Origin of the sequence: Bacteroides sp. 1001302B_160321_D4, from assembly GCF_015667765.1 — a bacterium.
In the GTDB taxonomy this organism is placed as follows: Bacteria; Bacteroidota; Bacteroidia; order Bacteroidales; family Bacteroidaceae; genus Bacteroides; species Bacteroides xylanisolvens.
This window is the reverse complement of record NZ_JADPLO010000029.1, coordinates 1-57671: the sequence shown is the minus strand read 5'-3', so window position 1 is coordinate 57671 and position 57671 is coordinate 1. Positions and strand designations below refer to the sequence as shown.

At 42.2% G+C, this 57671-nt stretch carries 62 protein-coding genes (1 of these 62 running past the window's edge); 2 read left to right on the top strand and 60 right to left on the bottom strand.

Annotated features, from left to right (window positions below; translation table 11 throughout):
• From KFO40_RS12810 to KFO40_RS12615, 40 genes are all read right to left on the bottom strand, one after another.
• On the bottom strand, positions 1-3091 hold the 5' portion of the coding sequence (locus KFO40_RS12810; RefSeq protein WP_005681019.1) for a phage tail tape measure protein. Its footprint begins 1211 nt before the window's first position; the window shows 3091 of its 4302 coding nt (coding positions 1-3091); the start codon lies at positions 3089-3091; its stop codon lies off the left edge, out of view.
• A 343-nt stretch (positions 3092-3434) separates the two neighbouring features.
• Positions 3435-3662 (bottom strand): helix-turn-helix domain-containing protein, encoded by a 228-nt coding sequence (locus tag KFO40_RS12805; protein ID WP_004303369.1) that lies wholly within the window; start codon positions 3660-3662, stop codon positions 3435-3437.
• Between the two features lie 5 nt (positions 3663-3667).
• On the bottom strand, positions 3668-3907 hold the full coding sequence (locus tag KFO40_RS12800) for a DUF2442 domain-containing protein (RefSeq protein ID WP_004318202.1): 240 nt from the start codon (positions 3905-3907) through the stop codon (positions 3668-3670).
• 6 nt (positions 3908-3913) lie between these two features.
• Positions 3914-4219, bottom strand: coding sequence for a DUF4160 domain-containing protein (locus KFO40_RS12795; RefSeq protein WP_004303371.1), 306 nt, complete (start codon positions 4217-4219; stop codon positions 3914-3916).
• 33 nt (positions 4220-4252) lie between these two features.
• The gene (locus KFO40_RS12790) at positions 4253-4663 is read right to left on the bottom strand and encodes a hypothetical protein (protein WP_004325872.1); all 411 of its coding nucleotides are present in this window, start codon (positions 4661-4663) and stop codon (positions 4253-4255) included.
• 4 nt (positions 4664-4667) lie between these two features.
• Positions 4668-5114, bottom strand: a complete 447-nt coding sequence (locus KFO40_RS12785; RefSeq protein ID WP_004318197.1) for a hypothetical protein — start codon at positions 5112-5114, stop codon at positions 4668-4670.
• The gene (locus tag KFO40_RS12780; protein WP_004325871.1) at positions 5111-5545 is read right to left on the bottom strand and encodes a lysozyme; all 435 of its coding nucleotides are present in this window, start codon (positions 5543-5545) and stop codon (positions 5111-5113) included. Before KFO40_RS12780 ends, KFO40_RS12785 begins: the two co-directional genes overlap by 4 nt.
• Positions 5542-6354 (bottom strand): hypothetical protein, encoded by an 813-nt coding sequence (locus tag KFO40_RS12775; RefSeq protein WP_004325870.1) that lies wholly within the window; start codon positions 6352-6354, stop codon positions 5542-5544. The genes KFO40_RS12780 and KFO40_RS12775 overlap by 4 nt, the downstream gene beginning before the upstream one ends.
• Positions 6355-6363: 9 nt before the next feature.
• Entirely contained in the window at positions 6364-7314 is a 951-nt protein-coding gene (locus tag KFO40_RS12770; protein WP_004325869.1) for a DUF6712 family protein, read from the bottom strand.
• Positions 7298-7999 (bottom strand): hypothetical protein, encoded by a 702-nt coding sequence (locus KFO40_RS12765; RefSeq protein WP_004318193.1) that lies wholly within the window; start codon positions 7997-7999, stop codon positions 7298-7300. Before KFO40_RS12765 ends, KFO40_RS12770 begins: the two co-directional genes overlap by 17 nt.
• Positions 7992-9356, bottom strand: coding sequence for a hypothetical protein (locus KFO40_RS12760; RefSeq protein WP_004318192.1), 1365 nt, complete (start codon positions 9354-9356; stop codon positions 7992-7994). The genes KFO40_RS12765 and KFO40_RS12760 overlap by 8 nt, the downstream gene beginning before the upstream one ends.
• A 4-nt stretch (positions 9357-9360) precedes the next feature.
• Positions 9361-9639 carry a hypothetical protein gene (locus KFO40_RS12755; RefSeq protein WP_004318191.1) on the bottom strand — a complete coding sequence of 93 codons (279 nt, stop codon included), beginning with the start codon at positions 9637-9639 and terminating at the stop codon, positions 9361-9363.
• On the bottom strand, positions 9627-10148 hold the full coding sequence (locus KFO40_RS12750) for a hypothetical protein (protein ID WP_004318190.1): 522 nt from the start codon (positions 10146-10148) through the stop codon (positions 9627-9629). The genes KFO40_RS12755 and KFO40_RS12750 overlap by 13 nt, the downstream gene beginning before the upstream one ends.
• Before the next feature lie 8 nt (positions 10149-10156).
• Positions 10157-10501, bottom strand: a complete 345-nt coding sequence (locus KFO40_RS12745; protein ID WP_004318189.1) for a hypothetical protein — start codon at positions 10499-10501, stop codon at positions 10157-10159.
• Between the two features lie 19 nt (positions 10502-10520).
• The gene (locus KFO40_RS12740) at positions 10521-10748 is read right to left on the bottom strand and encodes a hypothetical protein (protein ID WP_004318188.1); all 228 of its coding nucleotides are present in this window, start codon (positions 10746-10748) and stop codon (positions 10521-10523) included.
• A 156-nt stretch (positions 10749-10904) separates the two neighbouring features.
• Positions 10905-11138 carry a hypothetical protein gene (locus KFO40_RS12735; protein ID WP_004318187.1) on the bottom strand — a complete coding sequence of 78 codons (234 nt, stop codon included), beginning with the start codon at positions 11136-11138 and terminating at the stop codon, positions 10905-10907.
• Between the two features lie 13 nt (positions 11139-11151).
• On the bottom strand, positions 11152-11526 hold the full coding sequence (locus tag KFO40_RS12730; RefSeq protein WP_004325868.1) for a hypothetical protein: 375 nt from the start codon (positions 11524-11526) through the stop codon (positions 11152-11154).
• On the bottom strand, positions 11523-11879 hold the full coding sequence (locus tag KFO40_RS12725) for a hypothetical protein (RefSeq protein WP_004318185.1): 357 nt from the start codon (positions 11877-11879) through the stop codon (positions 11523-11525). The genes KFO40_RS12730 and KFO40_RS12725 overlap by 4 nt, the downstream gene beginning before the upstream one ends.
• A complete protein-coding gene (locus KFO40_RS12720; RefSeq protein WP_004318184.1) occupies positions 11876-12226 on the bottom strand; it encodes a hypothetical protein in 351 nt (116 codons plus the stop codon). Before KFO40_RS12720 ends, KFO40_RS12725 begins: the two co-directional genes overlap by 4 nt.
• Entirely contained in the window at positions 12223-12474 is a 252-nt protein-coding gene (locus KFO40_RS12715; protein ID WP_004318183.1) for a hypothetical protein, read from the bottom strand. The genes KFO40_RS12720 and KFO40_RS12715 overlap by 4 nt, the downstream gene beginning before the upstream one ends.
• A 377-nt stretch (positions 12475-12851) precedes the next feature.
• A complete protein-coding gene (locus KFO40_RS12710) occupies positions 12852-13238 on the bottom strand; it encodes a hypothetical protein (RefSeq protein WP_004303389.1) in 387 nt (128 codons plus the stop codon).
• Positions 13239-13695: 457 nt separating this feature from the next.
• Positions 13696-15417, bottom strand: a complete 1722-nt coding sequence (locus KFO40_RS12705) for a hypothetical protein (RefSeq protein WP_008998366.1) — start codon at positions 15415-15417, stop codon at positions 13696-13698.
• A complete protein-coding gene (locus KFO40_RS12700) occupies positions 15377-16057 on the bottom strand; it encodes a hypothetical protein (RefSeq protein WP_004318181.1) in 681 nt (226 codons plus the stop codon). Before KFO40_RS12700 ends, KFO40_RS12705 begins: the two co-directional genes overlap by 41 nt.
• The gene (locus KFO40_RS12695; protein ID WP_008998367.1) at positions 16038-16382 is read right to left on the bottom strand and encodes a hypothetical protein; all 345 of its coding nucleotides are present in this window, start codon (positions 16380-16382) and stop codon (positions 16038-16040) included. Before KFO40_RS12695 ends, KFO40_RS12700 begins: the two co-directional genes overlap by 20 nt.
• Entirely contained in the window at positions 16357-17031 is a 675-nt protein-coding gene (locus tag KFO40_RS12690; RefSeq protein WP_008998368.1) for a DNA-methyltransferase, read from the bottom strand. The genes KFO40_RS12695 and KFO40_RS12690 overlap by 26 nt, the downstream gene beginning before the upstream one ends.
• A gap of 156 nt (positions 17032-17187) precedes the next feature.
• Entirely contained in the window at positions 17188-18135 is a 948-nt protein-coding gene (locus tag KFO40_RS12685) for a hypothetical protein (RefSeq protein WP_008998369.1), read from the bottom strand.
• 115 nt (positions 18136-18250) lie between these two features.
• The gene (locus KFO40_RS12680) at positions 18251-19057 is read right to left on the bottom strand and encodes a hypothetical protein (RefSeq protein ID WP_008998370.1); all 807 of its coding nucleotides are present in this window, start codon (positions 19055-19057) and stop codon (positions 18251-18253) included.
• 59 nt (positions 19058-19116) lie between these two features.
• Positions 19117-21318 (bottom strand): hypothetical protein, encoded by a 2202-nt coding sequence (locus tag KFO40_RS12675; RefSeq protein WP_211146432.1) that lies wholly within the window; start codon positions 21316-21318, stop codon positions 19117-19119.
• 24 nt (positions 21319-21342) lie between these two features.
• Positions 21343-22209, bottom strand: coding sequence for a S49 family peptidase (locus tag KFO40_RS25885; protein WP_008640069.1), 867 nt, complete (start codon positions 22207-22209; stop codon positions 21343-21345).
• 61 nt (positions 22210-22270) lie between these two features.
• Positions 22271-22705: a hypothetical protein gene (locus tag KFO40_RS12665; protein WP_195483817.1), complete on the bottom strand. Its 435-nt coding sequence runs from the start codon at positions 22703-22705 to the stop codon at positions 22271-22273.
• Between the two features lie 87 nt (positions 22706-22792).
• Complete coding sequence (locus tag KFO40_RS12660; protein ID WP_008998373.1) at positions 22793-23281, bottom strand: hypothetical protein; 489 nt, start codon at positions 23279-23281, stop codon at positions 22793-22795.
• A gap of 594 nt (positions 23282-23875) precedes the next feature.
• A complete protein-coding gene (locus KFO40_RS12655; protein WP_008998374.1) occupies positions 23876-24190 on the bottom strand; it encodes a hypothetical protein in 315 nt (104 codons plus the stop codon).
• Positions 24187-27090, bottom strand: a complete 2904-nt coding sequence (locus tag KFO40_RS12650) for a hypothetical protein (protein ID WP_211146431.1) — start codon at positions 27088-27090, stop codon at positions 24187-24189. Before KFO40_RS12650 ends, KFO40_RS12655 begins: the two co-directional genes overlap by 4 nt.
• 22 nt (positions 27091-27112) lie before the next feature.
• Complete coding sequence (locus KFO40_RS12645; protein WP_004303402.1) at positions 27113-27295, bottom strand: hypothetical protein; 183 nt, start codon at positions 27293-27295, stop codon at positions 27113-27115.
• Positions 27292-27468, bottom strand: coding sequence for a hypothetical protein (locus KFO40_RS12640; RefSeq protein WP_004325858.1), 177 nt, complete (start codon positions 27466-27468; stop codon positions 27292-27294). Before KFO40_RS12640 ends, KFO40_RS12645 begins: the two co-directional genes overlap by 4 nt.
• A 25-nt stretch (positions 27469-27493) precedes the next feature.
• The gene (locus KFO40_RS12635) at positions 27494-27760 is read right to left on the bottom strand and encodes a hypothetical protein (RefSeq protein WP_004325857.1); all 267 of its coding nucleotides are present in this window, start codon (positions 27758-27760) and stop codon (positions 27494-27496) included.
• Between the two features lie 17 nt (positions 27761-27777).
• Positions 27778-28035, bottom strand: a complete 258-nt coding sequence (locus KFO40_RS12630) for a hypothetical protein (protein ID WP_004303404.1) — start codon at positions 28033-28035, stop codon at positions 27778-27780.
• Between the two features lie 18 nt (positions 28036-28053).
• Entirely contained in the window at positions 28054-28332 is a 279-nt protein-coding gene (locus KFO40_RS12625) for a hypothetical protein (protein WP_004325856.1), read from the bottom strand.
• A gap of 122 nt (positions 28333-28454) precedes the next feature.
• The gene (locus tag KFO40_RS12620; RefSeq protein WP_211146430.1) at positions 28455-29006 is read right to left on the bottom strand and encodes a hypothetical protein; all 552 of its coding nucleotides are present in this window, start codon (positions 29004-29006) and stop codon (positions 28455-28457) included.
• An 11-nt stretch (positions 29007-29017) separates the two neighbouring features.
• Entirely contained in the window at positions 29018-29251 is a 234-nt protein-coding gene (locus tag KFO40_RS12615) for a hypothetical protein (protein ID WP_029425873.1), read from the bottom strand.
• A gap of 112 nt (positions 29252-29363) precedes the next feature.
• Here KFO40_RS12615 and KFO40_RS12610 point away from each other — a divergent pair, with 112 nt between their 5' ends.
• Positions 29364-29669 carry a helix-turn-helix domain-containing protein gene (locus KFO40_RS12610; RefSeq protein WP_004325853.1) on the top strand — a complete coding sequence of 102 codons (306 nt, stop codon included), beginning with the start codon at positions 29364-29366 and terminating at the stop codon, positions 29667-29669.
• Positions 29670-29861: 192 nt separating this feature from the next.
• Here the strand turns inward: KFO40_RS12610 and KFO40_RS12605 are convergent, their stop codons facing one another.
• Genes KFO40_RS12605 through KFO40_RS12595 form a run of 3 tightly spaced genes read right to left on the bottom strand, consistent with a single transcriptional unit; the run spans position 29862 to position 36425 of the window.
• On the bottom strand, positions 29862-31316 hold the full coding sequence (locus KFO40_RS12605) for an AbgT family transporter (RefSeq protein WP_211146429.1): 1455 nt from the start codon (positions 31314-31316) through the stop codon (positions 29862-29864).
• 29 nt (positions 31317-31345) lie between these two features.
• The gene (locus KFO40_RS12600; RefSeq protein WP_004317459.1) at positions 31346-32074 is read right to left on the bottom strand and encodes a DUF5932 domain-containing protein; all 729 of its coding nucleotides are present in this window, start codon (positions 32072-32074) and stop codon (positions 31346-31348) included.
• Positions 32075-32108: 34 nt separating this feature from the next.
• Positions 32109-36425, bottom strand: coding sequence for a DUF5113 domain-containing protein (locus tag KFO40_RS12595; protein ID WP_211146428.1), 4317 nt, complete (start codon positions 36423-36425; stop codon positions 32109-32111).
• Positions 36426-36578: 153 nt separating this feature from the next.
• Here KFO40_RS12595 and KFO40_RS12590 point away from each other — a divergent pair, with 153 nt between their 5' ends.
• Positions 36579-37517 (top strand): ribose-phosphate pyrophosphokinase, encoded by a 939-nt coding sequence (locus KFO40_RS12590; RefSeq protein ID WP_167509147.1) that lies wholly within the window; start codon positions 36579-36581, stop codon positions 37515-37517.
• Positions 37518-37655: 138 nt separating this feature from the next.
• Here KFO40_RS12590 and KFO40_RS12585 read toward each other — a convergent pair whose 3' ends face one another.
• From KFO40_RS12585 to KFO40_RS12505, 17 genes are all read right to left on the bottom strand, one after another.
• The gene (locus tag KFO40_RS12585) at positions 37656-38825 is read right to left on the bottom strand and encodes a phosphatidylinositol-4-phosphate 5-kinase (RefSeq protein WP_211146427.1); all 1170 of its coding nucleotides are present in this window, start codon (positions 38823-38825) and stop codon (positions 37656-37658) included.
• An 85-nt stretch (positions 38826-38910) separates the two neighbouring features.
• Complete coding sequence (locus KFO40_RS12580) at positions 38911-40194, bottom strand: M16 family metallopeptidase (protein ID WP_118218045.1); 1284 nt, start codon at positions 40192-40194, stop codon at positions 38911-38913.
• Between the two features lie 4 nt (positions 40195-40198).
• A complete protein-coding gene (kdsB, locus tag KFO40_RS12575) occupies positions 40199-40951 on the bottom strand; it encodes a 3-deoxy-manno-octulosonate cytidylyltransferase (RefSeq protein ID WP_008022505.1) in 753 nt (250 codons plus the stop codon).
• Positions 40952-41338: a 2-amino-4-hydroxy-6-hydroxymethyldihydropteridine diphosphokinase gene (locus KFO40_RS12570; RefSeq protein ID WP_008022508.1), complete on the bottom strand. Its 387-nt coding sequence runs from the start codon at positions 41336-41338 to the stop codon at positions 40952-40954.
• A gap of 125 nt (positions 41339-41463) precedes the next feature.
• Positions 41464-43791, bottom strand: coding sequence for a transglycosylase domain-containing protein (locus KFO40_RS12565; protein WP_009039563.1), 2328 nt, complete (start codon positions 43789-43791; stop codon positions 41464-41466).
• Between the two features lie 253 nt (positions 43792-44044).
• Entirely contained in the window at positions 44045-44137 is a 93-nt protein-coding gene (locus KFO40_RS12560; protein WP_151433315.1) for a smalltalk protein, read from the bottom strand.
• A 68-nt stretch (positions 44138-44205) separates the two neighbouring features.
• Positions 44206-44736 (bottom strand): HU family DNA-binding protein, encoded by a 531-nt coding sequence (locus tag KFO40_RS12555; protein WP_211146426.1) that lies wholly within the window; start codon positions 44734-44736, stop codon positions 44206-44208.
• Positions 44737-44897: 161 nt separating this feature from the next.
• Positions 44898-46457: an ATP-binding protein gene (locus tag KFO40_RS12550; RefSeq protein WP_229129650.1), complete on the bottom strand. Its 1560-nt coding sequence runs from the start codon at positions 46455-46457 to the stop codon at positions 44898-44900.
• A gap of 299 nt (positions 46458-46756) precedes the next feature.
• Positions 46757-49195, bottom strand: a complete 2439-nt coding sequence (locus tag KFO40_RS12545) for a GumC family protein (RefSeq protein WP_211146425.1) — start codon at positions 49193-49195, stop codon at positions 46757-46759.
• Positions 49196-49204: 9 nt separating this feature from the next.
• Positions 49205-50029: a polysaccharide biosynthesis/export family protein gene (locus KFO40_RS12540; RefSeq protein WP_008022518.1), complete on the bottom strand. Its 825-nt coding sequence runs from the start codon at positions 50027-50029 to the stop codon at positions 49205-49207.
• A gap of 35 nt (positions 50030-50064) precedes the next feature.
• A complete protein-coding gene (locus KFO40_RS12535; protein ID WP_049702720.1) occupies positions 50065-51471 on the bottom strand; it encodes an undecaprenyl-phosphate glucose phosphotransferase in 1407 nt (468 codons plus the stop codon).
• Between the two features lie 29 nt (positions 51472-51500).
• A complete protein-coding gene (locus KFO40_RS12530; RefSeq protein WP_049702719.1) occupies positions 51501-52514 on the bottom strand; it encodes an NAD-dependent epimerase/dehydratase family protein in 1014 nt (337 codons plus the stop codon).
• A 19-nt stretch (positions 52515-52533) separates the two neighbouring features.
• Positions 52534-53346, bottom strand: a complete 813-nt coding sequence (locus KFO40_RS12525; protein WP_049702718.1) for a glycosyltransferase — start codon at positions 53344-53346, stop codon at positions 52534-52536.
• Between the two features lie 18 nt (positions 53347-53364).
• Positions 53365-54480, bottom strand: coding sequence for a glycosyltransferase (locus tag KFO40_RS12520; RefSeq protein ID WP_211146424.1), 1116 nt, complete (start codon positions 54478-54480; stop codon positions 53365-53367).
• The gene (locus KFO40_RS12515) at positions 54477-55622 is read right to left on the bottom strand and encodes a polysaccharide pyruvyl transferase family protein (RefSeq protein WP_211146423.1); all 1146 of its coding nucleotides are present in this window, start codon (positions 55620-55622) and stop codon (positions 54477-54479) included. Before KFO40_RS12515 ends, KFO40_RS12520 begins: the two co-directional genes overlap by 4 nt.
• A 91-nt stretch (positions 55623-55713) precedes the next feature.
• Positions 55714-56700 (bottom strand): nitroreductase family protein, encoded by a 987-nt coding sequence (locus tag KFO40_RS12510; protein ID WP_211146422.1) that lies wholly within the window; start codon positions 56698-56700, stop codon positions 55714-55716.
• Positions 56701-56719: 19 nt separating this feature from the next.
• On the bottom strand, positions 56720-57671 hold a 952-nt coding region (locus tag KFO40_RS12505; RefSeq protein ID WP_211146421.1), incomplete at its 5' end, for a glycosyltransferase family 4 protein.

The window sequence follows — 57671 nt, the reverse complement described above, 5'->3', positions numbered from 1 at the left end:
CGTCGGCCGCTTCCGTCGCTGTTTCTATACGTTTCTGTTTACCGGTAATTTCCAAAGCGGCAATATCATTCTGGTAAGTACGGTTTATCTCCAGAAGTTCTGCGGCGTGCTCCGCTTCAACTTCCAGCATATAGGCGTCGGCGGCTTCCTGCGTGATACTTTGGTTTAATACCGCTTTTTCCATGGTGTCCTTCTGGACATTGTAATAGGCGGTTTCAATCTTTAACCGTTCGTCCCGTTTCTCCTGTACCAGTTTTATACGGGCGTCCTCCTGCTTGCCGGTTTCCGTAAAAATGGCCGTCTGTGCTTCTGTTTCGAGCTTGTGGATTTCATCGAGTAATTTCTTTTTATTAGCCGGCGTTTTTGCTTCCAGCTTCTGGAGTGCGTCGATACGTTCCCGGTAATAGCGAAGGTTTTCCGCCGTCCCTTCGAGAATATACTGGGCTTCCGTCTTATTTTCCTTCTCCCGGTTCTGTTTGATTAGAAGCATACGTTTTTCGTGCTCGATCTCCAGAGGTTTTAACGTGGCGTCCGTTTCCGTATTTTTATACTCCCCGGCTTCCGCCTTCTTTTTGACCTTCCCCAGTTCGTTTAAACGTTTTATTTCGGTGTCGATACGTTCTATTTCCTTGTTTTTCTTGGCGATATTCGCTTCGCTGTCTTCCGCCCACTGTTCCTGAACCTTTTTCTTTTCGGCCTCCAGTTTCTTTATGAGGGATGTTTCAGTATTTATATTTTCTTTATTGGTTCCGGTTAATGAAGTGGCCGTCGCCTCTGTTTTTAAGATATCATTATTGATCTGGGCGATTGCTGATTCTATACCGGCCAAATCCTTCTGTGTTGTCTGTAGGGCTTTCAACTGGTTAGCCTCTTTTTCCGTACCAAATAAACGGCTTATTTTAGCGGTAAGACTGTTCCGGTTATATCCTGACAATGTATTTTGCTGGCGGGTGTCCCAGTAAGCGTCGCTTTGCTCTGATTCCTGGCTTTCAAGATTCCTTTTTTTCTTGTACAATTCTTCCAGTTCCTCCTGGTAAGCTTTCAACTTGATTTGTTTTTCCAAGGAAACTAAATATTGATCTATAGCCTCCTTGTTGTTGTTTATGAGCCTGCCTTCTTCATTCAATTCCGCATTATAATCCGGTATCAGTTCTTTTAATTCAGCGAGCCTTTGTTTACGGGTGTAGTTGGAAAGGTTCTCGTCATTAATAGCAGCTACAAGAGTTTTTATTTTTGCTTCCTGGCTGGCATATTCTTCATTCACTTTCTTTACGACTTCCTGGTGGGCCTTCATCGCCGCCGAAGCCTGTTCCGTCTTCTTTGCAAGCTGGTAGATAGCAACACCGGCTGCCACGAGTAACGCGAGCAGGGCCGTATATGGATTCTTCAAAAGTTCGATCCTCATTAACCGAAGGGCGGCGGTACATCTTTTAATATTCAGGTGCAGCAATGCCTGGGCCGCCGCATAAGCCAGAGTAGCCGCCCGGCTGATATAAAGCTGTACGGCGTGCGCTTTCTCTGCAACGACCGAAGCAAGGGTCGCCGTTTTAAAACGGGCGTGCCACATGGTAGCGATTTTCAGTCCTCCATAGTAAGAAACCAAATAAGCGGTAACGGTATAAGTGACAACACCCCATTTATTAAACATGTCGATCATACCGCCCACACCTTCCACCATAAGCGTAACAAGGTCTATTAAATCCCGAAGAATACCCTTTGATTCATAGAAACGTAAAACTACCCCTTCGATAGTTGAACTTAATGTATTGAGGGAACCTTGTACATTATCACCCATTTCTTCCGCCATGGCATTAAATCCCTCTTCGGCTCCTGTTACTGCATCACGGAGATTTAAAACGGTATCAGTACCATTTAAAAAGGTATTAAATGCGGCAACCGAACGTTTATCCGTTAAATCCAGTGCCTTATTAAGGTCTATTCCTTCACTGTTCAGCTTTTTCAGCCCCTTTACAAGGTCTTCTAAGTTATCTACAGGACCACCAAGGGCAAGTGCAAGTTTACCGCTACCGTCAGCCAAGTTAAGCAAAATATTACGTGTTGCCGTCGCTGCCGATGAAGCGTCGAAACCGCTGTTTGCCAAAGCCCCCAAAAGGGCGGTCGTTTCCTCGATCGTGAATCCGAAAGAATTAGCAACCGGCCCAACAATAGACATTGCCGTATTTAAGTACTCGAAGCTTAAAGCGGATGCGTTACATCCCATAGTCATAGTAGAAACAGCCCGTTCCGTATCTTCCGCATCAAGGTTGAAAATACGCAATGTTGCACCGGCAAGCGTAGCAGCCGAGGCAAGATCAGTGTCCACAGCCTTAGCGAATTTCAGCACGGAAGGCGTCATCGCTTTAATATCCTCTTTAAAAAATCCCAGCTTGGCAAGCTCTATCTGAAGTTCCGTTACCTGTGCGGCCGTATAAGAAGTAGTAGCACCCAGCCGGCGCGCTTCATCTGTTAAATCCTTGATACTCTTTTTCGTGGTTCCCAGAATAGCGGCCAAAGTACTGTTTTTCTTCTCGAACTCTATAATAGTACTGATCGCATCCCTTAGCCCGCCGACAATCTGTCCGGTTATCATTGCGCCGATAGTGACAAACACACCGGCCAGAACCGTTTTTATCTTATTCAGGGAAAGAAGGGAACCGCCGAAACCTTCCGCCTTTTTCGTGGCCTGCCCGTATGCTTTCTCAACTTCTTTCAGTTCCTTCTCCAGGGCGGCATATTTTTCCGGCTGCAAGGATTTCACCGTATCGCGAAGCTCTTTCCGCAAGGCGTTTGCCTTCCTTGCCAGCTGGTTGGCACTCATGGTGGTTTTATCCAGCCGTTTCTCACATTCGGCAATCTTCTTGTTATTCTCGCCGATCGTCTTATTATTTTCTTTCAGTTGCTCATCAAGCCTTTTCCATTGTTTACCGCCAGCTTTCCCGGTGGCGATTAAATCGGTCATAGCCTTTTTTATCTCCTTATTGCTATCCCGGAGCTCCTTGTTCTTTTCTGAAAGATTATGTATTTCCTTCTGCGCATCGGAGGCGTTCAGGGTTAACACCCATTCGATATAGTCAGGTTTTAATTTTGCCATAAGAGTAAATTTTATAAGGCAAAATTATCCTGGTGTAAAGTGGCGGAAAAGGACACAAAAAAAGCCCGTAGAACCATTCTACAGGCTTATTATACTAAGAAGAAAGTATTTTATCTCTTAAAGGTAAAATCCGAAGGATCAAAACATTCTTTATCCTTAATTGTTGCCCGATCTATCATCCAGCAAATGTACCAGGTTAGAGGAACCGATATAAGAGGCGTCACGATAAAGGAAAGAAAGGCAAAAGCAAGCCACCCGGATAAAGTAGCCGGTTTATGCTTACATCCTACGAAAAAAAATATTACCAGGAAAAAGCCGATCAAAAATAAAATATCTTCGTATGTCATACAATCATCGTTAGTTCTTTACCGATATCTTTAATAGTATTTACTATTAGGGCCTCCCGTTCTTGTGAGGGCTTTTTTATTCCACTTATATATTGAGACATAAGGCTTTGACTTATTCCCATACGTCGAGCCACCGCAGAAGCATTTAGTTCCGGGTGAGAAATAAAAATCCGATATAAGAAAGTTTCTTCCTTCTTATCTTGAATAGCTAAACAATCATTCATAGGGTCTAAAAATATGCAGCTATACCAATTTCATATAAAAACTCCGGTGCAAGGTCGGCACCATTGGCCCATTCAATAGTAGCACGGGTTAAACCATATTGAACAAATTTTTCCTTATCCAATAACTCCCCGAAAACCTCACCTGTAAGATAAGGTTCCAAATTTACGATCTTTTTACTCCCGTCGCTGAAAGTAACAAGAAGCTCGTAATTCCTAATATAATCCACATCTATAACCCGTAACATAAGCGTTTATTTTAATGGTTCAATTTTATCTATTTTTTCCCCTTTTTGGGCCTTTTCCCAAAGAGAAAGTATTTCTGCCTCGTGCAAGTTAATCCACTCATTTACTTTTGCAATAACTTTAGCTGGAGCCTGACCGTCTACAATCCGATCCAATACGCTAATAGAACATTCATAATCACCATAAGTAAAATGAATATGTGGCGGATTATGATCTTTCCAATAGAGGAATATAATAATACCGAAGAATCTACAAATTTCAGGCATAAACTTTGTTTTATTGGTTACTGAAACAAAGATAGGTAATAAAATCATTACCTACAAATATTTAGGTATTAATTTTATTACCTATTTTAGCGAACTGGCAAACATTTCTTTTATCCTTTCCCTTACATAATCCTGATATTCATATTTAATCTTCCCGAGTGTGTCATGATATAGAATCCCGTATATCTGCCGGTTATAAATCTGGTAATTACCGTGTTTCTTCATATCCAGGAAGCGGGTATATAATGGAAGGTTAGAATGTGCGATTACTCCTTCGCCGTCCGGAATGACCGAATAATTCGGGTTCTGTAGTGCGGCCATTAATGCACCGGATCGCCCTTGTATGATCTCCCCGGTTCCCTGTACTTTCCTACGCTCACGGCCTTTCTGGTAAATCCGTTTGGTAGCGATATCCAGTTGGGCTTGAAATATGTCCTGTATTCCACGCCCGATCCGGTCGGTAAAAAAATCCGTTTTAAAATTCTCGGCCATTCAGTTAGAATCTTGTTTTAAATGAGAAAGCCAGGCTCCACCCTGCAAACGTCCGGTAAAAGCCGGATTCCGGAAGAGTGGAAAGGCTGGTTAAATCCAGTTCCTTAGTGACAGGGCAACCGGTGGCAGAATCTTCTATCAGCATTTGTTTGATACGCTCCATAACCGGCTGCACCTCTTCGATAGTCTCATAAGCCCCTTTACGTTGGGGATCGTACTTGCTCATAAGGAAAATAACGCATAAATTATTTTCCCTCACATTGTCAGCCGAAAGGCTGGCACCCGTTCCCGACGGAATCAGAATAAAGAGCACCGGACATTCTTCTTTTGATAGCCCCTGTATCGTCTTACTCATTTCCTCGTCAATGGTAACGGGTAGCACCTTCTTTATTTCAGGAATACGTTTTTGTACGCCTTCCCAGTATTCACGGTAAACCTTTATATCTATCATATCGTCAATCCCTGATAACGTTTCGCCTCCCATTCACGGCGGGTAACAAGCCCCGGAAGAATCTTACCGCCCCCGTATATCCACTTTTTAAACTCTGCCGGTATGGATGGCTCATACGCATCCGCTCTGATCTTCTTATAAAGCGTTGATTTCTTGAATTTTCCGATACCTACATTAAAGCAAAAGCTTACTACCGCGTCAAACTGGTACTGTCCCAAATGAAGGGGAAGCGCGTTTACCTGGTTTTCTACCGCCCTGATATCCGATTCAAAGAAAGCGTCGGCCCGGGCCTCGGTGATAACATCTCCCGGTTTTACGCCGGTTGTGTGACCGTAACCGATCGTACATACTCCCGCGGCACATACATACGCTTTCAGGCGTAGCCCCTCAAATTGCTTAATCTTGTTTTTTGTTCCTGTTGTTGTTCTCATTTCTTGTTACGTTTTTGGTGTAAATACTCAAACTTACATTTATACAGATAAAGTAATACATCCCAAAAGGGTGTATCGTCCACCTCCTTCTTATTACCGAACACGCCGGAAGCCGCCACTTCAAAGACTATTCCGGTCCAGCCGGTTTTATCGTCCGCCTTCCGGTCCTCGGATGCCAACTTCTGAAATAATATCCGAAAGTCAATATCTTCACCACCAATATAAACCGGTCCGGAAAGAACCATTTCCCAAACAGCGGAAAAGAAGTTTACCGCATGAATGGCAAGCAAGGAAGGAACGGCCGGCATCTTCTCCGGGTCCTTGTACCGGTAAAGCTTTAATGTGATATCCTGGAAGATTTCATTTATAGCCGGTTCGTCTTTTTCTGTCGCCGCCTGCTTGCTTTGCTGCAACAAATCCAGGCAATCACAAAAGTTACCGAAAGTAAGACCGTTCAGCATGTCACCGACACCATGCCAGCTCCCAAAATCCTGCATCAGGTTACGCCCGGTTTTCAGAATGGGCGTAACGATCCGCTCGCCCTCCTTACCGGTCGTATAAGAGAAAAAGCCGTCCAGCTTTTCCAGTTGGCCGTCCAGCTCCCGGATGATCTCACGCCGGTACATGGTGTAATCCGCTTTCATGCCCAGAAGGAAAGAAAGCCATTTTACGCGGAACTGTCCGGGGCTGATCGTACCGCGGTTCATCAGTACCGACAATATAAGAAACTGCCGGTACTGCTCACTGCTGACTTCATCCAGGCATGAAGGAACCTCCGCCGTCTTACTATTATATGTAAACTTCTCCATGTCCGGACATTAAAAGGTTATTCCTTTGGATTGTACGGTAACACCCGGTATATAGTAATCCACCGTTTCCGACTGCGCATCCAGTTCCCTGATGATATCCTGCAATACATCCAGGTAAGCCGCCGCGTCCTGCTCCAGACTGTTAGCAACCGATTGCCGGGCCTCTTTTTCCGCCCGCAATTTATCCCGTACGGTTGTGCTCTGCTGTACCTGTACGATTCCATTGGGTAGAACTTCCACCGGTAAACGTTCAACGGCCTTTTTTATGGTGAGAAGTGCAAGCGGGCGGCGTACATACTCCAGCAATTTCTCCGTTAAAACGGTATCGCCTTCAATCAGTTTATTATAACGGTTCCGGGTGATAACAGGTATTATCTGCCCGTCCTGGACTTCCCGGATCATAGGAATAAGCACCAGAAAAAGCCGGTGACTGCCGATATTGTAATATTCATCGAACGTTTCCTTATTCTGGATTAGAAGCCGGTTTATAGCCTTTTTCTTAATGCCGTTCATCCAGAAATCAAACTTTTCGCGGTCCATTAACTCCACCAACGCGTCTACGGCTTCATAAGCCAGGTTCCGGATATTCTCTTCATCCTTGAACTCCTGTAAGGCGGTCATACCCGTTTCATTCTCTCCAAGGTGTTTGCCACGTCCGGCCGTTCCGTGTTGTGCGTCTAAAGTGGGAATGACCTTTAACCAGGTAAACATTGCCACCGCCTGCTGCATCAGCCGCAAAGTTTCCGCCATGCCGTCCGGTTCCGTACCGTCCGCATGATCTTCACGGTAATACTTATCTACCGCGTCTATGGGTTCCGTTCCGATGATAGCCTGTAAATCCCGAATACCCAGCGGTAAGATAGGTTCCCACTTGGTAAAATCAAGATCATTATCGATCAATCCCAGAACACGGACTATTTCACCGGCACCGTCACCGCCTTTATTAAATAACTTCGTCATTTGCTCGGTCTCTTTTTAATGTATATGGTTTCCAATTATCAAAATCCTTTGTGAAATTGTTTATTTCATCGTAGAACTCCTTATAAAAGCGGGCCAGCCCGGTATCTATCGTTATACAGGTCTGCTCCGTGCGCGGATTGGTGTTCACATTGGCCGAGCTTTCTATTACAAAATCAAAAGCGTTACCAAAACCGGCCATTACTTTAGCATGATTACGGAAGATGCAGACACGTGATCCGAAACGTTCCGCCACCTTCTTTAGGTATAAATAAACATCCGCGTAGGAACCTTGAAAGATTTCACCTACATAAAAATCCGCGTGCCCTATGTCTTTTCTCTCCAGCCATTTCTCCACCTCCTTAACATCGGTAATTGCCATACACCAGGTAGAAATCAGAACATATTCCACCGGTTGTTGCTTCACGATCACACGAAGATAAGTAAGGCTGTCAACGTCCCCATGACTGATACAGTGATAAGACGCCCCTTTCTCAAAATGCCAGGGCAAACACTCTTCCAGGTGCAGCTCCGATTTTATCCGCCGGTCAAAATGAACGTTTTTCGTCCGGCGGGCCTTTATATGCTTATCCGGGGTGTTATCGGCCCGGTTCTCTTCCGGTTGCCGGTCGCTTACCGGTTCTTCCGGCACATCTTCCGGTTTCGGTGTAAAAAACAGACTACGCATTTTCTTTCATACGGTTAGAGGGTGAAACGTTCTGTTCCGCTTCCACTATGGTACGATAAAGCCCTACTTTCGTTGCGGTACCCGGAAAGTTGGCATTAATATACTGCTGTAACGGCTTACAAAGGATCATGTCCGGAATAGCCGTTTCAGAAGCGTTATACACTTTCAGGCTGTATAATTTCTCCGATCCGGAAGAAAGTTTGTTTTCTATAATCAGATTTGAAAGTACCGGATCAAGACCGAAGCCGGAAGTGGCGGCAGCGTCCGCCTTATTGGATATCTTAATCTGGGCGTCCACATAATCCTTTATCTTCTTATCCAGTGGTTCCACCGTCCAGCCCTCAAAGTTATTCGCTTCCGGATTCCAGAATTTGGTCGTGTGCATGTATTTTCCGGCGTTCTGCCTTCCGGTAATGTTGGAGGCGAATTTCTCCATAGCTTCGTCCTTGAAATCTTCCAGCATCTGGGCCGTGTATTTCTCGCCCGTACGCTCGCAAACCTGTTTTATACGTGCTTCCGCGCGGTCCCAGTAAGACTGCGGCGATTCGATATGCAGGGAAATGGCCGAAGCGTTTTCGTTATAGGCGATCAGGATAGCGGCCAGACCGCCGGCAAGCTCCAGCCAGTCAAGCGCACCCAAAAAACGCGGTGTACTCATAAAATCCTTGCAAAAGGAATAGATATTATAATATTTCACAGAAACCGGATATTTGAACGGGTGGGCCGGATCAAAGACCGGGTAACGGTAAGTATAGGCCGGATCAGGATAAGGAAAGTCGCCCACAAGTACTTCCTGCGGTTCATCCTCGCCGTCGGGAGGATATACCAGGCGGGCCTTCTGGTAGGGAATATGTTCCAGCCGTACCAAACGCCCGGGATTGCCTACACGCGGCGCACGGTTCCGGACAAACTTTATAAAAAAGCCCTGCATGTGTGTTAAGTCTACGAGTGAGCGGTGAAGAACCGTCGTGTAATCCCACGACTCCAGGTCGGCGGTTATTTCCGGATCGAGTTTCCAACGCCGGTAAAAACGGTTATTCTCTTCGTCGATCGCATCCTCATACAGCCGCGGGCCTTCTCCCCACTGTAAACCGGCTATTTTACCCATAATACCTTCACCGGCGTAGAATTTATCCAGTAAACGCATGACCTCGCCCGGCATGTCGTTATTGTCACCCATGGGAACGATAAAGGTACCGTTTACGCTGATCTTTCGCGAAAAGAAAGCCCCCCGCCGGTTTAACTGGATGCTGGAAGGTTCCCAACCTTTACCGCGGCCACCGATAGAAAAGGAGATCAAACCCTTGTCGGTGCCGGTATCTATAATTCCAAAGTTGCCACTTCGTCTTATTTCCATAATCTTAAATCGTTATTCTTTTCCCGTTGAACTCCATTACCAGACATTCCCAGCAATTCAGCGGCCGGCCCGTTGTGGTGTCCGTCAGGAATAGTTTATAGCTTGAATTTTCGATGCTTTCATCCGTCGCCTTTTTCCTCAAACGGGCGGCAGTAAGTATCACCATGTCGCCGCCGTCCCGCGTCTGACGGTTCCATTTCCGGAACTTGATAGAAAAGGTACCCCCGGAAATGGTAATCCGCTTCATCTGTTCTACCGCTACATAAAGGTTTATTTTTTCCATAGCCGGCGGATAAAGTTTTTAATACTGGCCCAGTTATCATGTACCAAGCAGAAGGATAGAAAGAAAAACATGAATTTTAGGAACGTCCATAGGCTACACCCGTTTGTAGTCTTTTCTTTTTCCTGGCTTTGTTGCTTAACGTCGGATTTACGGGTAACGGCTGTTTCCGTTTGACTGGTAGTTTCCTTATGATCCCGGAGGGAACTGCTTTGATTCTTTCCAGTTCTTTTTTCAGTTTTTCGGTTACTGAAATCAATTTCTTTAATTCTTCCGAGGCTGTCGTAGTCGATACGGATATGCGTACTATCTTCCCGGTAAACGTCAAGTACGTGCTCCTCATGGCTCGAATCTCTCCGCGCAAGTTCAATAACTCCGTCAGTAGTTGTTTGTTTTTCTTCTCCAGTTGCTTCTGTAACCGTTTTTCGTGTAACAGAGCGAGGAGAACGACAACCGTAAAAACAAGCTGCAAAACAAATAAGAATAAGTAGGTGTACGATTCCATGTCTCATAATTGATTTTAGTTATTAGTGTCGAAAGTGATAGATTTACGGTTCAGGCAATTTTTCACCCCGCAAAGAAACGGTTTCATGATATCCATTACGCGGGCGTTCTGCCTGATATCCTTTTCCATTTCGTTACATTTCTGCTGGAGTTCCCGGTACTGGCTCTCTACATCGTCGATCCGCTGTTTCAATTCCTTACGGTCATTCTTCATATCCTCAATCAGTTCCTGGTAAACCTCCTGTACTGACTTCATGGCGTCAGCTTCCGCCTGTTTACGGGTATACCGGAGAGTGAATAACCAAGTCAGGCCACCCGTGCAAAGAGCTGTAATAATCGCTGTAATTATCGTTTCCGTCATATTAGTAGAGTTGAAAATGTTACATTATAGTCCGGACGATACATACATGCGTCAAATAACCCGCCACGATCCCGGCCAGGTCTGCCAGAATATCCTTCCAGTCCCATTTATTACAGGGGGACATTTCATCCCCGTATTCCTTACCCAGTGAAGCACCCAGGGCAAAGGGAACACCATAATCACCCAACAGGGCACATATAGCGTAATTAATTCCGAAATGCTTCCATTTGTCCGTTCCTATTTTCATAATTTGAATCATTGGTTACTGCAAAGGTGGGAAGAACGGAAACGGACGAAAAGGACATAAAAAAGAGTGCCGGGAACCACCCCGGCACAAACAAACCCTAACCTGGGACTTAAACCCAACGGCTGCCTTTTCAGCCGGTATGCTAAATTGTTAATATTAAGGATTAGACAACTTTTCGATGTCTTTTTTCATCATACGTAATAATTGAATCCTTCTTAACACCTCATTTGTTGGTGTACTTTCATCTCCTTTCTCTATTAGGAAATCGATTAGGTCCTCAATAACTTCGATGTAACAAGCGGAAACCGGTTCCGTCTTAGTTTGCCACTGTGTCAAAATCTCGGCACTTTCATCTGTTATATGTGCGCCGTTTACTTCTATATCTTTCATAACAAATCTTTCATTAAACGTTTTTAATCGGTGTAGTCTCTAAGGTAGTGAAATCAATTATTCCGGCCTGCCGGTATATCCCGAGGGCGACTTTCCTAAACCGTTCGTAATTACGTCTGTCAATGGGCGATAACTGCCACCTCTTCATGTCTTTCATCAAATCCGGTATATTATTGGCACTATTATACAGACAGTTGTTTTTACCGTACTCGTGATGAAGTGATACAGACTGAAAATCACCGGAGAAAACAACCAACCGCAAACGTTCAAGTTCAAGGAAAGCAAACTCATTGTTAACCTTCTCCACCTTATAGGCTCTTAATTCAATGGAAGGCGTGCCGTATTCACGTCTAACGAAAAATAGGATATCAGGATTATTTGTATTCATTTGGCACCTCCTTTTAAGTCTTCTAATTTAATATGTGAAATACTTGTTATACTTTCCAGTACCCCGTCGCATACACTTTTAACCCTTAATCCGCGGGAACCGTCTTTCTTGGGTAAATTCAGGTGATAATACGGGCGATTCCTCCAGAATGTAATCCGGAAAATCCAGCCACGAACTTTAAAAGTAGCATTGCTTATTTTATAATCAATCTGTATCAGATCACCCGGTTTAAATTTACTTTCTTGTAGAAACATTTCCTGTATTTCTTCCTTTTCCTTCTTTATTTCCTCAATCCTTTTATCATTGTTTTGTAATTGAGTAAGTAACACTTGCTGATATTCAGTATATATCATTCGGCACCTCCTTTCTTTTCTATCTGGGGACGCTCTGAAAACCTATATATTCTTTTAACCCGGTAAATGAAAAAATAGGCTACAGGCTTGTCACAGCCGTTATTATGTGTTTTAGTGTCCTGATCTATATGAATAAACCCGCTACCGGAAGATATTTTCAGCGGCATTGTTTTAGGGTATTTCTCGTTCAGCTCCTTTACCTTTGCTTCCAGTTCAGTTTTAAAAGCATCAAAGGAAATTTTATCAGGGCAAAGCGTATTACCAAACTGGTTTGCAAACTCTGCCATTTCAGCACATTTTCGGTTCTGTGGCTTATATTCGTTAAGCTCTATAAAATAAGATATCATTTTCGGCCTCCTTTCCTCGCTTTCTTGGCACGACACACACATATAACTGCACCAATGACAGCCGGTGGATAGATAAAAGTAAGACAGAAACAAGCGATAGCAGATAAGTAATAAGCCCCAGAAGTTGAACAAACAGTACATTCATGTTTCGGTTCCTGAAAATAACGATGTTGGATTGTGTTTACGTCCGTGCTACCAGTACGGAACGAAGGTACATAGCTTGTACCGGATTGAAATTCATTTTTCATAACGGTGTTAATTTTGACTATTTTACATGGGAAAGGCGGTTACCATTTCCCCTAATTCGTCAAAATTAACACCGCAAACCGTCCGAAGATCGGGTTATAAGTTTAGGGAAAGGCAACCGCCTTGTATTAAACAAGCACTTATCGGGCATAAAAAAAGCCCGTTATTTATTCGAGCCAATAACCGAGACTCACCGGACCGCACCAGCGGTGTTAACTTTGACAGGGGCAAATGTCGGCATTAAATTCTGAACAAAAAAAAAAAAAACGTTAATAAAAGTTTATTAGGAAAGAAAGTTTCTCGACTCTACGATTCGTTACTTCGTAACAAAAAACGCCCACCTGATTAAGGGTGAGCGTTACACACTATAATTAATATTCTATTTGTCTTTTAAATTAATTCCCTCTTTTATCTGTTCATCAGAAGTTACCTTTTTACAAAGAATATAGTGATAAACAGGGTCTTTGCTCATTCCTTGTGTAGGTGTAACCGGATAAGCCAGTATTAGTTCCCAACCCAATTTAGCCAAATAGTTAACGGCGTCTATCATTGAATTAAAATTCATCTTTTCACCGTTTTCATCTACTAAAAAACGAGCATTTGGTGTTGCCCATTTTGCCTTCTGGCCGAAATCTACTTCTATTTTTACTTTTGTACCGGTTATATTTCCAGTACCCACGATTTCACAATAAGCCTTATACGGTTCTTGTGCAATGGCTGCCATTGTTAGTATGGCCAATACAATAACTAAAAAAAATCTTTTCATATCAGTAACTTAAAATTAGTGTGTACTTTAGTTTGTACCACCCCGTAAGTCCTGACGGTATATATGCAGTGTAATTTTGACGATTGCAAAAGTACTTAAATATATACATTTATAAAAAATATTACCCCAAAATCAATCAAAAATGAAAGGCAACCGCCCCAAAATACACGGTAATTCACCCAAAAATGGGCAAAAAATGAAACAAAAACACATAAAAAACGCACTTTTTCGCGTAAAATTTTGGTCTAAATGCAGATAAACGACTGAAAAACAGTCAAAAGCCGAAAAAAAATTCAAAAACTAAAAAAATGACACCTTCCGAAGACCGAGCCGCTCAGAAGTCGGAAAGCAGTTGCCCTCCCCCTAAAAGGTGAAATATGACCTCTCCCGGAGGGGTACCCGTAACCTGGTAACACAAAAAACGCCGGAAAACCAATTTTCCAGCGTTACAAGGCAATTACCTTTTATGCCTGTTCTCTATCCATTGATCCACAAACGAGTCGGCCTGTAGCGTCCGCTTGCCCCGTACTAAAGCTATCCAGCCGGGGCGCATCAATAAGTATTTGAAAGCGTCGGAGAAATTGGTGGATAACATCGGTAGTTTTTTCGGTGCAAGCTTTTCGGACTTCTTCACTTTGAACACTACCTTAGAATTACCCCGGTATTTGATTTCAGCCTTTGCCTTTTCTACGGAACTAACCATTTCTTTACAGTTCACCGCATCAACCAGCAAGATAGGCAGGTTCTTGTTGGTACCGCCCATAATCTCCTGCATAAAGTCGTATTCTGCATCCTGTCGGATAACTGCCTGTTTACGGCTCTTTAGGTTTACGATCCAGCCGGTACGGTTCCCGCTGCCGTCTTTTTCTATGGCGTCTTTGATCTTACCCGCGTAATCCTCCTTCTGTTTCTCAAAGTTATTACCTGCACGGTCATAGTACAAATCCAGTTCTTTGTATTCGTGGTTCTGGAAGAAGGTGAGGAACTGGTCGGCGATCTCCCGGAACCAGCCCGGCGGTATCTCAAAAAAGTTCTTATGTACCCGGTAATAAGCACCGTCCGCCTGACCGATCACCAAAGAAAGCATATTACCGAAGTCCATACCGCCTTCAATCGTTTTATCATGGTGCAGGTACCGGAGTTCCCGCGAACTGTAAGCGGCTTCCCCGGAAGCGGTACCGTTATAATACTTATGTCCTTCACCAAACAACACATAGAAACGTAAATCCCTGCGAAGACCGGGACGCATACCCACCACCGACTTTTTAAATTCGTGAAGCTCCAGCGTACCATTATACAACCGCCTTAAATACTCTATCGTAAGTATCTCAACATTAGCGAATGAAGAAGCGTTAAGAAAGAACGTTTGTCCTTTTCTCAACTTCAATAAAGCCCGGTCGTAATATTCAATATCCCGTTTCAAACGTTTCAGCTTCAAGGGGGAAGGCTTATTTTTTCTTTCTTCTTTTAATAGAGAAATTACCAGATCATTACGCATACTTGCCGCCTGTACTATTTTAATGATCCGTTCCGGGTCCATTTGCTTGACATACCGGAAAAACCAGTCGTACTCGTTTTCGTCGATATCCGGCATATCGGTAGTAATGGTTATCCCCAGGAACAAATGGGAATGTCCGTAAGTGATCGCATCACCGCGAAGAATAGGCATAGCGCGGTTTACTTTCATTTCCTTGTCGTACTTCGCTTCATCATAAAACAGATGTATTACAGACTTTCCGGCAAGCAGTGAAGGGTTATCCAGTGATCCCATAAAAATAACGCATCCGTTCCAGAAGCTGTAAACATGCTTGTAATCATCTACAATAACCGAACATTTACGCCGCCAGGATTCAGGCGGGCGGGTATCTTTTACATAGTGTACCCCTTCGATCAGGCCCATAAGCTGCCAGCCCTTCTGAACGGCCGGCATTATATTATCTTCCAGGTTACTGTAGGTATTGGCAACAAAAGCGAACGCACCGCCGGGCATTTCTTCCACGCAACGGGCGGAACGCCTGGCTTGTATAACGGTCGATTTGGCCATACCGCGCCCGTCAACAGATACAAGGATAGTAGTATCGATCCAGTCCGTCAGAACCTGGATTATATGGCCGTATTTGATTTCCACATCATCGGCGTTACTCACCTTCGTTATCTTCCCCGAACTCTTTGATATCATACAACATACGTTTTTTCAGGTCAAAAGCTTTAATACGCGCGTCCTCTTTTATATTATCACGTACAATAACAGGAATTTCCGGGATCGCGTCGATAAACTCTTCCAGTTCCTTACGGTCGATTTCAGGAACACCCAGATCCTTACGGCTGGTAGTATAAATAACCGTGCTTTTCTGTGAAAGCAGTTCCTCCGGTATTTCGGCCTGTTGATCCTTATAACATCCGCGAAGTTCCGCCGCCAGTTTCAGCAGGTTCTTAGCCTCCTTCACATTTCCCATAAGAAAGACGGTATTCGCCCAGTTTTCGGCCTTTTCCGCATACAAGTTAGCGAAAGCCTGCGGGCGTACGTTATCCTGCGTATAAAAGAAATTGAGACTGTCAGCGTACACCTGGCGGGCCATCCAGTCCGAAAGGCCGTAAGGTTCCGACTTCAAAAGGCGGATGATGCCGGCCTTTGTCACCAGCTTACCATTTATACGCATACGGGCACGAAGGCCCCGTACCATTTCCATAAGGCTGTAATATTCCCTTTCATCGGGCGCGAGGGCTTCCAGCGTACCGGTAGAAAGAATCCTTTGAATCTGGTTGATATCCACCTTGTCAAAGTCTATTCGTGAGGGCTTAATTAAATTCGTCGTCATCCATTTGTTCGATTAAACGTTCAAAAGTATGTCTTTTCCGTACGGCCTCCAGCTGTTTTATAGCTTCCACGTTTCCGCCTTCCGCCGCTTCATGGAGTTTTATTTCAGGGGCGGCACGTGCTACCAGAATCCCTTCCCGGATCAGGAAGTTAACGGAAGTTCCTACCGTTTCCGCATCCCGGACAAAAAGCCTGGCATCCTCCAGAGAAAGCCCCAGGGAAACGGCTATGTCTTTCGGCGAATACCCTAAAGAAGACAAACGCCGTACATCCTCTTTTTGCTGCGCATCCAGGTAAATACTATCCACCACCGTTAAATCGTTCATACGCATCTTTTATTCGTTTCTGTGCCGTGAAATAATAAATTTCGTCCTGTTCCATTAATACAAAGTTCCGGCCGCTTTCAATGGCTGCCACGGCTGTAGTACCGGAACCGCCGAAAGTGTCCAGGATCAGATCGCCGGGCTTTGTACTGTCTTCAATCAGTTTACGGATCAACGCCACCGGTTTCTGTGTGGGATGAACCTTTTCACCTTCTACCAGTTTCGCACCGGACGCAAAAGACCGGATATTATCTATTATGTTTGTGGCACCGATAGAAACACCCTTCCCGCAATGAAACAAAATAAGCTCATGTATAAAGGCGTAATGATTACCCGGGCCCGACTGTTTGTTCCAGACGATCATGTTTGACGCGCCTATATACAAGTCAAACAACGGATAATAGAAAGCATACCCGCGCCAGTCCGTAAAAAAGTACACACAAGCACCGGGTTTCTTCACCCGGTTAAATTCCAGGAACAAATCCCGGTAAAAGGGTTTACAGATAGACAAATCTTTAAAGCTGCCTTTCTGCCCGTTGTGTGTCATTCCCAGGAAATAAGGCGGATCGGTTATTATACAATCTACGGAATTGTCCGGAACACGTTTCAACGCCTCCAGGCAGTCCTCGTTATAAATTTTGTTTGTAATCATTGGAAAGTTGTTTAAGCCGGCTTTCTTCTTTTTCTATCCGGAGGGTTAATGTTTTGAGCTGGTGTCCCAGCTCCGAGCGGTCGCAAGGATGAGAGAAACGGCCCAGGTTCTTTGTGATCCGTTGCCGTTTCCCTGTCAGACTGGCAATAAGTTCGACTACTTTTTTTTTCGCGCCTCGATTTCTTCCTCTATGGCCTTCTGTGTAGTTTCCCACTTCTGGATCAATGCAAGGGCACTCGTTTTCTTCTTCTCATCATCCCCGGCCTGTTCCAGTTTCGCCTTATTCTTTGAAAGGTTGGCGCGGGCGTTATTCAGTGCCTTTTGTATGTCGATATCCGAAAGGTTCTCGACGCCCTTACGGACGGACAAACTTTTTACCTTCTCACATTTACCCAGAATCTTTCCGTTCTCCCGGTAATATTCCAGTTCGTCCCACATATCGCGGTTAGCGATGAAGTTTTCCACAACCGCCTGCGCTTCCTGTGCTGTAGAAAGTGAACTGACATCATCCGGCGTGGCTTCCAGGCGGGCAAAAGCTTCCTTATACTTCCCGTATGCGGTGAACATGTCGGAAACAAGTATTTTCAGAATGTCGGGACAATCCGGAGAGTTCAGAAAGGTAAATTTCTCGCGGAAACGTATCATTTTGGTTACGGTTTCCGGAGCTGCCTTGTATCGTTTCTCCGCCTCTTCCAGTTCCTCTTCCAGCTCTTCCACACGGTCGGCATTTTCATCCATGGAAAGAACCTTATCCCGGAAATCGGACGAAACGAGTTCTTCCACGCTGACACCGAAAGATTCGGCAAGTTCCAGCAACAAATCATCGCTGTATTTTACCGGCGTTTTGGGTGTTTCCTCCCGGACGGGTTCCATTTTTACCGCGGCCGGCTGTTTGGAGTTGCGCCGGATCGTCTTAAACTCACGTTCGGAAAGCCCGGCCAACTTCCGTAGTTCCTCTAAAAGAATGGCCTTCATCGTTTCCGTTTCTCCCTGCCGGCGGAATGACTTCTTTAACATACGGTTGATACCGTATTTCTCGTACAGTTCCACGCCCTGAATGAAGTTACGCGGACCGGCCAGATAGGTAATAATTTCCTGTTTCATACTATATAAAAATTTGATGATACAAAGGAAAAAAGGGGCAATTACCCTAAAAAGGACAAAGGGTGGCCGGGCATGTGCTGCCGGTCACCCTTTGAATTATATGAAAGCCGTTTACTTACGCCTCATAACGGCTTTGTTCAATCCATTTCATAGCCTCCGAACCGTCGTTAAACGCCCGCAACGTCAGTTGGGAACCTTCGGAAGCGGTAAACGTCTTACCACCTTTCAGAAGGAAATTACCGCCCGTCTCCACTGTGGGCGCAACGCCCGAACATCCCATAAGGGTAATTACCGATCCATGACTTCCACCGGTAACACCGGCTATCTTAGCCGCACCTGCGGAAAGCTGGTACTGCCCGTCCGTCTGGTAATCTATATCCGTGGCACCGGCTTCCACTACGGCCACCGGTTCTTCCAGGGTGTCGGTACCCCGGTAAATGGCGATATCATCCCCCTTGCTGATCTGGGTGAAAGTAAGCTCGTTCGTATTCGATTCATTGGAACCGGTATAAGAAACGGATAATTTACACGGGTTACAGGGTGTTCCGATCAGATCGGCAGGCTTTCCGCTACAATAACGGAGCACAACGATACATTTCTTGGACAGCCAGTTTGTCTTAAACTCGCGAATTTCCTGTTCATTACCGGGATGATTGAACTTAACGGAAGGCGTATAACCTTCGGCGTCCGTTTCCCCGTCACTGTTGGAACTGATTTCAGCGGTACCGGGTGTCAGGTAAATACCGATCGCGTAACGTCCCGCCTTCATTACGATATCATCCTCGATAACCACGCCGGCATCGTTTCTCTGCGGAAAGGAAAGAATATCGTCAACGTCGTAAATTACGAGCTGATCCTTGGGCTGAATACCGTTACCGGGATTGCCGGCCGGCCTTCTTACGCTTGCTTTTACGTATGTCATAACTTAATGATTTATAATGTTATAAAATGGAAGGGATAAAGTATCCCTTCCGCAAAAAATTAGCCTCTTGCCACTTCGTAGAATTTACCGTCGGCGGCTTTCGCCAGCTTGATAAACTTGCCTTCGGAAAGTGTCATAGCTTCGGTTAAAACAAAGTTTCCGCCGGCCGCAATGGTGGAAGCATATTCAGAACCGTTTCCGTAGATCGTGTAAACAACACCGACTTCCGCATCGGTAAAGTTAGTGATTGCCGTCGCCTTTGTATTCTCACCGGTTACGAATACTTCACCGTCAAGCAAGGAAGGTTCCGTTTCATCCGGCGCAAACTGTAACGCATCGGAAGAAGCGTTTTCGCGGCCGATCTCGATAAATTTACCGTCGGCACGTTTCATCAGTTTGATAACATCCCCCTTGCCGGGCTGCCAGGCCTCGGAAATAAGTTCAAAGTTTCCGCTCTTTTCAATCTTAACACCTTTATCCACGCTTCCGCATTTCAGGGAAATAACCGTACCTACCGGCGCGTCTTCAATATCGGTAATCGTAAATTCGGCTGTGTTGGCTACGGTAACAATGGAGGTATGAAGCTTGGCCGACGGGTTCTTGTCCTTGTCAGCGTCCACAAAGTAAGACGCCGGGCGGTCATACTCATTACAGAAGATCATCTGGCGCGTATAGTCCATATCTTCTTTCTTGGTGTACTTGAAGCCCACGGCAATAGCCCAGATACTTTCACGCCAGTTACTCCAGACTTTCAGGCTCCAGTCTTCCTGCTCCAGGTTGAAAGCCGTCATTTCACCCGGTTTGTCCTCGTAGGTTTTAATGTTGCCTTCAAACGTCCAGAAAATACGGTGGTGGTTGTCAGCATTGGGAACCGGGATAATCTTTACCGCCGGATATTCCTTCACATACATGATATTAGCCTTGTAATCCTGGTTCTGTCCGTAATGCAGTTCATTGTATTTATGATACAATACAATAAAGTGCGAAGGCATATAAAGTGCCAGGTTACCGCTGTCACGAAGAACCGCCGGGATCATGGAAGTACCCTTGTACACCTTTTCACCGATGTTTGCTTCGGTAAGTTCTCCCAGCTCGAACGGCTTGATCTGGTAAACGAACTTTCCGTTATTGATATCGGTATGTCCGTTCACTTTCTTGTTCAGGAACTCATACAGACCGTCAGCTGCAGCAAGTGCTTTGCCCGGTTCGTTCAGATTCGGGTCCTTACGGATTCCGTTAATACGGCGTTGTTCGCGCTCGTTATGCAACTTCTTGGCAGTTTCGGCCAGGATGTACTCGATAAAAGACCACTTGATAGGGTTTGAACCTTCCTTGTTCAAAGTGCCGATCCAGGTTTTCTCCAGGGCTTTTAAATTTTTGAAACGGTGTGCAAACATCACGTTGAACATGCGCAGGGTTTCATCGTCGAACTCGTAGGAACCTTTAGTCACCTTGTCGAAGTCGGATTCCTCATTACCGGCCTGTGAGAACTCACCCAGCCAAATGTTTACCAGCGTAGCCAAATCCTGATAACCGGATTCAAGCGGGAAAATACTTTCAATGGAAGGAAGTTCCATTAAAAACGACTGCAAACGCTGTTGCCAGGGAATACGGTAAAAGGCCCCGAGGTCCTCCTTCAAACGGCTGTAGTCAATGGAACTTGCTTTCGGAAGAGCAATCATTTCAAAACCGGCAGCCTCCATTAACGCAGCTTTGGCGCGAAGGTTATACGGGCGGTCCAGTGAGAACATTTCACCCTGCAAGCCTCCCAGCTGCTTTTCATCCTGGAGATTGAAAGCCCCTTTACCGTCCGCCTGGGCGTTGTGTTGCTTCCCTTTGCCCGGATCATCTTCCGCAGCGGCCGAAAGTTGGGCGATAATGCCGGAAAGCTTCGTTATTTCGGCATCCTTCTTGGCAATCAGCGCGGTGTTGTTCCGGTTTTCGTCACGCTGTTGCGTCTGCAAGGCTTCAAGCTGTTCCTGCGCCTGTGTCAGACGGGCAGCAGTATCACCCAACAAACCGCGAAGGAAAGCGGTAGTTCTGGGTTCCTCGGTTTCCTCTCCCTGGTTTCCGTCTTCGGCTTCGTCCTGGAAGTCGTTCTCGAGGGACGCTTTAAAGTCCGTGAGGAATTTTTCGGTAAAACCGTAGTTTTTCAGTTTTGCCACTTCCTCGGCCGTGATAGAGTTTTTATCCTCTATCTTGCTCCATTCCGACAGGCCCAACAGGGCCAGAATGTGAGCGGAAAAGCTCTTAAATTTCATATATACAAAATTTTGAAGTTAATACTATATGTTATACATCTCGTTTACTTTTCTGACGGTGGCCTGTGCCAGTACCCACTTTACCGCGTCTTCCAACGTACCGAACTGATCGATATAGCCGTTTGCCACGGCCACGTCGCCGGTGAATATCTGTCCCCGGAAAAGGGGAAGTTCCGGATCGTAGGCAATACCCAGGTTCCGACTGATCGCATCGCAGAAAATACGGTGCATGACGACCAAACGCTGCTTTATAGGCTCTTCGTTGTTATCCTTTTCAATCGCGCGGGTTTCATAGTTTTTCAGATCGGCACTATCCGGATAGATTTCCCGGTAATCAATGCCCTGTTTCCTGAAATATTCCTTAAAAGATTGGTAAGTAAGCATGATCCCGACGGAACCGACTTCACACATAGGGGAAGCGATAAAGGTTCTACCGGCGGCGGTTCCCAGCCAGAAATGGGCACTCCCCATGGTACCGGCCACGTAAGTAGCTATAGGTTTGGAAGATTCGGCAATCATTTTAGCCGCCAGGTCCACATGTGCGACCATACCGCCCGGACCGTTTATCCAGAGTACCGCGCCGCAAATCTTCGGATTACCGGAAATATCCCGGAGTTGCTGTTCCAGGCGGTAAGTCTCCCAAGAATACAAGGTACCTTCCAGGATAATGACGGCCACGCTGTCAGCCGGCAGGGTGTCATCATCCAGTTCCCACCGGTTGGCAAGGTAAGGAGTAGTAGCGTAAGCGGTTATTTTATTATTGTTAAGCCGTTTTTCGATCGCATCCAGGTTGCCGGCTGCAACACACGGCACAAGTAAAGAAAGCAACCGGTAATAATCATTATCAGCGATTGCCCAAGGTGCTGTAAAAATCTCCTGTATTTTGTCCACGTTCTCTTTTTTACGACAAAGAAAACGCCTATATTATAGGTAGAGAAGGACTGAAAGAAGCCTACAGAAACGCATCAACGCCCGGACCCGTGCCGGACAGGGTACAATTATACAGCCCCCCGCCGATCTCAAAAGAAAAGGTAAGCGGATAATCGGGAGAACCGGAAACACGGGTATTACCCGTTTCATCAATATAGAGAGCGACAAAGGGCGTCGCTTTCAGGTTTTCCAGATAAAGCGTCTTATTTCGCGACACGTCGGCAAGTTTGAAGGTATGTTTTTTAGTATAGACGTCTTCATTTTTGCTGTCACCTGGTTTTAAGGTTCCCGGTACGATCGTAAGAATATCAGGTTTTCCGATTGAGCGAATAACGACTTTCGAACGCACGACGCCAAAATGAATAATGTTGTAAACGGGAACCAGTTGCAGGCTATGGGCGGAGGATATTAACTTCCTTGACATAATTATAGATATAAAGTGTTGATAATCAAATATTCAGCATTTTTCGGACGTTTTTCAGCCAAAAACCGGACAAAAAAGGACAAACAGATACAGTTGGTAGGTAAAAAATAACTTGCTTTTTTACACTTTTTTTCGATTATAGGCCCTTTTCTTCTTACGCCTGAAACTATCCCGCCACCGCTGGTAGTTTTTCAGTAGTCCGTCTTCTTGAATGGAAGAGATATTATACTTTTTCAGGAAGGTAAAAACGGTTTCCTTAAATTCGATACCGTGCAGGTGCTTGTTTTCGTCCATGAGTTCGTGCAGCTCGGCCCACATCAGGGCACGCAAACGCTTTTCAAGAATGGCGGTACCACGTACGGAAATGTAATTGAACTGTTCCGGAGACTTGCCGCCGGCAAAATTGGCCTCCCGGCGGTCAGGCAGCATAAACTCCAGGTTGCCGCGGTCAGCCGAACAATTAACTGGCCGTTTCTCCATGAGATCGTAAATAGTCACATAGATATCGGACGAAGAAGGAAAACGGACGGTACCGACCGTTTCGTCGTAATATTTGCCCCGGACATACTCGGCCAGGTAGGATTCAATCTGTATTCGGGTGGTAATCATAACAATAACATTCCTTTTTAAGGGCAAAGATATTTCTTTATGGGCTGTTGTTCTGCCATTTACGAGAAAATGTAGGCTTTCAGCCGCCATTTTAATAAATATACTCTGGGAGAATAATTATAACGTGCCTTTTCCTGCTGCCACACGGCCGGTATTTTCTCTGCCAAGCTGTTCTAATATAATCCGGTACTAAATTTTTGTAATTTCGTAACCGGGCAACCGGTAAAGATAATATGCTGTATTTTAGCAACTTAGTAGCGTTACTAATTCCCGTTACAAAAAAATGGCAGGAAAACAGTTTGTAACCGGGCTTACCGGTAGAAGATAAAAAGGCCAGTGTTACAAACCGGAAAAGTTAGTAACCGTTTTGTAACTGCAACTTCGTAACCTTTATTTCCTATTTATTTATTTGATTTTCAGACTTTTTTCTTTCAAGCAAACAAAGGTTACAAGGTTACTAAAATTTTGTATGAAATAGAGGTGGGGTATGGGGAGGGAAGCCGGGCGGGACGCATCTGTTTCCATACGAAAAGAGGGACCGACACATTCGTATCTGGTCCCTCTTTTCGTATCTTATACCGGCTCCGATCCGTCTTATACGCGATGTTTGCACCTGCTTAAAATCCATTTCTTTACGTCCGGGGGTACATAGCGGTGCACGACGGCCGTATAGTCCTCATTAAATTCATACTCCAGGGAGTTGTCTCCTTCCAGGATAAAAACACAGGCCGTTTTGATGATCCATTCGAGCTGCTCGCCCGAATAGCGTTCCAGCATCAGGACGGTACCGGGTTTCATACGCTCCAGATAGCGGTAGACCTGTTCGGCGAATTTCCGGAACCTCTCGCCGCTGTTCCAGAGCGCGGTAAACTCGGACATGCTGTTTAATTTCAAATGCGCGTTATTCATTCATCCGGTCGTTCATCAGGTACAAACATGAGTGTCGGATCGGCCGGTTCCGTTCCACCACCGGCAGCCGTTTCCGCCGTGCCGCATGAACGTAGATAGATCATGTCAGCGGCCTTTCCGTCGTTATCCTTACGTACAATACGCCCCTGGGAGTTACAAAGGTCCTTCGGGTTGAGTTCCTCAATGTAGGGACAAAGGGCCACAAAACCTTTGAGGGCCTTTGTAAAACGCTGCATCGTGATTTTATTCACACCGGAAAAGCTTTTGTAATCAGCAAAAGCCTTTTCACGAACAATAAAGCTATCCAGGTGCTCGCTGTCCGGAGAGAAATAAGAGTTCGCCCAATCCTCAAAGTTATTTCCCATATCGGCCTTGTATTTACGCCTGATAATGTTTTCCATGGGCGGAAGCAATTTTATAGATTCCTCGCAAAGGGAAAGATAAAAACGGCAGCACTGCAAGAAGAAATTTATATCGGCGTTCCACTCGTTCTCGCTGTAAGTCTTGGAAAACAAATCCTTACCGAAGTCGTCCCGGATAGAACGCGTTTCCCGGTAGTCGTTATCTTCCGTACGCTGGTGGTAGTAGTCGGAGAATACCAGGTACAGCAAACGGGCTTCCGTAGACGGATCAAAATCAATAGGAACGTAATTAGTTGTAAATCCCAGCTTGGCCGATTCCTCGAAAGGTATAGTAAACGACTGGTTGTTCTTCGGGTTCACGGTCATATCTGACGTGATGATGTCGTAAAACAGGCCCGTATTAAGATACCGGTCGCAATCATCCACCAGAATAAAGTCGGTATGCTGGTTCACCTGGTCGAACACATGCGGGTTATCCATTAGTTTAGGATTACGGCCGGAAAGCTTGACGGTCTTCATAAAGTAGGAAAGGGCCTTGAACATGAATGATTTACCCGAACGCCCGTTACATTCCCCGTCTTCACCGATCTTGTTATCCATGGCCTGCGGTGCCCAGGCACGGGAAGGGGATTTATACCGGTGCAACATATAACCGATAGTAAATATCTTATTGATAAGGTTCTTTTTCTGTTCGGCCACTTCTTCCGCCATGAGGCCTTCCCCCTCGATATCGAATTTATGTTTCTCCCGGTAGGATTCTGCTTCCCCCACGCTCTTGTTATCGAAATTGTATTCCAGTTCCTTACGCCAGTAAACGCGGCTCGAATTGATTACATAGCCGAAAAAGTTAGACGGTACGGCATTTATCCGGATATCAAATACATCGTTGCCCTCTATGTCTTTTTTACGGGAAATGGTAAACATGTCTTCCATTAGACGGACTTTGTGTTTCAGGACGTTTTCTTCCCAAACGTAGTGGGACAATGTGCTGCCGTTGGCCGGATGCTCCTTTATACCGGTACCGCTTACCTCCATGCTGCAACCGGGAAAGAAGAACATCTGCGTATTATGGGTATAATTGGTAAAATCCAGTTCGATCTCCTGCAAGTTGTCCAGGGCCGTATCTGACAGTTTGGGGCTGTTCAGAATAAGATTCCTTATATCGCGGGATAAAAAGCTCTCTTGGGCCCACTCACGGATAAACTTCCGGATATCCTTTGCCTTTATCAGTTTTACGATATTGCCGGTAATACGGATGTATTTCGTTGAACTGGAATTTTCATCATGAAGCGAATAGAAACCGTTAAGACGTAAAAAGTAGTGAAGGCAGTCCGCGTCTATATTGTGATCCCATTGCCGGGATTTCTCGTTAAACTTGGAATACCAGAATTTGGCGGGCATGGCAAGCGTCATAAGGTTACGGAAATCTTCGTTCTTGCTTCTTAATTCCATGAAGTCCCGGAAGTCCTTACGCGGTTTGCCCCGCTGGTCCCGGTAAGTGGTAAGCCAGGCCGGTAGCCAGATCGTATGGATATCGATAAAGCGTAATGCAAGTTCCGTACCCTTCACCCTGCCCGTCGTGTCGATATCGGGTATGTTATACAGGACCTCAACGTATTTCATGATCTCTTTATAGTCCTGTTCGGAAAGTTTATACGTCTCCGAATTAAACCAGATCGGGGAAAAGCCCAGCGATTTAACACACAGGGCGTCGCGCTCTCCGGAACATATAAACGCCTCCTGCAGCTTCTGCTCCTTATAGGGCTTTTCCGCATTGGCCGGATTCTTTTTAAAAGCGGCTTCCTCCCTGGAATTAAATTCCCGGTATAAGGCTTTCAGTTCGGAAAGGCCGTTTATATAGTCTTTCGGCTTGACACCTTCCGGGGTGTAGGAAAAACGCCACTGCTTGTCCGGATTCAGGGGCTCGTATATTTTATAGAACTTCACTTCGGGCGTGTCACCCTCGGCCGGTTTTACCAGACATTCGCGCATAAAGATAGGGTATGTCGCAGTCGCGTATTTATAAGTTACCTCGCGATTTTTTACATACCCTATGTATTTGGCCGAATACCAGTGCAGGGCCTCGGCGTTCTCCTGGGTGACACGGGGGCCGAGTATGCGTAACTGCTCCGGGGTGAGATGATCGGCAAGCTCGAAAATTTTAGTACCGTCTTTCTGATCCTGGGAGGCCGGAACCTTACGGATATCCGGCTTGTTTACGTTACGGTTGAGTTCATCGGTTACGTTGTACATGGATGCAAGTTTAAGGATAGCCTCGTTAAACCGGAGGCCTTCCTCATACATGCAGATATCGACAGGGCTTTGAGCCGTTCCGGTATCGCCGAAATCCGTTACCTTATAAACCTGCTGGGAACCTTCCTTTCCGAATAACTTGATACAGGCCGACGCGTCGTCCTCTGACGGCCGGCGTTTGAAATGGCGGTTGGTTCCGACACAATCCCGGGCTTGCGGATAATAATGTAGAATTATATCCAGCCCGTTGTTGGTTACTTTGTAGATGTCTTCTGCCTTTATCATCGTTATAAAGTTACATGGTTACTTATTCTTCGTTGTCTTCTTTCCGTCCCGGGCACATCTCCGTCCAAGGTTGATACAGGAAAACGAATAATAACAGCCAAAGAAAAGCGGTTTTACCCGTATAATAAATGACAAAGGCAATCAGCCCCATAAAGGCAACCACGATGATAGCGTGGGCGATGTATTTTAAATTTTTATCTTTCATTGTTCAAACATGTTATACTGAATTGAAAAACCGAATTTGCTTAATCTCCTTTCCTGGAGAAGGGAACGTTTGTCATGTGAAGGCATAATGGCCACCAGGTTCTTTGTATCGAACTGGTAACCTTTCTTCCGCATCTGATAACGTAGGTTTCTTAGGCGTCTGTCTTCTTTCATGGCATTTCGTTAAGATCGTCTTAGTTTACAGAAGACATGGCACACTATCGCAAAGGATAGCGCTTAAATCCTCCTGTATAGTTTCCTGCTGCTCTCTGTTCAAGTGTACCAGGAAATAACCTTTTCCGCCGGAAAGATTCTTAATCTCCGCCAGATTATATTTCCGGTCCACCGCATCCACGAACGCAGGGGATTCCATGGGGCGGAAGCTACTGAATATTTTATAGGTTCCACTACTGCCTTCTATTCGTAGCGTGGTTAATTCATCGGGGGTGGTAATTGTTGATTTCATTTCTGATTTATTTTTAATTATTCGACTTGTTCCTCACCTTCACGTATTAGGGTAAAAGGTAGTTTGGTACCACAATTCACACAATAAGCTGTTTTACTCTTGTTTAAGGAAACTCCGTCGGAATATTCCCCACCGGAATATGTACCGTCAGAATTATGCACACTCGTGTAACTCATTCTAAACAGATCACTATACTGATAACCGTAAAAACCATTGCAATAAGGGCAAGGAAGCGGTTGTGCTTCAGTTACTTTTATGGAGATTTTTTTGCTCATTTCTGTTCTTGATTTGAATTATTTTTCACCACTTATTTTTAATTTTACCAATTCACCAATAGGATAGGTCGTATGTTTCGGTCTGTTTATTTTCACTTTATGAGAAGAAAGAAACAACGGAACAGATTCTATTCGATAGAAAGTGTAGTAAGCTTCTTTAGGAGCCGTTTTTACATATTTCTTTAAATATTCTTCTGCTTTATTTCTCGTATCAAATGCGGCAAGGATAGAAAACCAAACGCCGTCTTCTTCGTATTTTCCAGATTCCCTTTTAGTTACTATGTAAATTTTGCTCATTGTTGTTTATAGCTGTGCCGGAGGATAGCATCGAACTACCAATAACACCCGCTTTCGCCCTTCGGGGTTATCTCCACACTCCGGCGGTTATTATATGGAGCGGCAAAAGCCGCCCCGGTTATTTATTCACTTTTCTTTTCCGGAAGAAAAACAAAGTCCGCCCAAATATCAAGGAATTGTCGACCGCAATACGCTGCCAGTTCTGACGTTTTGAAGGCAAGCCGAACGCCGATGTACGCACTCGTGACCGATGAATCGCTATACGCGGCCGCATACGAAACACCGCCTAACGCGCCCGCGGCGCTGTTCGACCGATACACCACACGAGACTTTTCTTCCTCGTCCAACTTATTGTATTCTTCCCCTGTATAAAGAATAAACCAAGGATAATAACGGTATTCATCCTCTATAAATTGAGGTTCCCAGCCTTCATTTAAAGCCTTGACAATGATACGGAGTTTCAGGAAAGCCAGAACGTCAGGTTCAAGACCGAGGGATATTTTATCCCGGCTCCATGCTTCCGCATCAATGCCAATTTCACGGCAGGCGTCCTCAAACGTCTTAATACGTTCTTTTACGTCTTTCTCCGGTTCATCAATAAGAGTTAAGATGCCATTTCTCCAGACGGCCGTTTTACCTTCCGGAATTTCGATTTCTAATTTCTTTGATTTCATTTTTCTTTTATTTATTGGTTTTCACTATGGAAGATTTTTACGCCTGTTACTTCCTCGATCTTATCCTTGGCAAGTTCGGGAATACGACAACGACTACCCCGCCAATTACGAAAGGTATGTAATGGCACTTTACATGCTTCTGCCAATTTAAGGGACATTTCAGAAGATTCTTTTACCGGCAAATTCAAAAGGTACATTCTTAGTTTCTCGCCGTCATCATTCCTTTTTAATTTTTTTTTCGTCATACCTTTGTGATAAATATACTCATTATTATTAACTTTACATAGCAAAGGTATAATTATTTTCACCACAAGTGAATAAGAATTACGTTAATAAAAGTTATAACAAAGATATAATATGGCTAATTTCTTGTTAATAAGAGAATTATGTGAGTTAAAGAAAATCACTATACGAGAACTTGCATCACGTATAGGAAAAGAAGATAGTAGCATACAGGCTATTGTCAGGAATGGAACAACGAATACAAAAACCATTGAGGCAATAGCAAAGGTTCTGGAAGTTCCTGTAGGTGTATTCTTTGATAATATTCCCATACCTGGAATAAAATCAAATGAACTTGATAAGGATGCAAAAATAGCTGATTTAGAAAGGATAATTGAGGAGAAGGAACGTCTAATACAAGTCTTATTAAGTAAGAAATAACCTGTAATAGATAAGAAATGTAGGCATATTGTAGGCTATACAATTATACAAGCAATTAATAATCAAGCGATTAATAAACGTTACTTGAATCACTTAGAGAAATCGCAAACAGCTATTAAAATAGCGTTTGCGATTTTTTCATTTAATAGAATCGTCCACATGTTGTCTACTTGATATTTTTTCACGTACTGGCTATAATCCCATCGGTATTTTCAACAAATACCAGACAATAAACATCAATGTCCAGGCAACCAGGATACCTAATGAATATCTCCAGGTATATTTAAGCAATGAGCCATACGTAATCTGTTTATCATACTGCCGCATATAAGTCAGCACCAAAGGCATATAGAATAAGAAAGGAGTAATGGCATTCGTCGAACTATCTCCGATACGGAAAGCACATTGTGCTACATCCGGAGCAATTCCCATCTGTGCAAACATCGGAATAAAGATAAAAGACATAAAAGCCCATTTGGAGGTAGCAGATACCATAATCAGGTTTATCAATGCCGTAAATAGAATAAACAGGATGAGAGCAGACAAAGGAGCCGGCTCAAACGAAGAGAGCAAATCAGCTCCCATGATGGCTAAACATTTATCCAGATGGGAATATTCAAAACAGGCAAACATCTGTGCAGCAAAGAAAGCGATAACGAAATACACTCCAAGAAGTTTCATTGGCTGCGTAAGTCCTTCAATCACATCATTGTCAGTGCGATACCGTCCGGAACTGAATCCATAAGCCATCCCCGTAATACCTGCTCCCAAAGAAAGCAGGAATAAAATACCGGCAATAAAAGGCGAATGCATCAAACCTCCGTTCACCCCTCGCAAAATTCCATAAGAAGAAAAAGTAAGCCACAAGATAAGAGCGACATAAACAGCTGCTACAACAATGGAAATCATAATAGCACGCCGCTCTTTGCGAGAGAGAGGATGATAAGCCACCACTTTCACACTGCCTTCATACTTTCCTAATGTGGGAAGAAGCCATTTTTGAGTAATCCAATACACAATAGCTGTAATGACTACTGTTGAAGCACTCATAAAGAAGTAGTTACAAAGAGGTTCCGTGTTCCCCTGATAACCCGTTTGCGCCAGTGCCGCCTCTTGGGTGGTATGTGCCAATAACGGGTCCATCGTACTCAATACAATATTGGCACTATACCCGCACGCAACAGAGACATAAGCTGTAACAATCCCTGCAATCGGGTGAAGTCCCACCCACTGGAACAGCATAGCGGCAATAGGCAATAAAATAATATATCCACCATCCCCAATGGCATTCGACAACAAACCGAACACAATCACCCACAAGATGATTTTCCTCTTTTCCTGCCGGTTCCCTACTCCCATGCGGATGCACGCATCAATAAAACCGGAATGTTGTGCTACTCCCAGTCCGAACATAGCGATAATCACCATGCCCAACGGAGCAAAGCCCGTGAAATTCTTAATAGCGTTCCGCAACCACCAACGGATCCCTTCCGGACTTAACAGACTTTGTACACGGATGTCTTCGCCTGTCTGCGGTAGTGTCACTTTCAACCCATAGATATCACATATCCATGAAAGAAAGACCACTGCCATTGTCAGCAGAAGGAACATCGTAGCGGGATGGGGCATACGCCATTTATTCTTCATTACTTTCCAGAGGTATTACTTGCCATTAATTATTCTTCGTCAGGCTCCAGATTATCCAAATCGATAATACGCAATTCCAGTGCACGTACTGCCAATCGGGTAGCATTCACTCCCACCCGTTCTCCATTCGGGAAAAGGCGTCCGATAAGATCATTCTGTCGTTTCTCCAATGATTTTACGCCGAAAGGCATCCCTTTCAAATTGGCAATCATCTCCTTCGTATATCCTAAGGCCAAATGGCGGAGAAAACGTTCATCGTATTCATCAATATCATAACTGATGACTGCTTCCTGACGCTTGGCATCGTTGGCTACAGATTTCTTAAAACGATCTACAATCTTTTCCAAAATCGGATAGTTGAATACCAGTTTCTTTCCGTCCATCACAGCCTGCACATCTGTTTTCGTCAGTAGTTCTCCCGTTTTGAGGATAATTCCGTCGGCACCGGCATTCAATACATCCACCCACAACTTTTCATTCAGAATCTCACCTGTGAAGATCAGTACCCGGACTCCTTTGTAGCGTTTGAATATATTCCGGCAAATGTCAACACCAATGGTCGTAGAACCTCCCAGTCCTAAGTCCAACAATACCAAATCGGGGAGTTGCGCCTCCATCAACGGCCAGAACTCACTTTCCGTCATTGCCGTACCGATCACTTCCGCATTCGGTATTTCATGACGGAATATTTCTTCTGTCCCTTTCAACTCCAGTTTTACATCCTCTACGATAATAACTTTAAACTTCTGTTCTTCCATGTTTCTTATCTAATAACTTTTATGTGTTCTCCTTTTATCGGCGCGGAATGGTGAAATAAACCGTAAATCCTCCGCCTTCAGCCGGTTCGGCATTGATACGACATCCTCTGCGTCCCGCAAATTCGTCATGGTCGCGGATAATCTGCTTGCATACCAGATATTCCGTTCCTCTCAACTCCCCTTTCTCACCGGAAGTCATACGTGCCAGATTCGGATAAAATAATTGGTTCAATTCTTCCACACTCTTTTCACGTCTCGTATCCGTAAAGAGAAAACGAATATATTCATTATCCTGACGTGCTTGCAGACGTATCACCCCATCTTCACGCACAGTCAATGCTTCATCAATCAAATTTTCCAATAGAAAACGCAACTGGTTCACGTCTCCTATCACTTTCGCTTCCATTGGTTCTATCTCCAGTTCTATCCTCTCCGAACGGTTCTTCATTGATTTCTTGAAATATTTTCCGGCAGTGTCCAATAGCTCCTGCACCGGAATCATAGTACGCCGGAAAGTGACTTCCTCCAATTGCCGGGAAGCACACGAGCTCAAAATCGTAAAGATTCCCTTATAATATTCAATCAATTCCGTCATGGTCTCCACCGCTTCACGTTCCTCCGTTTCCGAAAGCTTCTGTGTATTCAACCGCCCTACAATCTGTTTGATTTTATTCGGATAATAGATCGTCTCATGTTTAATTGTCGACAAGCAGTTGTCAAGTACCATATTCTGTACATGCAACATACTGTCTTCCCAGGAAGCTCTGCGTGTTTCTTCATGCGCCGATTCAATATCCCGGTATTTAGTAGCCAGTTTCACCACTGCATTAAATACGACAATAGCCACATAACGTGCTACCAGTTCAAAAAGAAGCCGGTCTGTTTCCTGTTCTGTTCCCTCCCTGCGTTCCAGATAAAGCACACCGACACATTGATGTTCACCTCCTGCTTCCACCATCAGCGGAATTGCCTGAAGATGCTGTTCAGAAAGATATTCTCCGGAACTAAAACACTGTTCTACCATCTCCGGCATTTCCTGCCCGGGACGAGAAGCGTATTCCAGCCGATGTGTCGTTTCGTTATAAACGGCAATTCCCATCCGGTCAATTGTCAGTAGTTCATTCACCGAAGCGAATGCTTCATCCACAATACGTTGCGGGATTTCTTTAAGCGTACTTTCCTCCCGTTGGAGTGCCTCAGCATTTTCTTGTTCCTGCGGTCTGACCAGAGATGCCGCAAATACCTTTTGATTAATCTCAAGTACCTGTTCAAGATTCAAACGATTCTGCAAACGTTTTCTCATATACAGGAAATAGTATCCGACCAAAGAAACAATCAGTAGAACAAAACATAAAATAATTCCTACTGTCTTATTCGTATTCGACCGTTCCAACTGTCGGCAATATGCTTCAAGAGTCTGATCTTCTCCCTGCAACTTATACAAATCCGTAAATGCCGAATTATTGTAACTGTATGCATCCAACTGTTTCAAAGCCAAAAAAGCAACTGCCGCCTCATTCCTGATATCCAGAATCACATGATAATCCGAATCAAACAATTCGTTCCACCAACTGATTTCGGCAGGCGTTCCTTCACCCACCAGCTTCATATACCGATGCGGACGATCCGGACGCGCATATTTTTCATAATGCTCGTTCAACAAGAGTATAGCAGAATCTATATATTGCAAAGCAAATTCATAATTTTCATCCACATTAGCAAAATAGGCGGCATTCGCATAATCCGACGCTGCATCCAGCAAATCCTCATAGGCAGAATCCGTAACCACCACTATCGAATCGCCCTCCTGCAACATGGGAGGAATCGGATCATGCAGACAAGAACTCACCCCAAACGGAAGCAACAGGCAAAGCAACAAGACTCCCATCGTTTTGCGCACTCCCGAAGGCAAACGGAAATAGAAACGACTCCCTTTCCCCAATTCACTCTCTACATCAAAGACACATCCCCGGAACAATTCATTCGTTTTCTTATATTTCTCAATGATTCCCTTACAATTCATCAGTCCGAAACCACTGCCCTTATTCTCCTTCAGAACCTCCGGATCAGCTACATTCTTCATTCCAATGACACGGGAGTCATATACTTTCTCACCGATAATACGAGCTACATCTTCTTCGGAAATCCCCCTCCCGTTGTCTTCTACGGAAATCTCGACATACGCATCCGTAGTACGGGCATACACTTTGATTGTTCCTCCTTCCGGAGTATATTTTCGGGCGTTTTCCGCCAGCGTGTTAATCATAAACAAAGTCAATGCCCGGTCAGCTTTCACCATAACCGTGGTCGGTTCTATTTCCAACTTCTGATTTTTCATTTCAAAAGCACGTCTCCCTTTGCCTAACAGTTCAAAGAGTTCGTTGAGATCGAACGTTTCAATATTCAAGCTAAGCGTCCCCTGCTTCATCTTAATCCAAAGAGCCAAAATATCATTGTATTCATTAATCGTAGTTACGAGCTCGTCAATGTATTGATACTTCTCTTTCTTTATCTTTTCATGATCGATATATCCTCGTTCCGTCAACTTATGCACCTCATTCAAGATACGGTCGATATAAGGGTTTATCCCATTCACAATGGCCAGACAAGCCTTCTTAATCAGATTTTGGCGTTTATTTCCCGCGATATGTTGTTCGTAAACATATCGTTGCTTTTCCAATTGCATCCGTTCGTCACTCAACGCTTCTACCATCTGCTCATTGTCCGCAGCCCAAACGATATACGGTTCAAGCACGTGCACCAAAGCTTTTTCATCACGGTTCAACCGATGCAAAGGAACCAGTGCCGCTTTTCCTTCCTCCGGAATTTCCAGTTGAAGACGCCCTTTTCCGAACAGTTGGTCGATGCCTTGTTGAATTAACGGAACATTCATTGGTATAGAAGAAGTGATGTCCCGGCAAAGAGCCAGTATCCGTTGCAGACGTTCCACATCTACTTGATTCCTTATTTTAGATCGCTTATTGAAGAACCACCAAAGAATAACCACCAGTACAAGTCCGGCAATAACCAAAGAAAGTACAAGTGTCATTTGTCGTGAATCGGATTCCAACGAAAGATAACGACTCTCCAACTCTTTATCCTGACGAGTATAATTCAGAATATCCAGGTATATATTTCGGTTGTAATCAGAAGCATACTTCATTCCAAGCCCGGCATACGATACACTCAATTGTTCCCGAATCCTCGAAATCCATTCGGGCACCGTCCTTACGTCTTCCTCCATAATCCACGGTACTCCAGTATATGTCGTATCTCCTTCCGCATAAATACGCAACTTGTCCAACGTATCCACTGCATGATGATAATAAAGCATATGGTGTTGGTTCACACAATCTAACGCTTTTGTAAGCGTATCCAATGCTTCCGAATAACGTCCGTGCTCATTCATATACTTACCGATAGACACATACGCACCAGCAATCTGATACAAATCATTATACTCCCGGAATTTTTCAAGCGCAAGCTGTGCCATTCGCAAAGGCAAAAGCGAATCTACAGGAAAACCAAACTGATCCAGCGCGTATCCCCTCCTTGTTCGAAAGAGTTCGAAGTTGTTGGAAGAAACCATCAGATTAGCCAGCCCTTGCAGACCATTTCCTTCGAAATAAGGATGATTAGTCTGAACCGCAGTCCTCCAGGTTATATATAGTTGGTCGAACTCACGCATTTTCCTATCCTCCGGCTTGGTGGCTTCCACCAATGAAGCCGATCCTTTGATATAATGATAATAAAGCAACTGATTCGTATCTGCCAATACTTCATCTTCCGGGATCTGATTGAGAGATGCGATGGCTTCCTGCCTTTGCTGAAGATAATAGTAATAAATAGAAGAAACAATGAAAAATTCGGTGAAAGCATAATCCAGTCGAAGTGCCTCGTGGCGGTCAGCAAACAAATCACTCTCTTCCCGAATACGTTTCATACGCCGGAGCGCACTGTTACGATAATCATAAAATTCTTTGTTCATAGCTGTCCGCTGACAAATCTTCATCAGTCCGATATCAGCAATCAACAGTTCAAGCTCATTTTTAGTCAGTTTATATACTTCCTTATGTAACGCTTCCGCCCGGTCAAAATCCATCGCCATAAAAGCACAGAATCCGAGATTATTGGATGCCTCCGCTTTCCCCGACTTATAAAAATTTACCTGTCGATAGGCTTCATTGGCATACTTATAAGAAGAATCCAGGCTACGATAACGATAAGCATACGCTTTCCCGTTTAATGAATCAATCAGACGCACCTCTTTGGTCGGCACCATATCAGTGCACGAAAAGAAAGAGGCAAACAACACTATACCTATTATATATAAAGGAAAGCGTGAACTCATTTTTGACTATTAACTGTTTTCAGAAAGCAAATCTACAAATATTTCCGATAAGTTGGAGAGAAAAATATTTTTTATACAATAAGTCCTTCTAAATAATAAGAGAAATTCCTACCTTTGCAGGCAAATTAACAAATAGGTAACATCTATTACAAAATGAGCGAAAAAGCACCCTTTATGGTATTCTCGGGAACGAACTCGAGATATCTTGCAGAAAAAATCTGCGCGAGCCTGGATTGTCCTCTGGGAAATATGAACATTACCCATTTTGCCGATGGCGAATTTGCGGTTTCATACGAGGAGTCAATTCGTGGCGCACATGTATTCCTGGTTCAATCCACTTTCCCTAACTCAGACAACTTAATGGAACTTCTCCTGATGATTGATGCTGCTAAACGTGCCTCTGCAAAGAGCGTCGTAGCTGTAGTCCCCTATTTCGGATGGGCACGTCAGGACAGAAAAGACAAACCTCGTGTATCTATCGGCGCTAAGTTGGTAGCTGATCTGCTGTCTGTTGCAGGTATCGACCGACTGATTACGATGGATTTGCATGCTGACCAGATCCAGGGATTCTTCAATATCCCGGTAGATCACTTGTACGCATCAGCTGTATTCCTCCCTTACATCCAGTCATTGCAATTGGAAAATCTGGTTATTGCTACACCGGACGTAGGAGGTTCAAAACGTGCCAGCACTTTTTCCAAATACCTCGGCGTACCATTGGTACTCTGCAACAAATCACGTGAAAAAGCCAATGAAGTAGCATCTATGCAAATCATCGGTGACGTGGAAGGTAAAAACGTTGTCTTGATTGATGATATCGTAGACACAGCAGGAACAATCACCAAAGCAGCCAACATCATGTTGGAAGCCGGTGCCCAATCTGTACGCGCTATCGCCAGTCATTGCGTAATGTCTGATCCGGCTTCTTTCCGTGTGCAAGAGTCTGCCCTGACAGAAATGGTATTTACTGACAGCATCCCTTATGCTAAGAAGTGCCCGAAAGTGAAACAGTTAAGCATTGCCGACATGTTTGCTGAAACAATCAAACGAGTGATGAATAACGAATCTATCAGTTCACAATATATCATTTGATTTATGATTTATGAATTATGATTTATGAATAAGAGAGCCAGCTAAACTTAAAATTAGCTGGCTCTCTTATTTATCTCAACACACTGAATTTGAATGGGCAATAGTAAGCAACTAAATCATAATTCATAAATCATAAATCTATTGGAGTCTTCCAAATTTATAGGTTCCTTTTTTAATCACTTTTCCATCTTTATCTGTTTCTACAAAAGGACCATCCTTCTTTCCTTGTTTGAAAAAGCCATCGAAGCGATTACCATCTTTGTCGATTTGTACGCCTTGACCCTCTTCCAATCCATCAACGAACCCACCTTTATATTGCATACCAGCAACAGTTTTCAGAGTGCCTTGTCCATTGGGACGGTTATCTTTCCAGTCACCATCATAAACATCGCCATTGCTCCATTTATAAACTCCTTTACCATCACGTTTATTATTTTTCCAGCTTCCTTCATACACAGCACCATTCGCCCAGGTAAAAGTACCTTTTCCGTCTTGCATGCCGTTCTTGAAATTACCTACATATTTATCACCGTTAGCATGGTAATAAACTCCTGGACCGGTTCGCTCACCTAAGAGATACGAGCCCTCATAACGGTCGCCCGTGTGAAAGTAATAAGTACCTTTTCCATGTTGAATATCATCCGCCCAGTCACCATCATATTTATCTCCATTGGTATACTCAAATACCCCTTTTCCGTGACGAACATCATCTTTCCAGTCTCCATCGTATTTACAGCCGTCATCCCAGTTCATGATACCTTTACCGTTCTTCTTATCATTTTTCCAGTGACCGGTATATTTGGCACCGTTTGCCCAAGTATATATACCTTCGCCTTCACGCTTATCATTTACCCAATGACCTACATACAAATCACCGTTATGATAATACATAGTTCCTTCACCATGCTGATAATCCTGATACCACATACCGTCGTAACGGTTATTATTCATAAAATAATAGATACCTTTTCCGTGCTGCTGATCCTGGAACCACTGTCCTTCATACTTTTCTCCGTCGGGGAACATATAAATTCCATATCCTTCACGTTTTCCTTTCACATATTCACCTTCAAAGACATCACCGTTTTTAAAAACCGTTTTTCCTTTTCCGTTCGGTTTTCGGCCTTTCATTTCTCCCGTATAGACACTACCATCTTTAAAAGTATAGTTGCCAATCTTTATTTCAGTGGAGAATGTATCTTTAATTTTTCCGAAAAATCCGCCTTTTTTTCCTTCATTTTCTTGTGCCATTACTCCCTCTTGTGCGAGGAGAGCCAATAAAAGTGTAGTATATAGATATTTCCTCATTGGTTTTAGTCGTTACTCATTTTAGAATTACAATTTGGACAAAGATACAATTTCTATCCCAAACAGCCCACTTTCGGAAAGCAATTTATGACAACTTTTTACCTGCAATGACCTCTTTTAATGTCTCTTTGCACAAATAGCGCTGTGCCAAATCTTGTATTTCCGCAGGAGTAACCTCGTTTACAGCCAGCAGAGAACGTGAAAAGTAGTCATCATCCAGACCGGAAGTAGCAATAAAGATCCATGCATCCGAAAGTGAGAAAGGAGACTCATAACTACGGCACATTTCGCCCAACATATAGTTGCGTACGATAGTCAGTTCTTCCATCGACACAGGTTCCTGATGCAGACGGTCAATTTCATGATATACTTCCTGTATCAACGGTTCCACATATTCATTATCCGTTTCTGTCGATATAGCCAGCAATCCGCTATCCGGATAAAACATGATTCCTGCTGAAATGCCATAAGTATACCCCTTTTCTTCACGGATATTAGACATCAGCCGACTGCCGAAATATCCTCCGAATAAAGTCATCAATACCCGGAGTTTCAGATAATCAGGATGGTTACGAGTGATGGTTGTATATCCCATCTTTACAGCACTCTGCATGGCATCCTCACGTTCTATAAAAATCCTCTTTTCGGGAACAGCAGTAAAAGGAAAGCTTAATTTCGATGCCGACTGTTGATGTTGACCAAAAGAAGTGCCGAATGTATCCGTCACCCGGCTGATAATATCCTCCGTCACCTTGCCGGATAAGAAAATAGAGCAATTGCCTGAATGGTAATACCGTTCATAAAATTCACGAAGCACTTCCGGAGTGATAGCATGATAATCTTCCTCCACCACTATTTTACCACATGGATGCTGTTCGCCATAAAGCGACTTCAATAGACTGCGATGTGCCAGGAAATCAACTTTGGAAGTATTGACCAGATATTGTTGGATATTGGTATCAAGGATAGTATGCAATTCTTTTTCCGGAAAAAGTGGTTCTTTAATCATGGATTCTACCACTTCCAATGTTTTCGCCAAATACTTATTCAACGAATAAACAGTGATGTATGCATACTCCGACGAGCTGGACAGTTCGAGCCACGAACCGTAGTAATCCAGTTTCTCGGCAATGGTAGCAGCCGTATATTTTGTCGTACCTTCGCGCAACATCCGGTTTGTAAACAAGGCTTGCAGTTTCTGCGACTGCTGCCAACGGGCTCCAGCGAAAAGCACATCTATGCGTACTACTTCCTGTTCACCCGCATTAATAACAGTCAATGGAATACCATTTGGCAATGTCATTCGGACGGGAGGAAGTATACGAAAATTTTTCAGGGTTTGTATTTCAGGTTGTATTTTACGATCCATACGATTAGATTCTATTCTTCAAAAATTCTTCTGCCCGTTCCAAATCTTGCGGGGTATCGATTCCGATAGTTTCTACTTCACTAATGCCTACCTTTATCTTATATCCGTTCTCCAGCCAACGGAGCTGCTCCAAAGATTCAGCCAGTTCCAGAGAAGACTGCGGAAGCATGGTTATCTCTTTCAGCACATCTGTACGATAGGCATACAGTCCGATATGCTTGTAGTAGGTATGTCCCTTCAGCCAGTCTTGTTTCTCGGCATTACGCTGATAAGGAATAATGGATCGGCTAAAATAAAGCGCGTTCCAGTTCGTATTGACTACCACTTTCGGTGAATTTACGTTTTCCAGTACAGCAAACGGTTCATCTGCAGTAAAAGGTTTCACCAGCGTGGCAATCTGCGTGGTTACATCTTCGAAACAAGCCTTTACCGCATCCAATTGTGAAGGCTGAATAAAAGGTTCATCTCCTTGTATATTGACCACAACATCAAAGTCACCTCCAATCTTTGTACAGGCTTCATAACAGCGGTCCGTACCGCTTTTATGATGAACAGAAGTCATCACAACCTTACCTCCGAACGCCTTGACAGCAGCTTCAATACGCTCATCGTCCGTGGCTACATAAGCGTCATCCAAAACGCCAGCCACTTGCTCATACACACGTTGTATAACAGTTTTTCCACCCAACATAGCCAACGGTTTTGCAGGAAAACGAGTGGATGCATAGCGGGCAGGTATAATTCCAAGAAATTTCATCTACTTAATAAATAATGAAGAATGGAAGGCAGATAATGACTGTTGTATATATCCCCTTTGCCAATCCTCCGGTTTTACTATTTTGTTATCATATAAAAGCATGTCAATGTCCAGACAAACTTTCTCCTCTTTTTTATCTTCCGGACGACGTCCGGACCTCTGTTCTATATCTTTCAGCATTTTCCTCACTACCTCTTCATCTTTATCGGAAAAGAACATAACCACTTGGTTGGAAAACAAGGCCGGATTCTTAAAAAATAAAGGTTCAGTTTCCAATTCGGGCGCAAAACATATAGAAGAGAACGATTCAGTCAGTTCCTGTCTGGCAAAAGTCAAATTCTCTTTCCTGTTGTAATTACTCCCTATGCAAACAATATACCTATGCATTAAAAAATAAGTATTTAAGTATTAGGTATTAAGTATTAGATATTAGAGATATTACACCTACAGTTCAGTGCCCCAAACGCCACGGGTTAATACTTAATACTTTATACTTAATACTTATTTCAGACTTAGTTAAAAAGATCGTCCAATCCCCCCTCTTCTATCACCTCTCCGTCCGGAGTTTCCGAACCGGCACACGGATCAAATCCTTCAGGAAGTTTGAATTTCTCCTGCTGGTCATATCCCAAAGTCGGGTCATCATACACTTTCTTCATATACAGTGCCCAAATAGGCAAAGCAGCAGCAGCTCCCTGTCCATAGGTCATTTTACCGAAGTGGATGTCACGTTCATCACCACCTACCCAACAACCGGATACCAGCGAAGGAGTAAATCCCATAAACCAGGCATCAGAGTTATCATTGGTCGTACCTGTTTTTCCACCCATATCGGCGGTAATTCCATAACGACGAACACGTCCACCTGTTCCTTCATTAATAACGGCGCGCAACATAACCAGCATTTTATATGCACTTGAAATACTTATCACCTCCTCCATTTGCGGTGCAAAGGTAGAAAGCACATTACCGTCACTATCTTCAATGCGTGTAACAAACAATGGAGCCACACGAATTCCTTTATTGGCAAAAGCTGTATATGCACTTACCATCTCACCGACAGAAATTTCACAAGGTCCCAGACAAAGCGAAACCACCGGGTCGATTGCTTTATTACGAACCCCAAAACTATGGATCAAACGTACAAGATTATACGGATTCAATTTGCCCATCAGATAAGCAGAAATCCAGTTGTCAGAATTAGCCAATCCCCACTTCAGAGTCACCATTTCCCCATAACGTTTATTATTTGCATTACGAGGCGTCCAAGGAGTTCCATTCTCATCAATCAACGTTTGCTCTACGTGGCGTGTCTGGTCGCAAGGAGAAAATCCATTTTCCATTGCTAATGTATACAAATACGGTTTGATAGTAGAACCTACCTGACGACGTCCCACCATTGCCATATCATACTGGAAATATACATAATTCGGTCCGCCTACATAAGCCTTCACATGTCCGCTTACCGGATCCATCGACATGAATCCTGTCCGCAAGAAAGATTTGTAGTAACGGATGGAATCCATCGGTGTCATAATTGTATCTTTATCTCCTTTCCAGGAAAAGACGGTCATTTCTTCCGGGGTATCGAACGCTTTACGAATCTGCTGTTCCGAAGCTCCCGCCTCTTTCATAAGACGATAACGATCCGTCTGCTTCATAGCTTTTGTCAGCAACTCCTCCACTCGTTTTTCCGGCAGTGATCTTGCGTATGGAGCATTTTTGCTTCCCTCTTTTTCTTTGAAAAACACAGGTTGCAAATAATCACCTAAATGCTCTTTTACTGCATCCTCTGCATATTGCTGCATACGTGAATTGATCGTCGTATAAATCTTCAATCCATCTGTATAGATGTTATAATTCGTACCGTCTTTCTTTTTATTTTTTGCACACCAACCATACAACGGGTTAGTTTCCCACGCGATAGAATCTTCGTAGAATTTTTGCATTTGCCAACCACGATAATCACTTTTTACCGGTTTCGGTGCTGTCATCACACCACGGAGATATTCGCGGAAATAGGTAGCCAATCCCTCTTTGTGGTCAACGCGGTTATATTTTAGTTTCAGCGGAAGAGCCTGCAAAGAATCACATTCTGCATCTGTGATATAACCAGCTTTACGCATCTGCTCAAGCACTACATTACGACGGCCACGCGAACGTTCGTTGAAACGAACCGGATTGTAAAGCGACGGATTCTTACACATACCAACCAGCGTAGCCGCTTCTTCAATCTTCAAATCCTTCGGTTCGCAGCCGAAATAGGTATGCGCAGCAGTTTTAATACCAACCGCATTATTCAGGAAATCAAATTTATTGAGATACATACTCAATATTTCCTCTTTGGTGTAGTAACGTTCAAGCTTCACCGCAATCACCCATTCAATCGGTTTCTGGAAAAGACGTTGCAGTGTATTTCTCGCCACATTCTCTGTAAACAACTGTTTGGCAAGCTGTTGCGACAAGGTGCTACCTCCACCTGCATTTTTCTGAAACATCAAACCACGTTTTACAAACGCACGAAACAATGCCTTGGCATCAATTCCTGAATGTTCGACAAAACGAACATCTTCCGTTGCAATAAGAGCATTGATAATACTAGGCGACAAATCCTTGTAAGCTGTGTACACCCGGTTTTCCTTACTGTAAGACCACGTGCCAAGCACTTTTTCATCTTCAGAGAAAATCTCCGTTGCAAATTTATAACTCGGATTTTCAAGTTCCTCTACAGGAGGCATATAACCAATCCAACCCTTTGAGATAGAGACAAAGATGACAACAATAGCCAACACAATGACTGCCAGAAATATCCAAAGAGCCTTTATTATTTTTCGAATCATGTTTTTTCTTGCTTAAAATGACGCATTTAATTAAGGTACAAAGGTAGATAAAATCCGCTATTCAGCCAACGAGTTTGATTATAATTTCTATTTTGTTAAAATATGGAGCGGCACTCATAACAAATAGCACGAAACAAAACAAAAAAGAGCATTTTTCAAGAAAGTAATCCTCTATTATATCTAAAACACAAACAGGCGGGATTTTTCCCGCCTGTTATTCATTCATAAATATACCTATTTATAAGATAATCAATTACAAGTTTGCTGCCTGCACACCGACCACTCCGGCAATTGCACCAGCAACAGCAATAATCACTTTCAAAATAATACTCCACGTTTTTTTCATAGACATTTTTCTTTTTTTATTAAACACTAAATAAACACCCTAACCATCAATCGTTAATTGACAATTCATTATGCGGCAGGTTCCGGTGCTTCTCCGCTACCGCCACCTTCATTTCCTCCGCCTTCTTCTCCGCCATCATCCGGTTTTTCAGGATCATTAGGAGAAATTGTCATATTAAGCTTCTTCAGATATTCATCCAAGCTAATCAAATCCAACTTCTCATCTGCACGGGTGGCAGTCTTTGTAACGCGCAGCTCTTTATTCGCCTGAAAAAAGATACGAACACTCTCTACACTTTTTGCATTAATATCCTTCGCCAGTTCGGCACCTTTCGAACGGGCAGTCAACATAAAGACGCCCAGACCTTCAATATTCACAGACTTACCTTCCAACAACTGTTCCTTCATCTTTTCCACAAAATTCTGGATCACACTCTTGATATCACCAACAGACAGCGAAGAACGATCCTGCATTTTCTGTGCAATATATTTCAGGTTGACAGACTGACCTAAAGTGATCAGATGCGGATAATATCTCTTGGGAGAATTGGGAACACGCGGATCCGTCGGCCGCGTAATGACTTTGTAAATTACACTCATACTACGTTTTTTTAAAGATTTAAATTCAAATTATTTATTCACGTTTTGTTGATCAACACTGCAAAGGTGAAGCTTTTATTCCGGATAGAAAAGAAAAAAGCCCCTTGCGGAGCTCTTTATATTCATACTAGTACATAACAATTTATTAATCAGCAATATAATTAAGCTTTTAGAATTTTCCATTCCCCTATTGTACACTGTTCGCTATCAAAACTGACAGCCACCTTTACTATAGGCAATCCGCACAAAGCAAAACGTTTGGGGTAATTCTTCAGATCAATTTGCTCCATCGCCCTATCCGCACTCTTGTCCAGTTTCAATTCCATCACATACAACGTAGTCTTTGTACGAAGCACCATATCCACCCGTCCACTGGCAGTACGAACCTCCACATCTACATAATAGCCCAACAAACTGAATATAATATAAAACATCTGTTGGTAGTGCCCCTCATATTTCGTATTATCACATTGAGGAATGGTAGACAGAAACGTTTGCAAACGACGTAAAGCAGCATCCATATCACCATTACGAATATCACGGGAAAGATAAGCTACCATAGTATTGGTTTCCGGTGTTTTACTAGCAACATAATTAGGAAGAAGACTTTTCATCAAACCTATTCTTACCTCCTTATTAGGAATATCCAATGTATATAAATCTAACTCCTTATCATAATCTTTTATCGTGATATAGCCACTTTGATATAACAATGGAGTAATGCTCACCATCCTTTCTGTAGGTGCATCAAAATCCTCCGCAACCGCAGTTTTTCTCCCTATCTCGGAAGGCGCTACACCAAATTTATCCAGCATCTTTATCAAATAAGTAGGCGTACCACTACCAAACCAATATGAATTAAATTTACCATCTGCAAAAGCGTTAAGCAAACTGAATGGATTATATATATCAGGAGACGGATAAGTGAAATGATAGCCGTCGTAGTTTTCTTTCAGTTTTGCCAATACCTCTTCAGAAGTAACCTCCAGTTTTTGGGCTAATGCGTCTACATCATCTTTCATTTGGACAAGTATCTCGTTTTCTGTAATACCGCAAATGGCAGCATAAGACTCATTCATGCTAATATTCTTGATATTGTTCAATTCACTAAATATACTAAGTTGGGAGAATTTGGTGATACCGGTCAAAAACACATACCGCAAATAAGGATCACACGCTTTAAGAGGGCTGTAGAAATTGCGCATGATGTTACGCAATACGCCAAGCCTCTCTTTCTCGTGTACTACATCCAGCAGAGGAGCATCGTATTCATCTATCAGCACAACCACTTGTTTCCCTGTCTGCTCGTAAGCGCGCTTGATGAGTCCTTCCAGACGCTGATTTGGATTAACCTCTCCCTCCATCTTTCCGTAAACCTCCTCATAACGAATTAGCTTCATATTCAACTCTTGCAACAGCTGTTCACAGTCTGCATGCTTGGCTGTACTCATATCAAAGTGAAGCACTGGATATTCCGTCCACTCCTTTTCCAGCTTTTCTATAGCCAACCCTTGAAATAATTCTTTCTGACCAGAGAAATAACTATGTAATGTAGAAGTCAACAATGACTTACCAAAACGACGAGGACGACTCAAGAATATGTATTTAGTGAAATGTACCATCCAATACACATATTCCGTCTTATCAATATAAAGGTAATTACTTTTCCGTATTTCCGAAAAAGTCTGTATCCCAATGGGGTATCTTCGTAAATTTTCCATTTCAATTCGATTTTTCACAAAGCTACAAAAAATATTCATCGCACCATTCACTGTTTTACAAAAAAATATCAACGATCTTCACAGACAGTTGATATTATAGAAATCACATCGGATTTGCACCGACATGAGGGCGTTGATCAGGAATACACCGCTGTATATTTCCTGACCACAAAATGTAGGGTTCTTCATGTGTGTAGCATGAAGTTAGGGACCTACATGTTTCATCTCACTTTTGTGTAAAGTATTATAAACCACTCTATGACATTATTAATTTTAAAATATCTTGGTTATCAATAGATTTATTCTTCCTTAGCAGATTGTTCTCCATATCCATAACCATAGCCGTATCGTTTACCATAACCATAATACTTGCCATATTTACCATAACCGTAATAATAACCGTACTTTCTTTTCTTCAAATCCAAACCATTTATTACTGTACATAGGTTAGGCAACTTATTTCCATCAATAAGTTCATTAATCAAAGTATACTCATTTTTACGGGTATAATCCGCACGACATACATAAACAGATAAATCAGCCACACGTCCTATTAATAAGGTATCAGTTACCATACCGACAGGAGCGGTATCGAGTATTACATATTCAAAATTCTTTTTGAGAGTCTCAATCGCTTTATCCAATCCATCACGTGCTAACAATTCTGTCGGGTTAGGAGGAACTGTTCCACCAGGAAGAATATAGAGATTCTTACTGACATCAGAGAGCTGTACCAAATCCATCAAATTCTTTTCCGGATTAGCCAAATATTGAGTTATCCCTTGTTCTCTTTTTGATATATTGAATACCTTATTCAAACCTGGCTTGCGGATATCAAGACCAACTATTACTACCTTCTTCCCTAATAAAGAAAGACTGATAGCAAGATTACCAGAGATAAAAGATTTACCTTCACCACTGACTGTGGAAGTAACTAAAATCACCTTCTTGCCATTTCCAAGCATAAACTGAAGATTCGTTCGGACATTGCGGAAAGTTTCACTCATCAGATTGTTTTGATTCTCAAATACAGCAATAGCTCCCTGCTTTTCATCTGTCAACGGGATATCACCGACAATAGGTGCACTAGTAAGTTTTTCTACATCTGCACGACCTTCAATCTTGAATTTGGTTAATTCAAGCAAATATATAACCCCTACCGGAATTCCGACTCCTAGTATCAAAGCGATCAAATAAATAATTTTACTTCTAGGAGCCACAGGAGCATCATCTGCTATAGCTTCATCTATAATCTTTGCATTATTGGCTGTAGCAGCCAGAGTTATAGCATTTTCCTCACGTTTCTGAAGAAGCATCAAATAGAGTCCGGCCTTAATTTCCTGCTGACGCGCAATACTCACAAATTCGCGCTCCTGCCCAGGTGCCTCACTAATGCGACGGGAATAACGGCTCGCTTCACGATCCAAATCTGCCTTTGTAATAAACAATCCACGCAACACCCTGTCTAAAGAAACTTGCACATTCTCTTTCATTGCACTAATGCTGGTATCCAGGTTTATAATGGTAGGATTATTCTCTGTTGACGTACGCAGCAAACGTTTTCTCTCAACAAGCACATCATTATAACGATTAATGGCAGCCGCAAGATTCAAATCCTGCAATCCGATATTACTGGGCAGAACCTCATAACCTTCATTCTGCATATATTTCTGAAGATCCTGCAGCAAATTAATCTGGGTTTGATTCTCTACACGCTTCTTTTCATATTCAGCACTACCAGTTAAAGCGATCTGAGCATCACTGGTCAAATCCGTAATACCTGCCCCACGTTTAAAACTCTCCAAATCCTTTTCCGTGCTACCGAGTTCTTTTGAAATAATTCCAATACGTTCATTGATAAATTCTGCAGTTTTCTGTGCCACTTCATTCTTATCATTATTCGTATTGATATTATACATCTCCAATAGTTTATTGATAAAATCTTTGCCTCGCTGCACATTTGAGTTTTTCAACGATATGACAGCTACAGAAGTAGTTTTGGAAGTGGGTTCTATAGTCATATTCTTGCAACACCATTTCGCTACAGCCAAAGGCTTATTAATTGTTGCTGTTATATTGCGTGTAGTCTTTTCCGAAGCTGTAGTTTCTTCCGATGTTCTTTTAGAAGATAATACCGAGTCCGGCGTCAGGAAAAAAGCCAATGTCCCTTTATCGGTAGGAAAAACCGCCGGCAATTTCTCAAAATGTTTCTGATATTCATCATCGTCAATTTTCACAGTCACATCCATACTTCCCTGTGGTTGTAATGCCATTTTCACAATCATCGGCTCCTCCAACAAATCAGCCTCCTGCGGAGTCAGACTCACTTGTACAGGTGAAGTCTTATACATGTTCCTGGAAGGAAACTCATCCTCATCTGTATAAGAAATATAGAGTCCCAAATCTTCAACCACCTCTTTGACGATAGTCTTTGAACGGAGAACTTCAATCTCGTTATCAATATTCTGCGAAGAAGAGATCATACCATCCAATCCCAGACTCTCCAACCCGGAAAGCATTCCGGCACTCCCCCCTTTCTTATCATCCTTTATTAAAACCGTAGCGGAAATATTATATACGGGAGTGGATACATACAAATAGACCCATGCCGCAATCAAACACGCCACAACCGCCCCCACAAACCAAGGCCAGTGGATCAAATATTTAAACAATAGTTCCTTAACGTCTATATTTTCTTCCTTAGATTCTTGTGCTTCGTTGAAATCTGTTTCTTTCATTACAAATCATTATTTTAAAATATTTACTAATAGACTGACGATGGATACCAAGATAGAGGTGGCAGAGAACCAAAGACTGGTACTGTTACCTACATCTGAATTTCGAGCCTTTGCTTTATTGGGAGTTACATAAACAATATCATTCTGTTGCAACCAATAGTAAGGTGAAAGAATGGTTTCGGCCTTGTTCAAATCCAAAGTTACAATTTGCTGTTTGCCGTTTGCATCTTCACGAATCAACTTTACATTATCACGAAGACCGTATACCGTCATATCACCAGCCATAGCCAATGCCTCCAACAGATTCACTTTCTCATTAGAGATAGTAAAAGTTCCGGGACGGGTAACCTCACCGATAACAGATATTTTATAATTTACCATACGGACCGTTACGATGGGAGTCTCCTTCATGTAAGGCTTCAATTTATCTATAATCAGCTGTTCTGCTTCCCTTTTCGTTAAGCCTCCTAACTTCAATTCTCCTAACACCGGAAAATTTATGTTTCCTTCATTATCTACCAAATAAGGCTGTAATACAGGTTGAGTAGTCACATAAGACGAAGTACTCACAGCTATTCCGGCATTGCTGGCAACTGTCAGGTTAAAAGGTATCGCAAGTTCAGGATTAGTACACGATACCACAATAGTCAACAAATCCTTGGGCATGATCTTGGCATCATACAATTTTTCCTGTTGTTCTACCTCGTTCACAACTTCCACATTCTGGAAATAGGGAACCTTTTTATAAGACTGACAGCCAGCCAATAGGAATGGCAACAATAGTAGCCACAAATTTCTTTTGTTTAGTCTTCTCATCATAATTCTTGAATTCATAATTAAACGCCCTTTAATTCCTAAGTTTTATTTTATTAATATGCTTCTTTTTCTCCATGTATAGCATTATACACCGTCTTATACATAATATATAAGTCCAATAAAAAAGTCCAATGCTCTATATACCAGATATCACGTTGCACACGTCCCTCCATCTGCCAGAGCTCTTTCGTCTCACCGCGAAAGCCCGTCACTTGAGCCCAGCCAGTTATTCCAGGTTTAACGAAGTGACGAACCATAAACTTGTTTATCAGATTAGAATATTCCTCTGTATGTTTTAACATGTGAGGACGAGGACCTACAATAGACATATCTCCTTTCAATACATTGATAAATTGAGGCAATTCGTCCACACTCGTCTTTCTCATTATCTCTCCGATACGTGTTTTACGAGGATCATTTTCCGTAGCCTGAAGAGTGTCACATTGCGCATTAACCTTCATTGAACGAAACTTGTAACACCAGAATTCACGGCCATCCTCACCACTGCGTTTTTGTTTGAAAAAAACAGGACCGGGAGAACTTAACTTGATCGCAATTCCAAAGAATATATAAACGAACGGAAAAACCGTAATAAGAAATAACCCTGAACAAACAACATCAAAAGCACGCTTGATAATACGGTTCTCCAGTGATTCCAATGGCTCACAACGAATGGAAAGTACAGGAACATTCCCCAATAATTCAAAATGCATCCTACGTTTCAAATAATTACGGACATTTGGAACACTAAAGAAACGGACCAAATGGTTTTCACAGTAATTAATGATAGGAACAATCTCCGCACTACGTACAGAAGGAAGGCTACAATAAAGCTGATTGATCTCTCCCGCATGTTTTTCTAAGAAAACACTTACTTCATTGGGTTGTCCCAAGTATGGAACATCCTGCGGATACCGGTCCGAAGGAAAATCCTCAAAATAGCCCACTACACGATAACCAGACGTAGGATCATCCGTCATCGCATGATAAAGTTCTTGCATATTCTCATGGCTTCCAACTAATACTACCTTGCGGACATTTCCTCCCTTTTTCCGATAAAGCTCCAAACAGTGACGGGAAATTAGACGATAGCTAACAATAACAATTATTAAAGCAACATAAAACAGTCCGAAATATCGAGAATGAGAAAAATGAAAATGAAAAACAAGCAACGTACAAACCGAAAAAAAGACAAAAGGAACCATGTTACGTAAGACACGGATCATGATCTGCTCAGGACGTACCACAGGACGATGAAGAATAACACCTGAATGCATGTTACAAAGTAAATAGCACAGAGTGATAAGAGTCATGCCCTGAAAGATAGAACCGCAATGCACACACCAGAAACGGGTACCCAGTAACAAATTAAATCCCCATAAAAGCAGGTTCAGCAAAATAAGATCCCCCAAAAGGACCAAAGATTTTAGGACTTTGTTAAAACGTTGGACTTCCTGCATACACTAATATATTAAAGAGCCAATATTTTTTATTTCAGATAAAGATTATCATTATCTTTATACCAGTCAGCAATCGCTTCTTCGAAAGTATAATGAAATTTATAACCCGATGCAGCTAGTTTCTTTCCACAAATATTTGTGGATATCTGTAACTTCTTTACACGCGCCGGACATACCCCCATAGGACTCCCTATCATCTTTGCACAATAAGCAACAGGCATAATCAAAGAATTTGGTATATACGGAACCACTTGGTTCAGACCTGTCACCTTCTTAATTGTGTCTACTATTTGCTGTATGGTGTAGGCAGGCTCAAAAGTACAGTTATACAATTCTACACCCTCCTCATGATGCTCCAAACGATATAACATGAAACGTACTAGTTCTTTCACATAAATACAAGCCTTGATGGTATCTTTGCGCCCGGGATAAGCAAAAGTGTGCATTTTGATCCCCCAATATAGACGGGTAAAGTTTCCATTCTCCCCTTTCCCAAATACTACACCCGGACGTACAATTGTCAATTGACGTTCTGCCTGTTTCTTAGCCTGCCAAGCAATATGAACCTTTTCAGCCACTAATTTAGATATACCATAAGGAGTGTTTGGAGTAGGTAATGTAGTTTCCTCCTTCAACGTTTCAGCTGCTCCGTAAGGGGCAATTGACGATGTAAATACGATTTTTCTTATATTATATTTCTCGGCAAATGCACAAACATTCTCTGCACCGCGAATATTTGTTTCAAAATACTCACGGTCAGGGTGCCCAGGAGTGCGATGTACGGCTGCAAAGTTGAAAATTACATCCTCTGAAGTCACCTCAAATGGCACTTCTATTGGTTTTCGCACATCACAGTAAATAAATTCCGATTGCAAAAACTGTCCTTCACACAATGCAGGTTTATAATCCTTTACTGTAGGCAAGGGAGTACCCGGCTTCACAATATCAAGATTATAGACTTTAGCTTGTGGATGAAGTGTTTTAATTAAATTGGTCAAGTGAGTACCGATGAAACCAGTACCACCCGTAATGATGTAGTTCATAATTTATATATGGAAAAGTTTATTTCTTATACCCCAATTCTTTCAATAACTGTTTGTTCCAAACACTGCGCTCTTTATCATATATCCATCCCCATTTATTAAAATACTTAATCATGTTTGTTATATGTATTTTAAGCATTTTCCTGCTTTTATAAGAAGCAGCCCGATGTGCATGCACAATTGTCTCATCAGGTATAAACATGGTACGATAATATTTATGCATTCTTCGAGTAATATCAATATCCTCCGGATACATAAAAAATCTTTCGTCAAACAACCCCACTTTTTCAAAACATTCCAATCTAAAAAACATAAAACTACCTTGATGATAAGGAATGTTCATTTCTTTCTTATGGTCATTAAACTGAAGCGTATAACGATAATTCATTTTCTCTACCATCTTTTTAGGCAGAAACCTACGAAAAATAAGATTAGCCGGCGTAGGTAATAGCCTACACGTATATTGCATTTCCCCGTTGGGATAAACAACATTCGGTTGTACTTGTGCTACATCTGGGTTTGTCTCCATATACCCTACCAAATGATCTAATACTGATGCCTCAAAATATACATCTGAATTGAGAACCAAATGGTATTTCTCTTGAGTTCGAAGAACTTGTCGCAAAGCCTTATTATGCCCTGCTCCATAACCTACATTCTCACTGCCAATATACACAACATTAGAATATTGCATACAGAAATTCGCAATATACTTTTGATTGGAATTATCAACAATATAAATAGTAGAAACAAGTGGTGAGGTTAATGACTGCAAGCATTTACTCATTTCTTCAATACTTGTTTTATAGGCAACGATAGATACTGTAATCATAAACTTTCAATAATAATATCATAGATTATTTACCAAATCAATATAGGCTTTCTGATAAGATTCTGACATTTTTTGCGCTGTGTAATATTTATCAAAAAGAGATTGAATGTAAATCCTAGTACAATTCTCATCAATTTTCAATATATCATGAATAGCATTTTTTAATCCATTCATATCTTTGTTATTGAACGTATATCCAATTGTTTGTTTTGCCTTACTTAAAACCTCTTTGTGAGATGGGATATCAGAAAGTACACAAGGTAATCCAACTGTCATACTTTCCAATAACGTATTAGCCAACCCTTCTACATCCGAAGCTGATATATAATAGTCTGATGCTTTTAAATAATCATATATATTCGATTTAAATCCAGGCATTTTTAGATTTTCGGTTTCATGCTTTTTCAGTTCATCGTATAGTTCTCCATTACCAAGCAAGAGAAGACCGATTCTATCATCTTTTAGTTCTTCAAAAGCACGTATTATCATATCTGGATTCTTTTCTTGTGAAAAACGCCCGATAAAAATAAAATATTTCACATCATCTTTTAATCCCAACTCTTTTCTTAGTTTTGCTTTTTGCTCTTCGTCGTATTTCCATAATGATAATGAAGAACCATTTGGGATGGCTTTCATCTTATAGTGTTGTTCATCCCAATAACTTTGTGCTACACTTTCCGAACAAGCAATAGGTAAATCCATCTTCTTTGTAAAGAAATGACTAAGCGCAATTACGATTTTTCCTTTCCATTTACCATACATCACTTTCTGTTGTATACCTGGGAATATATGAACAGTCTCTATCTTTTTATATTTAGATGAGAGAAATGGCACTAAGAACATTGAACGAGGACAATGTGTATGAAGAATATCCGGATTTATCCGTTCCACTGATTTCTTTAATGTAAAGAACATTGCAATAGGATTTTGTATTTTATCCGGAGACATTTGAATAATTCTTATCGGCAATACCCTAAATTCCTCAATACGTGAAATTTCTTGTTCCGGGACCATCGTAATTATCGAAACTTCAAATATAGAAAAGTCCATATACTGTATAATATTATAGAGGACATTCGGAGGACCTTGATTACTCAAAGAGGAAATTACATAGCATATTTTAATTTTTTTCATAACAAATTATTTCTTAACAGAATATCTTTTAGAACAATCAGAATCTTATTAGCAGATTCAGTTTGGATATTATTTACTTCCTTTATTTTCTTCAAATCAAACAAATGAGTTATATTTTCGACAGTAGTACAAATAGTGGTTAAATCTGCACTGCCACACAGATTAAAATGTAGATGTTGATGTCCATAATCTTCTAATATCCTAAATGTTTTTGAATCCCCTTCAGCCGCAAATCTGTTTTTATCCCAGTCAATTGCTACCACTGGCCTACAATTACGTAAACCAAAAACAGAATCATGAAATCTTTCTGTTACTATTATATCCATATATGGAAATACTGCAGCCCATTCAAAAGCATGCACTGTATCAAAACACATATCTGCATAAGGATTATAAGCCGTTGAAATGACTTGATAACCTAAGCTTCTCAAGTTATCAGCCAATTTTTTCCGATATGGGAAGTCCGAATTGAAATTGTATAAAGCATATTTCTTTTTCGAATCAATTTTATTCTTTAATCTTTGAGGCAATATAAATTTTGTAATATCTAAATAATAAGAAGGGTCCGGTTGTTTAACTAAACGATTTGCTTCTATTCCGAGCTTGTTAATAAAGAACTGTACTGTTAGGTTATCTCTAAGTCCTATAAACAAAGCCTTTTCCACCACCTCTTTTAAGTCAATGCTAGGATTAAAAGTAGCTGGAGAGGCACTAGCTGCAAAATAAAGTTTTGGGACAAATAAAGGCATCCAATTCAATCCTATTTTTGTTCCATCTAAATTATAGCCTTGCTCTAAGATTGTATCACTTCCAATTACAACTAAATCATACTGTTTAATAAAAGCTGTAGAAGCCTCATCGTAATTGAATATATCCACTCTTGGAGAATAATTGAAATACGTCTTTCTAAGTTTATTATATTTAATCAACCGAAAAGCCGCAAACGCTTTCTGTAAAAATGTATGCCATAGTGAATCATTTTTCCCCCTAACAGATAATTTGCCTCTTTTAAAATCCGGAAAATCCAAGAACTCTATACGAGCATTAGAATACAACTGTTTGAAGGCTGTTTGCACCCCTATTGCTTGCATAATAGTACCAGGATTAACTCCACCTGTAAAAGTTACTATTAATATTTTCATTGATTCATCTTTATATCGTTATTACAAGAAAACTTTTAAATATTATTTTTCTCTTTTCATCATCAAAAGTCAGTAATCCGACTCTCATTATTTATTGATTGAATTTCACATATTCATTATACGAATAGCGATGCGAAACTGCTACTTTATAATTGTCCTTAAACGTTCCTACACCTATCAAAAGAACTGGAACTTCATGACTCGGGAGATGCATCTCCTGTTTTATTTTTTTTGTAATTCTCCATTTATGCCCCATAGTCAATGGTATTGTCGCTAAACCATAATAATGAAGAGCGTAAAGAAGATTCATTGCATAAAGACCTCCATCAACAAAAGGAAGATTTTGTTCATAAAAACCATAATTCCTCAAATCACCACATACAAGAATAGCACATTGCATTTGTTCATTAAACCCCTTGCTTCCTCCCTGTAATTTGAACATTTTTGTAACTAACTTATTTTCCGTATACACATGAACTCTCCAACTTTGCCTATTACAAGCAGATGGAGTACGTTCACAAAGCCTTAATGCGGCACACACATGTTCTAAATCCACAGGTAAGGATCCAAAATCGCGAATAGAAAAACGTAATTGAGAAAATTCATCAAATGGAGATTTCAATTTGCTAGAAATATCTTTCAAACTAAGATTATATATTCCACCTACATCCATAATCTGAATATCGTAACAAGAACACAACTTATGGAGAGGAATCTCCACTTCTGTCATATCAGCACCCATATCCTTATTAAATTCTACATATTTCTGCAATACGGAAACCGATTCTATAACAAATTGTTTTTCCCCTCCTCTTTTTAGCAAATCAGCAAGATCTTTTATGATAGCAAAAGCCTTTTCCTTTCCAAAACCGACTTTGACTTTTCCAATAGACATACCCTTTTCCAAAGCATGTATTCTGATTTGTAATTCAGCCTGTTTTTTAAAAATATCCTTTGTCTGGTTTGTACTTCCACTATACAAAGTCAATGAAAAGGACTCTCCTATTTTGTCAAATAGAATACGTAGCCATACGATAAAAACATTCCCTTTAATAGCCAACTTTAATTTTTCCTTCATACGATTTTAATCTAAAAAACTATCTACATAATACTTCATCAAACATTTCTATATATTGAGAGGCTATTTTTTCTGCCGAATAATACTGTTCTGTATGCTCTGCCATTGAAGCCTTCAACTTACTATAATCACGTGTATACGTATCTATAGCAGAGGCCATTACACGAACTAAATCGTTTACGTTTCCTGGTTCAAAAAGATATCCATTTACATTTTCAAGAATCTCATCCGAAAAACCTGGCAAATTCGAAGCTATAATCGGAAGATTATAATTAAAAGCAATCTTTGTAGGACCGCTTTGAGACACCACTCTATAAGGTTGAACAAAATAGTCAGCGGAAGCAAATAGATTAGCTATTTCAGAATTATCTATTGACCGAATATCTATATCAAAAAGCTCTGGATATTTTATTTTTGTCTGATAAGAACTCCAATCTTTACACATGCCATTAATCGATACCCTAAAGTTTCGATATCCTTTATCATAAAGTACACATGCAGCATCTATTAACAAATCAATATTTTTAGCATAATTAATTGTACCAAATGAAAGGAATCGAATAATACCATCTTTAGGTTTCACAATAGTAGGAACACCAAAGTCTTTTAAAGCTAAAGGAATCTTAAATATCTTCGAATTAGGAAAATGTTTTTGAAAAAGCCCTGCTTGTGATTTAGAAAACATATTGACATATTTTACTCGCGAATAAACCAATCTGCGCAGTACATTTAATAATTTCTTATGCCCCATGCCTATATGAGCTTCTCCCTGATGTGCTGTTTGAATATAATGTCTCTTGGGTAATAAATAAAACATAGGCAATTCCCATGGTGAATAGATACTATAATTCATATAGATAATATCAGGAGCTTGCCTCTTTATAGCTTTGCCAATACGTATATTTATTAGAACATTCTTTGGATTACGCATTTTATAATTAAACCTAAAAAATTCAATTGTTAGATTTGTA

Excerpts from the sequence above, each read along its gene's own strand:
- KFO40_RS12520 (WP_211146424.1), bottom strand. The coding sequence starts at position 54,480 with ATGAAAAAAATTAAAATATGCTATGTAATTTCCTCTTTGAGTAATCAA.
- KFO40_RS12780 (WP_004325871.1), bottom strand. The coding sequence starts at position 5,545 with ATGAGAACAACAACAGGAACAAAAAACAAGATTAAGCAATTTGAGGGG.
- KFO40_RS12540 (WP_008022518.1), bottom strand. The coding sequence starts at position 50,029 with ATGAATTCAAGAATTATGATGAGAAGACTAAACAAAAGAAATTTGTGG.
- KFO40_RS12595 (WP_211146428.1), bottom strand. The coding sequence starts at position 36,425 with ATGAGTTCACGCTTTCCTTTATATATAATAGGTATAGTGTTGTTTGCC.
- KFO40_RS12685 (WP_008998369.1), bottom strand. The coding sequence starts at position 18,135 with ATGAAACAGGAAATTATTACCTATCTGGCCGGTCCGCGTAACTTCATT.
- KFO40_RS12715 (WP_004318183.1), bottom strand. The coding sequence starts at position 12,474 with ATGAAAAATGAATTTCAATCCGGTACAAGCTATGTACCTTCGTTCCGT.
- KFO40_RS12760 (WP_004318192.1), bottom strand. The coding sequence starts at position 9,356 with ATGGAAATAAGACGAAGTGGCAACTTTGGAATTATAGATACCGGCACC.
- KFO40_RS12555 (WP_211146426.1), bottom strand. The coding sequence starts at position 44,736 with ATGAGTGTAATTTACAAAGTCATTACGCGGCCGACGGATCCGCGTGTT.
- KFO40_RS12695 (WP_008998367.1), bottom strand. The coding sequence starts at position 16,382 with ATGAACGATTTAACGGTGGTGGATAGTATTTACCTGGATGCGCAGCAA.
- KFO40_RS12690 (WP_008998368.1), bottom strand. The coding sequence starts at position 17,031 with ATGATTACAAACAAAATTTATAACGAGGACTGCCTGGAGGCGTTGAAA.
- KFO40_RS12740 (WP_004318188.1), bottom strand. The coding sequence starts at position 10,748 with ATGAAAATAGGAACGGACAAATGGAAGCATTTCGGAATTAATTACGCT.
- KFO40_RS12510 (WP_211146422.1), bottom strand. The coding sequence starts at position 56,700 with ATGAAGGAAAAATTAAAGTTGGCTATTAAAGGGAATGTTTTTATCGTA.
- KFO40_RS12770 (WP_004325869.1), bottom strand. The coding sequence starts at position 7,314 with ATGACGAAGTTATTTAATAAAGGCGGTGACGGTGCCGGTGAAATAGTC.
- KFO40_RS12700 (WP_004318181.1), bottom strand. The coding sequence starts at position 16,057 with ATGACGACGAATTTAATTAAGCCCTCACGAATAGACTTTGACAAGGTG.
- KFO40_RS12645 (WP_004303402.1), bottom strand. The coding sequence starts at position 27,295 with ATGAAAGATAAAAATTTAAAATACATCGCCCACGCTATCATCGTGGTT.
- KFO40_RS12560 (WP_151433315.1), bottom strand. The coding sequence starts at position 44,137 with ATGAAAAAAACGTGGAGTATTATTTTGAAAGTGATTATTGCTGTTGCT.
- KFO40_RS12620 (WP_211146430.1), bottom strand. The coding sequence starts at position 29,006 with ATGAAATCAAAGAAATTAGAAATCGAAATTCCGGAAGGTAAAACGGCC.
- KFO40_RS12570 (WP_008022508.1), bottom strand. The coding sequence starts at position 41,338 with ATGCATAGGTATATTGTTTGCATAGGGAGTAATTACAACAGGAAAGAG.
- KFO40_RS12680 (WP_008998370.1), bottom strand. The coding sequence starts at position 19,057 with ATGACATACGTAAAAGCAAGCGTAAGAAGGCCGGCCGGCAATCCCGGT.
- KFO40_RS12635 (WP_004325857.1), bottom strand. The coding sequence starts at position 27,760 with ATGAAATCAACAATTACCACCCCCGATGAATTAACCACGCTACGAATA.
- KFO40_RS12625 (WP_004325856.1), bottom strand. The coding sequence starts at position 28,332 with ATGAGCAAAATTTACATAGTAACTAAAAGGGAATCTGGAAAATACGAA.
- KFO40_RS12750 (WP_004318190.1), bottom strand. The coding sequence starts at position 10,148 with ATGAGACATGGAATCGTACACCTACTTATTCTTATTTGTTTTGCAGCT.
- KFO40_RS12655 (WP_008998374.1), bottom strand. The coding sequence starts at position 24,190 with ATGAATAACGCGCATTTGAAATTAAACAGCATGTCCGAGTTTACCGCG.
- KFO40_RS12585 (WP_211146427.1), bottom strand. The coding sequence starts at position 38,825 with ATGAGGAAATATCTATATACTACACTTTTATTGGCTCTCCTCGCACAA.
- KFO40_RS12805 (WP_004303369.1), bottom strand. The coding sequence starts at position 3,662 with ATGAATGATTGTTTAGCTATTCAAGATAAGAAGGAAGAAACTTTCTTA.
- KFO40_RS12755 (WP_004318191.1), bottom strand. The coding sequence starts at position 9,639 with ATGGAAAAAATAAACCTTTATGTAGCGGTAGAACAGATGAAGCGGATT.
- KFO40_RS12590 (WP_167509147.1), top strand. The coding sequence starts at position 36,579 with ATGAGCGAAAAAGCACCCTTTATGGTATTCTCGGGAACGAACTCGAGA.
- KFO40_RS12785 (WP_004318197.1), bottom strand. The coding sequence starts at position 5,114 with ATGATAGATATAAAGGTTTACCGTGAATACTGGGAAGGCGTACAAAAA.
- KFO40_RS12795 (WP_004303371.1), bottom strand. The coding sequence starts at position 4,219 with ATGATTTTATTACCTATCTTTGTTTCAGTAACCAATAAAACAAAGTTT.
- KFO40_RS12530 (WP_049702719.1), bottom strand. The coding sequence starts at position 52,514 with ATGAACTACATCATTACGGGTGGTACTGGTTTCATCGGTACTCACTTG.
- KFO40_RS12650 (WP_211146431.1), bottom strand. The coding sequence starts at position 27,090 with ATGATAAAGGCAGAAGACATCTACAAAGTAACCAACAACGGGCTGGAT.
- KFO40_RS12600 (WP_004317459.1), bottom strand. The coding sequence starts at position 32,074 with ATGGAAGAACAGAAGTTTAAAGTTATTATCGTAGAGGATGTAAAACTG.
- KFO40_RS12745 (WP_004318189.1), bottom strand. The coding sequence starts at position 10,501 with ATGACGGAAACGATAATTACAGCGATTATTACAGCTCTTTGCACGGGT.
- KFO40_RS12640 (WP_004325858.1), bottom strand. The coding sequence starts at position 27,468 with ATGAAAGAAGACAGACGCCTAAGAAACCTACGTTATCAGATGCGGAAG.
- KFO40_RS12705 (WP_008998366.1), bottom strand. The coding sequence starts at position 15,417 with ATGATATCAAAGAGTTCGGGGAAGATAACGAAGGTGAGTAACGCCGAT.
- KFO40_RS12720 (WP_004318184.1), bottom strand. The coding sequence starts at position 12,226 with ATGATATCTTATTTTATAGAGCTTAACGAATATAAGCCACAGAACCGA.
- kdsB (WP_008022505.1), bottom strand. The coding sequence starts at position 40,951 with ATGAAATTTCTTGGAATTATACCTGCCCGCTATGCATCCACTCGTTTT.
- KFO40_RS12790 (WP_004325872.1), bottom strand. The coding sequence starts at position 4,663 with ATGGCCGAGAATTTTAAAACGGATTTTTTTACCGACCGGATCGGGCGT.
- KFO40_RS12535 (WP_049702720.1), bottom strand. The coding sequence starts at position 51,471 with ATGCAGGAAGTCCAACGTTTTAACAAAGTCCTAAAATCTTTGGTCCTT.
- KFO40_RS12605 (WP_211146429.1), bottom strand. The coding sequence starts at position 31,316 with ATGAAGAATAAATGGCGTATGCCCCATCCCGCTACGATGTTCCTTCTG.
- KFO40_RS12615 (WP_029425873.1), bottom strand. The coding sequence starts at position 29,251 with ATGACGAAAAAAAAATTAAAAAGGAATGATGACGGCGAGAAACTAAGA.
- KFO40_RS12545 (WP_211146425.1), bottom strand. The coding sequence starts at position 49,195 with ATGAAAGAAACAGATTTCAACGAAGCACAAGAATCTAAGGAAGAAAAT.
- KFO40_RS12515 (WP_211146423.1), bottom strand. The coding sequence starts at position 55,622 with ATGAAAATATTAATAGTAACTTTTACAGGTGGAGTTAATCCTGGTACT.
- KFO40_RS12580 (WP_118218045.1), bottom strand. The coding sequence starts at position 40,194 with ATGGATCGTAAAATACAACCTGAAATACAAACCCTGAAAAATTTTCGT.
- KFO40_RS12630 (WP_004303404.1), bottom strand. The coding sequence starts at position 28,035 with ATGAGCAAAAAAATCTCCATAAAAGTAACTGAAGCACAACCGCTTCCT.
- KFO40_RS12725 (WP_004318185.1), bottom strand. The coding sequence starts at position 11,879 with ATGATATATACTGAATATCAGCAAGTGTTACTTACTCAATTACAAAAC.
- KFO40_RS12550 (WP_229129650.1), bottom strand. The coding sequence starts at position 46,457 with ATGGAAAATTTACGAAGATACCCCATTGGGATACAGACTTTTTCGGAA.
- KFO40_RS12660 (WP_008998373.1), bottom strand. The coding sequence starts at position 23,281 with ATGATTACCACCCGAATACAGATTGAATCCTACCTGGCCGAGTATGTC.
- KFO40_RS12775 (WP_004325870.1), bottom strand. The coding sequence starts at position 6,354 with ATGGAGAAGTTTACATATAATAGTAAGACGGCGGAGGTTCCTTCATGC.
- KFO40_RS12525 (WP_049702718.1), bottom strand. The coding sequence starts at position 53,346 with ATGATTACAGTATCTATCGTTGCCTATAAAACAAGTATTGAAGAAATG.
- KFO40_RS12730 (WP_004325868.1), bottom strand. The coding sequence starts at position 11,526 with ATGAATACAAATAATCCTGATATCCTATTTTTCGTTAGACGTGAATAC.
- KFO40_RS12675 (WP_211146432.1), bottom strand. The coding sequence starts at position 21,318 with ATGAAATTTAAGAGCTTTTCCGCTCACATTCTGGCCCTGTTGGGCCTG.
- KFO40_RS12565 (WP_009039563.1), bottom strand. The coding sequence starts at position 43,791 with ATGATTCGAAAAATAATAAAGGCTCTTTGGATATTTCTGGCAGTCATT.
- KFO40_RS12800 (WP_004318202.1), bottom strand. The coding sequence starts at position 3,907 with ATGTTACGGGTTATAGATGTGGATTATATTAGGAATTACGAGCTTCTT.
- KFO40_RS12765 (WP_004318193.1), bottom strand. The coding sequence starts at position 7,999 with ATGCGTAGTCTGTTTTTTACACCGAAACCGGAAGATGTGCCGGAAGAA.
- KFO40_RS12610 (WP_004325853.1), top strand. The coding sequence starts at position 29,364 with ATGGCTAATTTCTTGTTAATAAGAGAATTATGTGAGTTAAAGAAAATC.
- KFO40_RS12735 (WP_004318187.1), bottom strand. The coding sequence starts at position 11,138 with ATGAAAGATATAGAAGTAAACGGCGCACATATAACAGATGAAAGTGCC.
- KFO40_RS12710 (WP_004303389.1), bottom strand. The coding sequence starts at position 13,238 with ATGAAAAGATTTTTTTTAGTTATTGTATTGGCCATACTAACAATGGCA.